The organism is Hymenobacter terrenus, from assembly GCF_000972495.1.
Classification (GTDB): Bacteria; Bacteroidota; Bacteroidia; order Cytophagales; family Hymenobacteraceae; genus Hymenobacter; species Hymenobacter terrenus.
The window spans coordinates 1-51,861 of record NZ_LATM01000032.1; the positions used below are offsets into that span (position 1 = coordinate 1).

The 51,861-nt window shown below is 58.4% G+C and carries 40 protein-coding genes and 1 pseudogene; 20 read left to right on the plus strand and 21 right to left on the minus strand.

From position 1 onward, the window contains the following. Nucleotides 1-1,443: pseudogene (locus WX88_RS22870) on the minus strand (hypothetical protein); the annotation flags it as partial. A gap of 333 nt (nt 1,444-1,776) precedes the next feature. On the opposite strand from WX88_RS22870, the gene WX88_RS22875 reads away from it, so the two are divergent. From WX88_RS22875 to WX88_RS22885, 3 genes are all read left to right on the plus strand, one after another. Further along, entirely contained in the window at nt 1,777-2,463 is a 687-nt protein-coding gene (locus tag WX88_RS22875; RefSeq protein ID WP_231590773.1) for a succinate dehydrogenase cytochrome b subunit, read from the plus strand. A gap of 101 nt (nt 2,464-2,564) precedes the next feature. Beyond that, nucleotides 2,565-4,499, plus strand: a complete 1,935-nt coding sequence (locus WX88_RS22880; protein WP_046246754.1) for a fumarate reductase/succinate dehydrogenase flavoprotein subunit — start codon at nt 2,565-2,567, stop codon at nt 4,497-4,499. A gap of 142 nt (nt 4,500-4,641) precedes the next feature. After that, nucleotides 4,642-5,397: a succinate dehydrogenase/fumarate reductase iron-sulfur subunit gene (locus WX88_RS22885; RefSeq protein ID WP_046246788.1), complete on the plus strand. Its 756-nt coding sequence runs from the start codon at nt 4,642-4,644 to the stop codon at nt 5,395-5,397. A 116-nt stretch (nt 5,398-5,513) separates the two neighbouring features. Here WX88_RS22885 and WX88_RS22890 read toward each other — a convergent pair whose 3' ends face one another. Both WX88_RS22890 and WX88_RS22895 read right to left on the minus strand, forming a co-directional pair. Next, on the minus strand, nt 5,514-6,374 hold the full coding sequence (locus tag WX88_RS22890) for an aldo/keto reductase (RefSeq protein WP_046246755.1): 861 nt from the start codon (nt 6,372-6,374) through the stop codon (nt 5,514-5,516). 141 nt (nt 6,375-6,515) lie between these two features. Continuing rightward, entirely contained in the window at nt 6,516-7,676 is a 1,161-nt protein-coding gene (locus WX88_RS22895; RefSeq protein ID WP_046246756.1) for an MFS transporter, read from the minus strand. Between the two features lie 661 nt (nt 7,677-8,337). On the opposite strand from WX88_RS22895, the gene WX88_RS22900 reads away from it, so the two are divergent. The 3 genes from WX88_RS22900 to WX88_RS22910 all read left to right on the plus strand — a co-directional run bounded on the left by WX88_RS22900 (nt 8,338) and on the right by WX88_RS22910 (nt 11,468). Beyond that, nucleotides 8,338-8,856: a Crp/Fnr family transcriptional regulator gene (locus tag WX88_RS22900; RefSeq protein WP_046246757.1), complete on the plus strand. Its 519-nt coding sequence runs from the start codon at nt 8,338-8,340 to the stop codon at nt 8,854-8,856. Between the two features lie 344 nt (nt 8,857-9,200). Beyond that, nucleotides 9,201-10,082 (plus strand): alpha/beta fold hydrolase, encoded by an 882-nt coding sequence (locus WX88_RS22905; protein WP_046246789.1) that lies wholly within the window; start codon nt 9,201-9,203, stop codon nt 10,080-10,082. A 102-nt stretch (nt 10,083-10,184) separates the two neighbouring features. Beyond that, nucleotides 10,185-11,468: an MFS transporter gene (locus tag WX88_RS22910; RefSeq protein WP_072053086.1), complete on the plus strand. Its 1,284-nt coding sequence runs from the start codon at nt 10,185-10,187 to the stop codon at nt 11,466-11,468. A gap of 255 nt (nt 11,469-11,723) precedes the next feature. Here the strand turns inward: WX88_RS22910 and WX88_RS22915 are convergent, their stop codons facing one another. The 4 genes from WX88_RS22915 to WX88_RS28220 all read right to left on the minus strand — a co-directional run bounded on the left by WX88_RS22915 (nt 11,724) and on the right by WX88_RS28220 (nt 16,631). After that, complete coding sequence (locus WX88_RS22915; protein ID WP_046246758.1) at nt 11,724-13,097, minus strand: hypothetical protein; 1,374 nt, start codon at nt 13,095-13,097, stop codon at nt 11,724-11,726. Between the two features lie 299 nt (nt 13,098-13,396). After that, the gene (locus WX88_RS22920) at nt 13,397-15,079 is read right to left on the minus strand and encodes a S8 family serine peptidase (protein WP_046246759.1); all 1,683 of its coding nucleotides are present in this window, start codon (nt 15,077-15,079) and stop codon (nt 13,397-13,399) included. Between the two features lie 411 nt (nt 15,080-15,490). Beyond that, complete coding sequence (locus WX88_RS22925) at nt 15,491-15,910, minus strand: hypothetical protein (protein ID WP_046246760.1); 420 nt, start codon at nt 15,908-15,910, stop codon at nt 15,491-15,493. A gap of 106 nt (nt 15,911-16,016) precedes the next feature. Next, complete coding sequence (locus WX88_RS28220; RefSeq protein ID WP_052733015.1) at nt 16,017-16,631, minus strand: helix-turn-helix transcriptional regulator; 615 nt, start codon at nt 16,629-16,631, stop codon at nt 16,017-16,019. A gap of 296 nt (nt 16,632-16,927) precedes the next feature. On the opposite strand from WX88_RS28220, the gene WX88_RS22935 reads away from it, so the two are divergent. From WX88_RS22935 to WX88_RS22955, 5 genes are all read left to right on the plus strand, one after another. Then, the gene (locus WX88_RS22935; RefSeq protein ID WP_156176367.1) at nt 16,928-18,649 is read left to right on the plus strand and encodes a hypothetical protein; all 1,722 of its coding nucleotides are present in this window, start codon (nt 16,928-16,930) and stop codon (nt 18,647-18,649) included. 223 nt (nt 18,650-18,872) lie between these two features. Then, on the plus strand, nt 18,873-21,518 hold the full coding sequence (locus tag WX88_RS22940; RefSeq protein WP_046246763.1) for a type I restriction-modification system subunit M: 2,646 nt from the start codon (nt 18,873-18,875) through the stop codon (nt 21,516-21,518). Further along, nucleotides 21,509-22,750 (plus strand): restriction endonuclease subunit S, encoded by a 1,242-nt coding sequence (locus WX88_RS22945; protein WP_197076907.1) that lies wholly within the window; start codon nt 21,509-21,511, stop codon nt 22,748-22,750. Before WX88_RS22940 ends, WX88_RS22945 begins: the two co-directional genes overlap by 10 nt. Then, complete coding sequence (locus WX88_RS22950; RefSeq protein WP_046246765.1) at nt 22,747-25,890, plus strand: type I restriction endonuclease subunit R; 3,144 nt, start codon at nt 22,747-22,749, stop codon at nt 25,888-25,890. Before WX88_RS22945 ends, WX88_RS22950 begins: the two co-directional genes overlap by 4 nt. Nucleotides 25,891-25,896: 6 nt before the next feature. Further along, nucleotides 25,897-26,622 carry a M48 family metallopeptidase gene (locus tag WX88_RS22955; protein ID WP_046246766.1) on the plus strand — a complete coding sequence of 242 codons (726 nt, stop codon included), beginning with the start codon at nt 25,897-25,899 and terminating at the stop codon, nt 26,620-26,622. 110 nt (nt 26,623-26,732) lie between these two features. Here the strand turns inward: WX88_RS22955 and WX88_RS22960 are convergent, their stop codons facing one another. The 8 genes from WX88_RS22960 to WX88_RS22995 all read right to left on the minus strand — a co-directional run bounded on the left by WX88_RS22960 (nt 26,733) and on the right by WX88_RS22995 (nt 32,364). Further along, nucleotides 26,733-27,311 (minus strand): SMI1/KNR4 family protein, encoded by a 579-nt coding sequence (locus tag WX88_RS22960; protein ID WP_082116252.1) that lies wholly within the window; start codon nt 27,309-27,311, stop codon nt 26,733-26,735. Next, a complete protein-coding gene (locus WX88_RS22965; RefSeq protein ID WP_046246768.1) occupies nt 27,286-27,804 on the minus strand; it encodes an SMI1/KNR4 family protein in 519 nt (172 codons plus the stop codon). The genes WX88_RS22960 and WX88_RS22965 overlap by 26 nt, the downstream gene beginning before the upstream one ends. A 4-nt stretch (nt 27,805-27,808) precedes the next feature. Next, nucleotides 27,809-28,435, minus strand: coding sequence for an HNH endonuclease (locus WX88_RS22970; protein ID WP_046246769.1), 627 nt, complete (start codon nt 28,433-28,435; stop codon nt 27,809-27,811). A 191-nt stretch (nt 28,436-28,626) separates the two neighbouring features. Continuing rightward, nucleotides 28,627-29,115 carry an SMI1/KNR4 family protein gene (locus tag WX88_RS28225; RefSeq protein ID WP_052733016.1) on the minus strand — a complete coding sequence of 163 codons (489 nt, stop codon included), beginning with the start codon at nt 29,113-29,115 and terminating at the stop codon, nt 28,627-28,629. A 6-nt stretch (nt 29,116-29,121) separates the two neighbouring features. Then, the gene (tssD, locus tag WX88_RS22980) at nt 29,122-30,282 is read right to left on the minus strand and encodes a type VI secretion system tube protein TssD (protein WP_046246770.1); all 1,161 of its coding nucleotides are present in this window, start codon (nt 30,280-30,282) and stop codon (nt 29,122-29,124) included. A gap of 240 nt (nt 30,283-30,522) precedes the next feature. After that, nucleotides 30,523-30,894: a hypothetical protein gene (locus WX88_RS22985; RefSeq protein ID WP_046246771.1), complete on the minus strand. Its 372-nt coding sequence runs from the start codon at nt 30,892-30,894 to the stop codon at nt 30,523-30,525. 57 nt (nt 30,895-30,951) lie between these two features. Further along, nucleotides 30,952-31,374 carry a roadblock/LC7 domain-containing protein gene (locus WX88_RS22990; protein ID WP_046246772.1) on the minus strand — a complete coding sequence of 141 codons (423 nt, stop codon included), beginning with the start codon at nt 31,372-31,374 and terminating at the stop codon, nt 30,952-30,954. Between the two features lie 291 nt (nt 31,375-31,665). Then, on the minus strand, nt 31,666-32,364 hold the full coding sequence (locus WX88_RS22995; RefSeq protein WP_082116254.1) for a carboxypeptidase-like regulatory domain-containing protein: 699 nt from the start codon (nt 32,362-32,364) through the stop codon (nt 31,666-31,668). 633 nt (nt 32,365-32,997) lie between these two features. Between WX88_RS22995 and WX88_RS23000 the strand changes: the two genes are divergently transcribed. Further along, complete coding sequence (locus WX88_RS23000) at nt 32,998-33,525, plus strand: NADPH-dependent FMN reductase (RefSeq protein ID WP_046246774.1); 528 nt, start codon at nt 32,998-33,000, stop codon at nt 33,523-33,525. Nucleotides 33,526-33,560: 35 nt separating this feature from the next. Here the strand turns inward: WX88_RS23000 and WX88_RS23005 are convergent, their stop codons facing one another. Beyond that, on the minus strand, nt 33,561-34,130 hold the full coding sequence (locus WX88_RS23005; protein WP_052733017.1) for a DUF2062 domain-containing protein: 570 nt from the start codon (nt 34,128-34,130) through the stop codon (nt 33,561-33,563). 101 nt (nt 34,131-34,231) lie between these two features. On the opposite strand from WX88_RS23005, the gene WX88_RS23010 reads away from it, so the two are divergent. From WX88_RS23010 to WX88_RS23030, 5 genes are all read left to right on the plus strand, one after another. Then, nucleotides 34,232-35,182, plus strand: coding sequence for a YihY/virulence factor BrkB family protein (locus WX88_RS23010; RefSeq protein WP_052733018.1), 951 nt, complete (start codon nt 34,232-34,234; stop codon nt 35,180-35,182). 56 nt (nt 35,183-35,238) lie between these two features. Further along, on the plus strand, nt 35,239-36,681 hold the full coding sequence (locus WX88_RS23015) for a DEAD/DEAH box helicase (RefSeq protein WP_052733019.1): 1,443 nt from the start codon (nt 35,239-35,241) through the stop codon (nt 36,679-36,681). 183 nt (nt 36,682-36,864) lie between these two features. Beyond that, nucleotides 36,865-37,239 (plus strand): low molecular weight protein tyrosine phosphatase family protein, encoded by a 375-nt coding sequence (locus WX88_RS23020; RefSeq protein WP_046246775.1) that lies wholly within the window; start codon nt 36,865-36,867, stop codon nt 37,237-37,239. A 51-nt stretch (nt 37,240-37,290) separates the two neighbouring features. After that, nucleotides 37,291-38,214, plus strand: a complete 924-nt coding sequence (locus WX88_RS23025) for a M90 family metallopeptidase (protein ID WP_046246776.1) — start codon at nt 37,291-37,293, stop codon at nt 38,212-38,214. Nucleotides 38,215-38,381: 167 nt separating this feature from the next. After that, entirely contained in the window at nt 38,382-40,205 is a 1,824-nt protein-coding gene (locus tag WX88_RS23030) for a M2 family metallopeptidase (protein WP_231590774.1), read from the plus strand. Nucleotides 40,206-40,568: 363 nt separating this feature from the next. On the opposite strand, the gene WX88_RS23035 is transcribed toward WX88_RS23030, so the two are convergent. Beyond that, a complete protein-coding gene (locus WX88_RS23035) occupies nt 40,569-42,236 on the minus strand; it encodes an alpha/beta hydrolase (protein WP_082116256.1) in 1,668 nt (555 codons plus the stop codon). A 49-nt stretch (nt 42,237-42,285) separates the two neighbouring features. Next, complete coding sequence (locus WX88_RS23040) at nt 42,286-43,275, minus strand: fasciclin domain-containing protein (protein WP_046246779.1); 990 nt, start codon at nt 43,273-43,275, stop codon at nt 42,286-42,288. 213 nt (nt 43,276-43,488) lie between these two features. Between WX88_RS23040 and WX88_RS23045 the strand changes: the two genes are divergently transcribed. From WX88_RS23045 to WX88_RS23055, 3 genes are all read left to right on the plus strand, one after another. After that, entirely contained in the window at nt 43,489-44,394 is a 906-nt protein-coding gene (locus WX88_RS23045) for a hypothetical protein (RefSeq protein ID WP_046246780.1), read from the plus strand. 810 nt (nt 44,395-45,204) lie between these two features. Next, on the plus strand, nt 45,205-47,919 hold the full coding sequence (locus tag WX88_RS23050) for a TonB-dependent receptor (protein ID WP_046246781.1): 2,715 nt from the start codon (nt 45,205-45,207) through the stop codon (nt 47,917-47,919). Nucleotides 47,920-47,952: 33 nt separating this feature from the next. Continuing rightward, nucleotides 47,953-48,516 carry a hypothetical protein gene (locus WX88_RS23055; RefSeq protein ID WP_156176368.1) on the plus strand — a complete coding sequence of 188 codons (564 nt, stop codon included), beginning with the start codon at nt 47,953-47,955 and terminating at the stop codon, nt 48,514-48,516. 261 nt (nt 48,517-48,777) lie between these two features. On the opposite strand, the gene WX88_RS23060 is transcribed toward WX88_RS23055, so the two are convergent. The 3 genes from WX88_RS23060 to WX88_RS23070 form a co-directional block, all read right to left on the minus strand. Continuing rightward, a complete protein-coding gene (locus WX88_RS23060; protein WP_046246783.1) occupies nt 48,778-49,500 on the minus strand; it encodes a pirin family protein in 723 nt (240 codons plus the stop codon). 131 nt (nt 49,501-49,631) lie between these two features. Then, complete coding sequence (locus WX88_RS23065; RefSeq protein ID WP_046246784.1) at nt 49,632-50,459, minus strand: LexA family transcriptional regulator; 828 nt, start codon at nt 50,457-50,459, stop codon at nt 49,632-49,634. Between the two features lie 423 nt (nt 50,460-50,882). Continuing rightward, nucleotides 50,883-51,767: a hypothetical protein gene (locus WX88_RS23070; protein ID WP_046246785.1), complete on the minus strand. Its 885-nt coding sequence runs from the start codon at nt 51,765-51,767 to the stop codon at nt 50,883-50,885. Between the last annotated feature and the right edge of the window lie 94 nt (nt 51,768-51,861).

The following is a 51,861-nucleotide window of genomic DNA, read 5'->3' on the forward strand; positions in this document are numbered from 1 at the left end:
GTTTTCCTTCCGATAAATATAGAGGCTGTCCGCGTTGGCGCACTGATACGTGTTCCACGTCAGCAAACTACGGTTGAGGCCACCACCCACGCCCGCGTTGGCAGTAGCACGCAGGTTTTGGGGAGGCGGCCCCACCACCCTGATACGCCACACTTTCTCATCAATCAGTGGTGGGTTGGTATTGGTGACTGGATTGGGATTGTCCCGCGCTTTGAAAAGCACTTGATAGGGCTGCTGGGCCACGTCACGGCATTCAGTTTGCCAGGAAAAGGTGCCTCGAGCTAACGGCGGCCCAGTCTGGGTCTGAGTAAACGTGGCCGGTGGCAAGATGCCAGCAAAGGCAAACAGCGTAATGGGCGTCTGGGCAGTGCTGCCCGCGGCAACCCCGTCGGTGGCCGTAACTATACCTGTAACTGGCTGCCCGGCTATCACACAGATGTCGGCCGGAATTGTCAGGGTTGGGGGCTGGTTATTGGTTGCTGAAACAATAATCTGCATGTCCCGAATGACTTCCCCGATATTTACAACGCCGGCAGGCGTGCGCCGCCACTCCTTCACTATCAGGGCCGCATTGTAAAATCCGGCGGCAACGGGGGCATTCCAGGTAATTTGCCCTCTGTTTATCACATTATCCATCACGAAGATGGCTGGCGCGCGCGGTATCCCTGCCGGTATTCCACTGTAAGCTACCTGTAGCGGTGGGTTGGTGGCCGGGGTTATGCTTGGGCTATTGGGGTAGCGGTAGTTGGTGCATAGTACAGGAACGGGCGAGTTGGTCCCGGTAGGCGGCAAATTACCGTCGACGCCACTAGGAACCTGCTGACAGGGCAGTAATTCGTAGGATAGCGAGTCGCCATCCGCGTCGTAGGCGCTGGGGTTGTGCAAAAAAGGCACACCTACCCCCGCACGGTCAACTGCCGGAGCCAGGAGCACTGGCGTACGGTTACGCCCGAAAATGGGGTCCAGGTATATTTTTGTACTTATATAGAAACTCTGTCTGCCCGACAGGTCCATATTCAGCACTCCGTCGTTGCGGTTCTCCCCGATAAATTCAACTGTAAACCGTCCCGTACTAGGATAGGTGTGCTCAAAGTAATAAACATTGAGCCCCGTGTCTGGATAGCCCGGAATAGGTACTGCATTCGGCGTACTGCGAGGAATGGCATCTTTTCCACTCGATGTACCATCACCGAAAAAAATAGTGACCGTGGGCTGGATAGCGGGTAGTTGTCCACCGGTCCCAACCAAATCGGTGTATAGTACCATCTTAAAAAAGATGCGCCGGGGATTACGATTGGCAGTAGTATCGACCTTGGCTTGAATGTCGCCGGCGCGGATGTGGGAAGCCCGGACCACCCGTGGCCCCAAGCCCGCCCAGACGACTAGCACTAGCGCTGCAACTCGTGCCAATGATTGCACCCGAAGAAGAGTAATATGCATCATACCGATTAGGTAAAGAAAAACAAGAAGGGTGACTAAAGCATCAGTTGCAATAACCAAAGCGGTACTGCAATCCAACCTTTAGCCAGCTTACAGGGTTATAGACTCCCTCACTTGTGCGAGTGTAACAATGCCTGATAAAGATACCTTCACCAAGCTCCGCCGTGATTTTAGGAACCAGGCTCCACAGGCAAGAATCGGGCCTACGCGTTGTTCGGTTAGCAGGTGGGGCCTACCTTTGACCCCCATAAACATACCTCTTCACTTCCCAAGTTTGGCTACTTTATGAGTTGGATAACAAAAACTTTAACCAGCACCATTGGCCGGAAGATAATTATGTCCGTTACGGGCTTGTTTTTGTGCACGTTCCTGGTAGTTCACCTGGTTGGTAATTTGCAATTATTTAAGCACGACCACGGCGCGGCCTTCAATATCTACTCTCACTTCATGGGCACCAATCCTATCATCCGCACCATTGAATGGGGCTTGGTGCTGGGCTTTGGCTTCCATATCTATGAGGCCTTTGCCCTCACCAGCCGCAACAAGTCGGCCCGTGGCGCGCAGGGCTACGTGTCGAATCACGCCGAGCAGAATAGTGAGTGGACTTCGCGCAACATGGGTATTCTGGGCACCATTATCCTCATCTTCCTGCTGATTCACCTTTACAATTTCTTCTGGCGCGCCCGCTTCGGCTCGCTCGACCCAGACATTAACAACAACGACGACTTGTATTCGCTAGTCGTTAGCTCGTTCAAGCAGTGGTGGTATGTGGTGCTGTACGTAGCCGCGCAAATTAGCCTGGGCTACCACCTTTGGCACGGCTTCCGCTCCGGCTTCCAAACCCTGGGCCTGAACCACCGCAAGTACACCCCGATTATCAAGTACGCAGGCTATGTGTTTGCCGTGGTGGTATCGGCAGCTTTTGCTTCTATGCCGCTGTACTTCTTCTTGTTCACGAATGAAAAGGGCGAGCTGGCTGCCAATGCGCCAACGCTCATTCACGCCGTGGCTTCGGCTTTCTAAAATTACCTGCCTTAGGTGCCGCAGAATAATTGCCGGGCCGGGAACACCTGCGGCTTACAGCTGTTCTAATACCAATAGTCACTCCATCACTCCGTTACTTTATGCTGTTGGATTCCAAAATTCCCGAAGGCCCCCTCGCCGAAAAGTGGGACAAGCACAAGTTCAACGTCAAGCTTGTGAACCCCGCCAACAAGCGGAAATACGACGTGATTGTGGTTGGCACCGGCCTAGCCGGGGCGTCGGCCGCGGCGTCGCTGGCGGAATTGGGCTACAATGTAAAGGCCTTCACCTTTCACGACTCGCCGCGCCGGGCGCACTCCATCGCCGCGCAGGGTGGCATCAACGCCGCGAAAAATTACCAGAACGACGGAGACTCGGTGTTCCGCCTGTTCTACGATACTATTAAGGGTGGTGACTACCGCGCCCGCGAAGCCAACGTATACCGTCTGGCCCAGGTATCGGTCAACATTATCGACCAATGCGTGGCCCAAGGTGTGCCCTTCGCCCGGGAATACGGTGGCCTGCTGGCTAACCGCTCCTTCGGGGGGGCGCAGGTGAGCCGCACGTTCTACGCCCGCGGCCAGACCGGCCAGCAGCTACTGATTGGGGCGTATTCGGCCCTGAGCCGCCAGATTGCCTACGGCAAGGTGAAGATGTACACCCGCACGGAAATGCTTGATCTGGTCATGATTGACGGCGTGGCCCGTGGTATCGTGACGCGCAACGTTGTTACCGGTGAGATTGAGAACCATGCCGCCCATGCGGTAGTACTGGCTACCGGCGGCTACGGCAACGTGTTCTATTTGAGCACCAATGCAAAGCAAAGCAACGTTACAGCCGCTTGGCGTGCTCACAAGAAAGGGGCTTTCTTCGCCAACCCCTGCTTCACTCAGATTCACCCAACCTGCATTCCGGTGAGTGGCGACTATCAGTCGAAGCTCACACTCATGTCGGAATCGCTGCGCAACGACGGCCGCGTGTGGGTACCCAAAACCGTGGAAATGGCTGAGCGCTTGCGCAAAGGCGAAATCCGGGTGCAGGACATTCAGGAGGATGACCGCGACTACTTCCTGGAGCGCAAATATCCCGCTTTCGGTAACCTGGTACCGCGCGACGTGGCTTCGCGCAATGCTAAGCAGATGTGCGACGAAGGCCGCGGTGTAGGCAGCACTGGTCTGGCCGTGTACCTCGACTTTGCCGAAATTATTCAGCGTACCAGCGCCGACGCGGTGAGCCAGAAGTACGGCAACCTGTTTGCTATGTACGAGAAAATCACCGGTGAAGACCCCTACAAGATGCCGATGCGGATTTATCCGGCGGTACACTACACCATGGGTGGCCTCTGGGTCGACTATAATCTGCAAACCACTATCCCCGGCCTCTACGCCACGGGCGAGTCGAACTTCTCGGACCACGGTGCCAACCGTCTGGGGGCTTCGGCTCTGATGCAGGGCCTGGCCGATGGCTACTTTGTGATTCCGTACACCATTGGCGACTACCTGGCTCAGACACCGCCGAAGCCAGTTGATACCCAACACCCCGCCTTCGCCGAGGCCAAGGCGGGCGTGCAGGCCCGTACTGAGCAGCTGCTCAGCATCAATGGTACGCGCACGCCGGATGATTTCCACAAGGCCCTGGGCCACTTGATGTGGGAATACTGCGGCATGGCTCGCAACGCCGAAGGGCTGCGCCACGCCAAAGCGGAGATTCAGCGACTGCGCAAGGAGTTTTGGAGCGACGTAAAAATTGTGGGTACCGGCGAAGAGCTTAACCCCACTCTGGAGAAGGCCGGCCGCGTAGCCGACTTCTTGGAGCTGGGCGAGTTGATGGTGGACGACGCCCTGGCCCGCAACGAAAGCTGCGGCGGCCACTTCCGTGAGGAGTACCAGACTCCCGAGGGTGAGGCCCTGCGCGACGACGAGCATTTCGCCTACGTAGCCGCCTGGGAGTATCGGGGCGAAAACGTACCTGAGACGCTTCACAAGGAAGATTTGCAGTTCGAAAACGTAAAGCTGACTCAGCGCAGCTACAAATAAATTTGAGTTATGAGTTGTGAGTTAAAAGTTATGAGTTGGTCATCGTCCAGATTTATCCACTCATCAAGCTTTTGACTCATAACTTTTAACTCATAACTCACAACTCAAAAAAATGGCCGGCTCCAATCCCAATGCCAAACCGATGAATTTGACCCTGAATGTGTGGCGGCAACCCAACCGGCACACTCAAGGTAAAATCGTGGAATATAAAGTGAAGGACATTTCACCTGAAATGTCTTTTCTCGAAATGCTCGACGTGTTGAATGAGGACCTGCTGCGCGCCGGGCAGGACCCAGTGGCGTTCGACCACGACTGCCGCGAGGGTATTTGTGGGTCGTGCGACTTGTTCATCAACGGCCGCAGCCACGGCCCCGAAAAGGGCACTACCACCTGCCAGTTGCACATGCGCAAGTTCTCGGACGGTGATACCATCACCATCGAGCCCTGGCGCGCTACCGCTTTCCCGGTAAACAAAGACCTGAGCGTAGACCGCTCGGCTTTCGACCGTATCATTCAGGCGGGGGGCTACATCAGCGTGAACACCGGCGGCGTGCCCGACGGCAATGAAATTCCCGTACCAAAAGACCTTGCCGACCGGGCTTTTGAAGCCGCTACCTGCATTGCCTGCGGCGCCTGTGTGGCGGCCTGCAAAAATGCTTCGGCCATGCTGTTCGTCTCGGCCAAGGTATCGCAGCTGTCGCTATTGCCACAAGGGCAGCCCGAGCGCAAAACCCGCGTGGAGAACATGGTAGCTCAGATGGATAAGGAAGGTTTTGGAGCGTGCTCCAACATCGGGTCCTGCGCGGCCGAGTGCCCGGTGGGCATCTCGCTGGAAAACATCGCCATTCTGAACCGGGAGTTCCTGACAGCCAAGGCTACTTCGAATAACCTGGCGTAAGATATAAAGCTGTTTAATTGAAAAAGCGCGATGGGTGACCATCGCGCTTTTTTGTGGCCGTCTTGATGGCGCCGCTTTTTCAGAGTGCAACTTTGAAAGAGCGGCGCTGCTGTTTCCTATGCTGCGCTGGTGACATCCAGCGCCTGCATGTCTTCGGAGGATAGGTGAATGTCGGCCGCTTTCAGGTTCTCTTCCAGGTGCTTCACTTTGGAGGTACCGGGGATGAGCAAGATGTTGGGGGAATGGTGCAGGAGCCAGCTAAGGGCAATTTGCTGTGGGGTGGCTTGGTGCTGCTGAGCTAGCTGGTCGAGGGCGGCCAGGGTTTGGGCATTGCCGCCACCTAGGGGATACCACGGAATGAAGGCGATGCCTTGGTCGCGGGTGTAGGTCAGCTCAGCTTCCCACTTGCGGTTGTCGACGCTGTACATGTTTTGCACCGACACCACTTTCACGTATTCCTGGGCTTTTTTGATTTCCTCTACGCTCACTTCGGAGAGGCCGATGTGCTTGATGCGGCCATCCTGCTGAGCTTTTTGCAGAAACTGAAGCGTGTCCTCGAAGGGAACCTGAGGGTCAATGCGATGGAGCTGGTAGAGGTCAATCTGGTCGAGCTTCAGGCGTTTCAAACTGCCATTGAGCGCTTCTTCGAGGTGCTTGGGGCTGGCATCGATGGGCCACTGGTTGGGGCCGGTGCGGAGCAGGCCACCTTTGGTGGCGACGACCAAGTCGGTTTTATAAGGGTACAAGGCCTCGGCAATCAGCTCTTCTGATACGTGGGGGCCATAGCTGTCGGCGGTGTCGATGAAGTTGATGCCCAATTCGATGGCCCGCTGCAGCACGCGGATGGATTCGTCGTGGTCGGCGGGCGGGCCCCAGATGCCGGAGCCGGTAATACGCATGGCGCCAAAGCCAAGACGGTTGACGGTGAGGTCGCCGCCGATGGTGAACGTGGCGGAGTAGTTGGAGGTGGTTGACATGGGGAATGGCTTAGAAATGGAGCACCGTCACCAGCTTTTCAGCCGGAGGCGCTGCATAAGACAAGTCCTGCATCGTGATTATTGTTTGCCGAGGCGCGGTAGGCTGCTTGCGGGTTCTTATCCAGAAACCTCACCCCGCTCCTACCCTTCCTCTGGCAGCTTTGGCACCAGCCACACCACCAGGCTGCCCAGCAGGGCCACCATCGCAAACGACCAGCGCAGGCTGGCAGCTTTGGCCACAAAACCCACCAGCGGTGGTACCATCAAGAAGCCGAAGTAGCTCACCGTGGAAACCGAGGCAATGGCCGCGCCGGCCCCCAGGGGGTCGGCCTTGCCGACGAGGCTGAACACCAGCGGCACCACGCACGACACTCCCAGCCCACCCAGCACGAAGCCCAGCCCGGTGGCGACCGGATTGGGGAAGGCCGCAGCCAGGAGCAGCCCGGCGCCCATCAACAGGCCGCTGGCCTGGAGGATGGGCTTGGTGCCGAAACGCCCCACCAGCCAGTCGCCGGAGAAGCGGCCGGCGGTCATGGCCACGGTGGCGAGGGTGAAGCCAATTGGGGCAATGGATTTGGGCGCGTGCACGGCCTGGGCGAAGTACACGCCGCTCCAGTCGTAGAGCGTGCCTTCGCAAGCCATGGAGGCGAAGGTGATGAGGCCGAATTGCAGCACCGATTTGTCGGGCCAGGAAAATGTGGACCTAGCCGCCGGCGGTGGCAGGGGCAACGACAGGCTCCCCGGGGAAAAGGCCAGTGCCAGGGCCGTGAGCACCACCGACACTGCCACAAAATGGTGGGTGGTGGGCACGCTGCGCCCAATAAGCAGGCCGCCCAGGCCCGCCGCCGCAAAGCCCGCCACGCTCCAGATGCCATGAAACGAAGCGATGATGGACCGCTCGTACAAGGACTGTACGCCCACCGACTGGGCGTTCATGGACAGGTTGAGCAAGTTGCGTGACGAGCCGAAGCAGAACAGCAACACCACCAGCTGCCACGTGTGCGCCGCAAAGCCCAGCAGGCCCAGCGCCAGGTTATAGAGCACCGCTCCCACCAGCATCACCTGACGGCTGCTGAAGCGTTGTAGCAACTGGCCGGTTACGGGCAAGGTAAGTATCAGGCCGGCGGGCAGCGCCAGCAACACAGTCCCTAACTGGGCTTCGCTGAGCCCCAGCTGGCGCTGAATAACCGGAATGCGCGAGGCCCAGGTAGCAAAGCCAAAACCCGAGACAAAGAAAAACAACGCAATAGCAGTGCGGGCCCGTACGGGAGAAATCCCAGGGGCTATCAATACTTCACTCATAATAAATACCGTGGACGGGCACTGCCCAAACGGCCACGCTTACGAAAAAGCCGGGGCCAGCGGCTAGCTAAATGACATGTGGGGCCGCGGCTTTTTTTATGGTGGTACTACTGGCATAGCTCCGCATAAAATGTGTTCGCACTTTCGGAGTTATACTTCCCTTTGGGCATTTTTGCAGAATCGTACACAACTCCTCACGGGGTAGCCCTAGCTTCTCAACGGCGGCGGATGCTTTTGGGCAACGGGAATTGCCGCAAGATGTCCCAGTCGAAGGGGGCCTTCGAGGCGGCTGTTCCGAGAAGTCCTATTCCCCCTGCAGGTTAATGTGGTGCCAGGGCTACCCCGTGAGGAGTTGTATACGATTCTGCAAAAATACTCCCTTGAGTAATTAATTCTGATTGCGACGTGGGAGTAGCTGTAGCGTGGACTCTGCGAGTCCGCGCGTGAACGAACCGGTAAAAACCGGGCCACGCGCGGACTCGCAGAGTCCACGCTACACACCCTAAACCGATGCCGACAGCTTCCTTTGAAAGTTGCTGGCGGCCGGTCAAATGCGGCGCGCAACTCCAAAATAGCGGCGGGCTTGCCTCTCCAAAATGCTGACTATGATGCCGGAGTACTTCGACTTTTTTAATGCCTTCAGCCCCGTGGGCCGCGCGATGTGATAGCCCGGCTGCTGGACGCCAGCAGCCCGAAAACGGTCCGCCGTGGCGAGTTTATCACCCGGCAGGGACAGGTGCAGCGGGAGCTGCTGCTGGTGGAGGAAGGTGTGCAGATGTCGTACCTCGACCATGAGGGCACACCCCACGTCATTGCCTTCACCTATCCGCCTTCCCTGAGCGGCATTCCGGAATCGTTCTGCTTTCAGGTGCCGTCGCGCTACCACTTGCAGGCGCTTACCGACAGCCGCTTTCGGGCCGTGCCTTACGCCGCGCTGCTGGCCCTGATGGATGAAAGCCAGCCACTGGAACGGGCATTTCGCCGGCTCACCGAAACGCTGCTGGCCGGAATTATCAGCCGCCACCTCGACTTGCAGACCCTACCCATTGCCGAGCGCCTACGGGCCTTTGCCCAACGAAGCCCGCACTTGTTTCAGCTGGTGCCGCACAAGTACCTGGCCAGCTACCTGCACATCAGCCCTACCAATTTCAGCAAGCTGTACAACTCAGTAATCTTGTAGCTACTCAGGAAGCTGTTGGGGAATATCTAACCCCATAAGAACAGGCCTGCTGAGCCCGCCGAAGCATCTCTACCGCTTTGTTAACGCGGTTTCGGGTTCTGTGTACCGCCCCGCTGTAGCGCGGACTTTTAGTCCGCGAGTCCGCCTGACCGTCTCATGCGCGGACTAAAAGTCCGCGTTACGGTACACCGACTCCGAAACTGCGCCAACGAAGCGGTGGAGATGCTTCGGCAGGCTCAGTATGACAAAGAAACGAGTTCCTTATAAATCTTGGTGTAAACCAACTTTTTGCTGGTGGTGGGCCGTGACTTTTGCAGCGGTTATTTTTCTTACTCCGCTGCCGCATGGCCACTGCCCCGCTCCCTCATTTTCCCTGGCTCGATACCACGGAATATCCATTTGCCGCGCACTACCTGACGCTGCCCGATGGCCAACGCCTGCACTACATTGATGAAGGCCAGGGTGAGGTGCTGCTCTTCGTGCACGGCACCCCGTCGTGGTCGTTCGACTTTCGCCACCAGGTGAAGGAGCTGGCCCGCACGCACCGCTGCGTCGCGCTCGACCACGTAGGCTTTGGCCTGTCGGATAAGCCGGCGCACTACGACTACCGCCCCCAGCAGCACGCCCGCAACCTGGCCGCGCTCATCCAGCACTTGGCCCTGCGGCAGCTCACGCTCATCGTGCACGATTTCGGGGCCCCCATCGGCCTGGCCTACGCCCTGGAGCACCCGGCCAACGTGCGCCGGTTGGTGGTGCTGAATTCCTGGCTCTGGGACGTGTCGGCCGACCCTGCTTTTATCCGGGCGCGGCGGGTGCTGACCAGCCCACTGCTGCCCTGGCTGTACCGGTGGTTCAACTTTTCACCCCGGGTGCTGCTGCCGCGGTCGTTTGGGGCGCGGCCACTGGCTGCCGGGCTGCGCCGACAGTACACCGCGCCGTTTGGTCACGCCCGCGAGCGGCACGGCCCCGTGGGCTTTGCCCGCGCTCTGGCGCACGAGCAAGCGTGGTTCGGCAGCCTCTGGCAGCGGGTGGCGGTGCTCTGCAACACGCCGGTCCTGTTTCTGTGGGGCATGCGGGATGTCTTCTTCGGGCCGGCCTACCTGCATAAATTTGCCGCGGCCTTCCGCCACGCGATTGTGGTAGAGCTACCCACCTGTGGGCACTTCCCCCAGGAAGAGGAAGCCGAAGCCGTGCTGCACCACTTGCGCCAGTTTTTAGCCGCCTGAAAACCGGCTCTGGCCGGCTCAACCAGAAGCTACCACAACTGGACTGTTGGCGCATCCGGTGGTTGGATAACGCGTGCTGGACGCCATTGCTACATTTGTCCCGTGCCTCTCCTCCCCGACCGCCGCCTGCCGCTGCTCTACGCCATTTTGCTGGTAGATGTGGTGGTGGGTGCGGCGGTGGGGCCGGTGATGCCCGAGTTTGTGCGCGGACTGCACCAGCCGCAGCTGTGGCTGTCGGTGGGTACGGGCATTTTCCTGGGGATGCAGCTGTTTTCGGCGCCGCTGCTGGGGCGGCTGGGCGACGGCTACGGCCGACGGCCTATTTTCATTCTGTCAGCGGTGGGTACGCTGCTGGCCAATGTGCTGCTGCTGCCCGTGCGGGCGGGGCTGTACTTCGTCAACCGCGTGTCGGATGGGCTCACCAATGGCATGTACGCCACGGCGCGCTCGGCCATTACCGATATGTCGCCGCCCGAGCGGCTGTTTCGCAACCTAGGCATTGAGGGGGCCATTATTTCGCTGGGCTTCGTGCTGGGGCCCATGGCTGCCGGTGTACTGCTCACGGTGCTGCACGTGCCCCCCGCCCAGCAGGCAACCTACGTGGTCCGCCTGGCAGTAGCCCTGGCCGCCCTCAACGTGCTACTGAGCCTGTGGCTCCCCGAAACCCACTTGCAGCGCAACGGCGTGCGCGGCGCCGAGCTGCGCGCTGAGCTGGCACGGACAGTAAACCCGCTCACCCTCTGGGCCCGGCTGCGCGCCAAGAACACCAGCAACCCCGGCATCCGGCGCATCGTGCTCACGCAGGTGGCGCTCACGCTTAGCACAGGCTACTATTTCTACTTTATTGCCTTTATCAGCCTGGGGCCAATGCGCTTCGATGCGCGCGACATTTCCTACATGTTTATGTATTTCGGCGGGCTCAGCATCGGGCTGAACTACGTGTTCTACACCTATTTTGCTGACCGCCTCAACCAGCGCCGGGCCATTATCTGGCTGGCGGCGCTGGGGGTACCAGTGCTGCTCGGCTACGGGCTGGTGGGCACGTCCAGGCCCATATTCTACGCCCTCATTACGCTCGACTGCCTCACCCTTTCGCTCATTCAGGGCCTACTGGAAGGGCGACTGGCCCGCCGCACGACCGAAGCCGACCGCGGCGAGATTTTCGGGCTGAACCAGGCGTTTCAGGCGCTGGCCAGCTTTGCCACGGCACTGGTTTTCGGGAGTTTGTCGGTGCTCGATTTGCGGCTGCCCTGGCTGTGGTTTGCGGCTTGCCTGGCGGCAGTGGCGGTGCTGGCGGCACGCCGGGAGGTAAAGCACCTCACCCCCGGCCCCTCTCCAAAAGAGAGGGGAGCCACGGCACGAGAACAGGGTAACTTATCTCAATAGAAAGTCATCTGTATAAACTAGACTTGTTCCCAAATTAGAATCCTGGTAAAAGAACGTCATGCTGAGCTTGTCGAAGCATCTCTACCGCGCAAGTAATCAATGCTGCTACAACGAAGCGGGAGAGATGCTTCGACAAGCTCAGCATGACAGACGATTTTTCCGCTTTTTCCTAATTCAGGAACAAGTCTACTGACTAGTTCATCAGGCTCCCCTCTCTTTTGGAGAGGGGCCGGGGGTGAGGTTCGCGCCACCATCCTAAGTCGCGGCAACTGCTTTCAAAAATGCGTAGGCGGCTTGGGGGTGACAGATGTCGGAGTGGCCGTGGATATAGGTATCGGCTTTCAGGTTGTGGACCTGGCCGGGGCCGAAAGCGTAGGCGAAACCGACGGCTTCCAGCTGGCCATTGGTGGCTTCCGGAGTTTTTTGGGCCCCGTTGCTGCCCAGGCCGCCGTACTGGTCGTTGGGGCCACCGATGGCGCTGGCGGCCTGGCCGGCCAGCCGCGAGGCCAACGGATACATGGTGCCCACGGCGCGGTCGTTGCGGGTGTGGCTGACCACAATGGGGCCGGTGACGGTGCGGTCGCTCAGCACGCGCCGGAAGAAGCCGTCGCGCTTGCCGTCGTATTTGCCCGAGAAGCCATAGTGGGAAAACGCCCCTTGCAAGAGCGTCATCGAGTCGACGACTACGCTGGTAGCGGCGTCAGCTCCCGCCGTGGCGGCCGTGAGCAGGCGGCACCCGAAACTGTGCCCCACAAGGTGAATTTTCAGGGCTCTTAGCTGCTGGTCTGCCCGGATGCGCCGGAGCAGCTCGTTGGCGCCGCCCTGGCCCACGAGGCCCGCCCGCTCCTTCATCTGGTAGTAGGTAGTCAGGTTCAGAATGTTCAGGGCCGCCGCTTTTATTCCGCCGAAGAAGCTGCTGCCAATGCCCGCCGCGTGCCCGGCCGCCGGAGCCACGTCGGCGCTATTCGTCAGGCTCTCGGGGGGCAGGGCCGTGGCGGGTGGCGGCGTTTTAAACCGGTCGAACAGCTGCTCGCCGCTCAGACTGCGGAATTTTGCGGCCTCATCAATTTCTATTATCTGGTCGCGGTCGGGTAGCAGGCCGCGCAGTAGCGCTACGAACTGCTGCCGGGCGGCGGGGTCATTTTCCAGCTGCGGCACCAGCTGCTGAGCCTGCGCCAGCCTGGCATCGGCATCGGAGGCGGCAAACGTGCCTTTCAGCTGCGCGTCGGTCGCACTGGTGTCGGTGGTGCTTTTCAGGCGCTCCAGCTCGGCAACGAGCATAGCATTGCTAATGGGTGAGCCAAGGCCCGCGGCAGCGCCGGGCGTGAGCTGGGCATCGGCAAACTTCTTCGAGGGCCATAGCACACCCAGCACCACCAGGCGGCGAGCGGCAAAATCCAGCCGGGCCTGGGGGTCGTTTAGCACGCCCCGCACCTCGCCCAGAAAGCGCCCATATAGGTTGCGGGCTTCGGCCATGTCGTTGTTCCAGCCGTGCGAAATTACCAGCAGGTCGGTGGACTGGGTAGCACGCAGTCCTTCTAGCAAAGCAGTGGCCTGGGCTGGGTTGAACAGGCTGCCATCCTTAGCAAACTCGACGGGGAAGAATGGGAAGTCGTGCAGGGTATTCATAAGAAAGGAATTATAACGGTGGTAGATGGCGGGCGCGGGCGGGGAAACCTCACCCCCAGCCCCTCTCCCAAGGAGAGGGGAGCCAGACAAATATTACGCCCAGGGAAAACAGGTAATCCGTCGTTCGTACCCTGGTCGATGTAGAGACGCGACCCTTCGCGTCTCGTCGTTGAACGGCTGCGGTGAACGATTTGCAGTGAACGGGCTGCATCGCACGGACCGCGGTGAACGACCCATACCGTGGGGTTTCAACCACATCAGCAACGACGAGACGCGAAGGGTCGCGTCTCTACAGGTACTTATACTGACTGGATGGCCCGCATCAGGTCCACGAGGCCGCTGCCCTGGAAGTACTTCTCGCGCTTGAGGTCGGTGGCGGTGCTCATGAAAATCTCCTTCACCTGCTCGGGGCGGCCGATGAACTCGCGGCGGATGGAGAGGAAGGCCGCCACGGCCCCCGATACGTGCGGGGCAGCCATGCTCGTGCCGCTGTCTTCGGCATAGTCGCAGGGCTTGCCCTGGTCTTTCATTTCCTGGAGGATGGCGCCGGCCGCGCACGACAGTATTTTCTCGCCCGGCGCCACCAGGTCGGGCTTGAGGCGACCGTCGCCGGTGGGGCCCTTCGACGAAAAGTAGGAGACGCCGTAGGTGTGGGGCATTTCGCGGTGCGTCGAGCCAACGGTGATGGCCAGCTCGGCATTGCCGGGGTCGTTGATGGTGAAGGGCAAGCCCGCCGAAACCACCCCGTTGAACTCGCTCTGGGCGCTGCCGTAGCCCGTGTTGCCGGCTGCTGCCACCACCACCACGCCCGAGCGCACCAGCCGGTTCACCTCCACGCAGATGGGGCTTTGCCCGCAGGCAAACCATTCCGGGTTGAAGGAGTAGCCCACGCTCATATTGACGCCGTGCACGAGCAGGTGCCGGCCGTAGCCGTTGAGCTCCTGAATCATGCCGATGGCGGCAATTACGTTGCTGGCCTCGCCTTCGCCGTTTTCGTCCAGCACTTTTAGGCTGAGCAGCTTGCATTTTGTGGCCATGCCGCTCATGGTATTGGTCACCACCGGAACCAGGTTGATGGCGCCGCCGTCGTCGCGCTGGCGGGTGTATACCGTGGGCGGCCGGCTGGTATCCCCCCACATGCCGCCGATGATGCCGGCCACGTGGGTGCCGTGCCCCGCCTCGTCGCGCACGGCGGCCGAGGCACCGTTGGGGCCCGGCGCCGCGCCGGTAAAGTCGGTGTGTTCGAGCGGCGAATCCACCTCCAGGTTTTTGTGCGTGGCAAAATGCGGATGCGTCTCGTCGATGCCCGAGTCCATCACGGCCCACACAATGCCATCGCCGAAGGCCGCGTACGCCGCGTGGGCCGCGTCGCCTTTCACGGTCGAGATGGACTTATTGAGCAGGGCGTAGATTTTGAAATCGGCCCAGACGTGGTAGATGGCACGGGGGCCGGTTTGCATGGTGCTATCGGCGGGGAGGACGCCGGCTTTGCGCTCCTGCTGGCGGTCACGCTTCACCAGCTCCAGCACCACATCACTCTCGACCTTCACAAACAGGTACTGCTGGGTGTAACGGTTTTTGGGGTCATCGGCCGCCCGCAAGCTCACGGCAATGTGGTCTGGCTCCCGGGTCAGGGTAGGCACCAGCTCCGCTAGGGTATCCAGCACCCATTTCATAGCCCCCGCACGCCCGTCGGGGTACTCCAGGTTTAAGTCGATGATGATGCTGAACAGCCTCGCCGGGCCCTCCACGAACCCCGCCGTTTTCCATTCCTTACGAGCAGCCCGCAACGCCGGGCTCGCCCGGTTGGGCTGGTCGGCGTGCTTGTCGGCTTTGCTCAGCCGGGCTAGCTTGTCCTGTAGGAGCAACCGGGCCTGCTCATCCTCCAACTCCTGGCGCAGCGGCATCGCAATGACGCTCTGGAGTAGGGTTTCCGGGTCAAAAGCCTTGGGGCGAAAATCAGGGCGACGAGGGGCGTCCATGGTAGATAGTTAGCGCAAGAAGTGAGGAAAAGGCCAGCCCCACGGCTGCGCCCGGCAATGATAACAACCAGCAGTAAATTAAAATTTAAAAAACGCCAACGCCCCAAGTAACCGGGCAAAGGAACGGTCGTGAAGGTGAGGGCACGGTCATGCTGAACGGCGTGAAGCATCTCTACCACGAAGAGTAAATAAATTACTGGCCCGGTAGAGATGCTTCACGCCGTTCAGTATGACGTTCTTTTCCGTTCAGCACGCTCCCTCTGTTCTTCCCAGCCCCTGCCTCCAAACGGCGGCCAATCCGCACCTGGGCTTATCTGCTGAATAGCCCCCCATTGTCTCTCCCAAAACACAAAAAACCCCGCCCAACACTGTTGGGCGGGGTTTCTGCTGCCATTACAACCGCGAAGCCACCTAGGCGGGTACCGTGGGGCGGTGGGCTATTACCTCCGCTTTGGCCTTATTCAGCTCCTCAATCTGGACCACTACCTGGCGCAGATTCAAGGTTATGCGGAAGGCTGCTACTGCTCCGAGCGTAGTTTGCGCGGCCCCCAGGTCGCCGCGGCGCTTCACGGCGGTGCGCAGTTCGGCTTCGCGGCGGGGACGATACTTGCTGTCGGGGGCCATCCCGGCGAGCTGGTTGTTAAGGTCGCTGATATCCTTGTCGAGGACGCCAATTTCCTCCGTGATGCTCGCGGCGCGGGCACTCGCTTTATCGTCGCGGTGGTCGTAGGTCGTTTGGCGGTACGTCAAGTCATCCAGTTCTATCTGGATGTCTTCCAGTACCTCGTCGCACATGGACTGCGTGGTGAGCGATTCTACAGGGTATGCCATGGTTTTTTGTGAAAAAAGGTGAAAAAATAGATTATTTTCCACCTAACGCCCCACGTATACTCTTATTATACTTTTTAATTATTTTTTTCTTAGACATTAATGGGGCCTAGCCTGCGGCCAGCAGCCGGGCCAGGGCCGTGGCTTCCACCTCCAGCGCCAGCAGACGTACCACTGTCAGGGCCCGCTCAGCCACGGCGGCGGGGTCAGGAGCCGTAGCTGTCACGTCGGCGGCCAGCACGCCGAGCCAGCGGGCCAGGTGCGTGCGCTCGGCCGGGGGCGCGGGCCCGGCGGGCAGGGCGGCTCGCAGCACCGCCAAGCCCCATTGTCGGCGGCTTTGCAAGGCGTAGCGCTTGCCCTCGCGGTGCAGGGCCCAGCGCAGCCGCGCCGCCTGGGCCGCCACCGTGCGCTGCCGGGCCAGCAGCGGGGCCGGAGCGACGGAACCAAAATCGGGCAGGGCGGGAAGCGTGGTAAGCGGCGCGGCCGTGGGCAGTTCCGTGCTGAAATGGGGCGCGACGGCGCCCTGGCCAGTGGGCGGAGGCAGGAGGTTGCCCAGCCGCGTGAGCCGCGCGTCGGCCAGGGGGGTGGCGGTGCGGCGGCCAGCTTCGAGGTGCGCCACCTGCCCCCGCGTGACGCCTAGGTAGCGGGCCAACTCTTCTTGGCTGAGACCAAAATGGCCGCGCACGGCGGCTTCAAGCGTGTTGTAGGAGATAGGGCGTGACATGGCAATGACAGCTTGTAGCGTTGAGAAACAAAAAGCGCATATGCGCTACAAAAATTGTATCGTGTCAGCGAAAAAATAAAATTGTGCTACAAGTTTTGTAACACGATTTTATTTTTTTCGCTGACACGATACAACTCGCTCCGCACCCCTAGCTGCCAGAACTGCCGACAACCAGCAGGTTGGACATCGCGCAAATTTAAGTGGCAGCACTGATGCGGCTTTTGATGAGAACGCAGACCTTGCGCCTCTTAGCTGTGGAGCTTCTTTTTCTTCTTACCTCTTTTTAATTTTTTTCTATGAGCCAATTACTACCTTCTTCTACTTACGGCACGACACTACGGGCGCGGTGGGTAGCTCCCGCCTTCCTGATGCTGCCCCTGTTGGCCGGGCTACTGGCCGGGTGCAGCCCCAACCTGGCCCGGCGCTATAACAACATGTGGAACAACAACAGGTCGGTGTTCACGTGGGTGCATACTAATGACGTGCCTAGGTATGCTAACGTAGAATTGAACAGCTACCATGTGGAAACGCCTCCCGGCACGGTGGCCCCCAGCCGCAATCTGCTGAGTTTAGCGGGGGAAGGGCAAGCTGCTTTCATCAACGCGCTGAATGCTCGAATGCCCCGCGGCACCACAGCCGCTGATGCCAAGGCGTTGATTGAGTTGCTGACGACCAATTTTCCGAACGAAGAGCCGACACGGGCGAAAATTAAAATCATCCCCAGTACGCTGAAGAAGACCTTGGTATTTACGACCGAGCGCCCTCGCTTTCATGCCTGGGAGGACAGGAGCGCGACCAACCGAACGCCTTACTATAACTTCGGGCGGCTGGCCGACCGTCTTGCCTACCTGGAGCTGAGCGTGGCGCTGCCAGCAACCAGCAAGCTGGGATTTAGTAGCTGGGACCGATTTGTGACTAAGGAAGTGACCGTTAACCTGGGCGACGTGACTTCAGCCCGCGAATGGAATGCCAACGTGACGGCCAACGCGGGCAGCACCAACGTAACGGGCAGCACCACCGGCGACACTCAGGCTCAAGTAGTAGGGCCAACCGGCACCACCTCGGTGGCCGACGGTGCCACCACGACTACCAGCACCGCCAACAGTGGTAGTAAATCCTCCACGCTGGGGCTAGGCGTGGCTGGCGCTGCGGGCGTAGTTAGTAAATATTCCACTGCTCTGAGCCTGTCGAACCGCGTCCTGGCCCTGTCGGGGACGCTCACCCCCACCCGCATAACCGTGGTGCAGGAAGGCGCCCAAGGCATCGACCTGAGCGGCAACCAGTCGCTGGCGGTGGAATACACGACCACGGCCGAGTGGGCAACGCCTATCTGGGTGCATCAGCTTCCTAAAAAGCTCTACGCAGCCGATGGCAAGGCCGCCCCCCTCGACACGCTTAAGCTGCCGGGCTTCTACATTGTATTTCCAGACGTGCCGCTGCTCGATTCCGCGGGCAAAACCAACCCCAAAGCCCATTTTATGGGAGCCTTGCGCTACCGCTTCCTGTACCGGCACGTAACCCGTGGCAACAGCCACCTGCCCGAAGCCCGCCACAAGGCCGAGTACCTGTTTGGGCAGGTGGGCTACAGCTACGACCAGAGCAAAGCCAAGGGAGAGGACGGCACGAAGGGAAGCAAGGATGAGAACAAGAAGGATGAGAAGTGGACGACCGAAGTCAATGGTCGACTGATATCTTCAAGCGAATGGAAGGAAATAGCGGAGAAAGGCAAGCAAGTGGAGTTGGCTAATTCCGGTGATTTTCGCCCGGCCACCTACCGGCTCCAGTACGAAGCGTCAGGGAGCACCCTGGAGGCACGGCCTTTCGTGGCCTTCAAAAAGGAAGTAGTGGAGTTTGAAACGCTGCAAGAGGCCACGACCTTTTTTCGCTACATGCGCGACGCACTGCCCGCAGCCGGCACGCCACTGCCCGCCAATACCTTTTCGCTGGCGCCGGCTACGGCTGTTGCAATAAACCAAGCTTTGCTTTCCAAGCTGCGGATAGTTAAGTATCAGCACTAATAGCTTCTGCTTACCATTGCCAAGCCCCGGTAGACCGGCCCCGCGCGGGGTCGCTCTACCAGGGCTTTGTCGTGCACCCTGGTGTATAACCGGGTGTCCCTTCGTGCCAACTTGTTTAGCATATTCTTCGCTCGCTTCTTGGCTTCCTCCCTATCTTTACCTACACCCTGCCCCCACGAAAAAACGGCTGCGCGGGTTATAATTCCCCTCCTCTCTGTAACTCATGGCCTTAAAGAAAAGCGCCCTCTACTCCTCCCTCTGGAAAAGCTGCGACGAGCTGCGCGGCAGCATGGATGCCTCGCAATACAAGAACTACGTGCTGGTGCTGCTGTTCATGAAATACGTGAGCGACAAGTACGCTGGGCGCACCGATGCCCTGCTGGAAGTGCCCGAAGGCGGCAGCTTTCACGACATGGTGGCCGCGATGGGCAAGAAGGACATCGGCGACCGGCTGAACAAGATTATCAGCAAAATGGCCGAGGCCAACGGCCTGAGCGGCGTGCTTGATGTGCCCGAGGCCGACTTCAACGACGACAACAAGCTGGGCAGCGGGCAGGAAATGGTGGACCGCCTCACCGAGTTGGTGGCCATTTTCAACAAGCCGGAGCTGAACTTCACCCAGAACCGCGCTGACGGCGACGACCTGCTGGGTGATGCCTACGAGTACCTGATGCGGCACTTCGCCACTGAGAGTGGCAAGAGCAAGGGCCAGTTTTACACGCCTTCGGAGGTGAGCCGGGTGATTGCTAAAATCGTGGGCATCGACCAGAGCACCCGCGCCAACCAATCCATCTACGACCCTACCTGCGGCTCGGGCTCGCTGCTGCTCAAGGCGGCCGATGAGGCGCTGCCCACCAAAATCAGCATTTTTGGGCAGGAAATGGACAATGCTACCTACGCCCTGGCCCGCATGAACATGATTCTGCACGGCCACGACGGGGCCGACCTGGTGAAGGGCAACACCCTGGCCACGCCTGCCACCTGGGGCTGGGCCGTGAACCAACTCAAGCAGCACGACTTCATCGTGGCCAACCCGCCCTTCTCGACCAAGAGCTGGATGAACGGCCTCACGCCCGACGCCGACCCTTACGGGCGCTTCACCGGCTTCGGGGTGCCGCCGGCCAAGAATGGCGACTATGCTTTTCTGCTGCATATCGTGCGTTCGCTGAAGGGCAACGGCAAGGCGGTGGTGGTGCTGCCGCACGGCGTCCTGTTCCGGGGCAACGCCGAGGGCACCATTCGGCGCAACCTGGTGCAGAAGGGCTATTTGAAAGGCATCATTGGGCTGCCGGCCAACCTGTTTTACGGCACCGGCATCCCGGCCTGCCTGCTGGTGCTCGACAAAGAGGGCGCGGCCACGCGCACCCACCTGTTTATGGTGGATGCCAGCCGGGGCTACCTCAAGGACGGCAACAAGAACCGCCTCCGCGAGCAGGACCAGCACCGCATTGTGGACGTGTGGCGGCGGCAGGAAGACGAAAAGCACTTCGCCCGGCTGGTGCCGCTCACCGAAATCGAGCACAACGATTACAACCTCAACCTGCCCCGCTACGTGGAGGGGCCGCCCACCCAGGACCGCCACGACATTGAGGCGCACCTGCGCGGTGGCCTGCCCGCCGCCGACCTCGAAGCCCTGGCCGCCTACTGGGACGTGTACCCCACCCTGCGCGACGTGCTGACCGAGCCCGGCGACCGGCCCGGTTACTTCCGCCTGCGCGTGGCCCCCGACGACATCCGGCCCACCATCTTCGAGCACCCCGAGTTCCGGGCCTTCCGGCAGCGGGTGGAAGAAACCTTCGGCACCTGGGTGGAGCGGGCCGAGCCGCTGCTGCGCGGCATCGCGCCCGACACCAAGCCCAAGGCCCTGCTCGAAACGCTGAGCGAAGACCTGCTGGCCACCTTCGGCCCCGTGCATCTGCTGGATGGCTACGACGTGTACCAGCGCCTGATGAACTACTGGACCGCCACCCTGCAAGACGACGTGTACCAGGTGGTGGCCGAGGGCTGGGACGCCAAGCCCTACCGCCCGCTGGTGGGCAAAAAGCAGCGCCCCGGCCAGTGGACCAGCGACCTGGTGCCCCGTGAGCTGCTGATAAGCCGCTACCTGACCGCCGAACAGCAGGCCGCCGAAACAGCCGCCGAGGCTGCCGCCGAAGCCACCCGCGCCCGCGAGGAGCTGGAAGAAGAATACACCGCCGAAGAGGCCGTGCTGAGTGAGCTGGAATACACCAACGCCACGCAGCTAGCCGCCGGCGTGAAGGCCCGGCTGCGGGAGCTGATGAAGGGCATGAAGCCCGAAGGACCTGCGCCCAAGCGCGGGCGCAGGCCAAAGAATGAGGCAATGGGGTTGTTCGACGAGGTGGTGCCGGCCCTACCGTCAACCTCACCCCCTGACCCCCTCTCCAAAAAAGAGGGGGCACCGGCTATGCTCCTGGCGGCGGAGCCCGCGCCTGCTTTCCGGGCGTTAGGCTCCCCCTCTTTTTTGGAGAGGGGGCCGGGGGGTGAGGTTGACGCGGAGGGCGAAGAAGTGAAAGCCCTGCACGCCCTGGAAGCCGCCCTGACCCGCGAAGCCGCCGCCAAAAAAGCCCTCACCGAAGCCCAAGCCCACCTGGAAGCCCAAATCGGCCCGGCCTACGAACGGTTGACGCCCGAGGCCACCCGCGACCTGCTCGTGACCTACAAGTGGCTCGATACCCTGCACCGGGCCGTGGGCCAGGAGCTGAGCCGCCTCTCGCAGGGCCTGGCCCGCCGCCTCGATGAGCTGGGCAACCGCTACGCCGCGCCCCTGCCCCAGCAGGAAGCGGCCGTGGCTGCCCTCACCCAGCAGGTGCAAACCCATTTACAGGCAATGGGCTTTTCGTGGAATTAAGAAAGAAGAGCGCAATGCTGAAACCAGGATACAAACAGACGGACTTGGGCGTGCTACCGGAGGAGTGGGAGGTAGCAGAAATTGAGCAAGTTGCAGATGTAAAAGGAGGGAAAAGGTTGCCACTTGGCAAAAGCCTAACCAACGAGGTAACACCTCATCCTTACATCCGCATTGTTGATGTTTATCAAGGAGGTGTAAGCCTGCAAGACATCAAGTACGTGCCAGTGGACGCTTTTCCGCCGATAAAAAACTACCGCATCTACAAGGATGATTTATTTATTACTGTTGCGGGTACGCTTGGCTTAGTCGGGAAGGTTCCCAAAGAGTTAGACGGGGCGAATCTTACCGAAAATGCTGACCGGCTGACAAATCTGAAATGTAATCAGGATTATCTTTTGTGGGTAATGCTTTCGCCTTTTGTGCAAGCAGCTATCGAGGAAGAAAAGACCACAGGAGCCCAGCCAAAACTGGCTTTGACCAGAATAAAGAAGTTTCAATTTCCGCTTCCTCCACCTACCGAACAGCAGGCCATTGCCGAAGCATTAGGCGCAATTGACACCCTTCTAACCTCTCAGCAGGAACTCCTGGCCAAAAAGCGCGCCCTGAAACTGGCGACGCAGCAGGCGCTGCTGAGTGGCGAGCGGCGGCTGCCGGGGTTTGCGGGGGGGTGGGGGGAAAAGACGTTAGGAGAACTGAGCCAGATTAAAACCGGCAAGAAAAACAACGAGGATAAAAGCGAAAGAGGCAAGTACCCATTCTTTGTCCGTTCCCAAGAAGTTGAACGAATAAACAGCTATTCGTTCGATGGCGAGGCTATTCTACTTCCCGGCGAAGGAAACATTGGCAGCATTTTTCACTACATAAACGGGAAATTTGACTACCACCAGCGAGTCTATAAAGTCAGCAACTTTTTACCGAATGTCTCTGGCAGATTCGTGTACCACTACATGAAAGAGTACTTTGGAGAGCACGCCATGCTAAATACTGTAAAGGCGGCGGTGGATTCTTTGCGACTACCTACCTTCCAAGAGTTTTTTATTAAACTCCCATCTTTGGACGAACAACGCGCCATTGCCGCCATCCTCAGCGACATGGACGCGGAACTTGAAGCCCTGGCGGCCCAACTCGCCAAAACCCAGGCCCTGAAGCAGGGCATGATGCAGGATTTACTCACGGGCGCCATCCGGCTGACGGCCGGGGCGGCCCCCACTTCTACCCACCCCATTCAATGAGCGCCAAAGTTGGACAACCGGAACGCGCCACGCAGGACCGCGTGGTGAAGCTGTTTCACACGGAGCTGGGCTACGACTACCTGGGCAACTGGGAGAAGGCCCCGCGCCGCTCCCCCATCGAAGACGAGATGGTGCGCAAGTACCTACAACGCCGGCAGTACCCATCCCTGCTCATCGAAAAGGCGCTGCGCGAGCTGCACCTGACTGCCGAAAACCAGACCGAACCCCTCTACAAGCGTAACCGCGAGTTGTACAAGCTGCTGCGCTACGGCGTGAAGGTGCGCCCCGAAGCCGGGGCCAACCTGGAAACCGTGGAGCTGGTAGACTGGAAGAACCCCCTGGCCAACGACTTTGCCCTGGCCCAGGAAGTAACCGTGCTGGGCGCCGCCCACGCCAAGCGCCCCGACGTGGTGCTGTACCTCAACGGCCTGGCCATCGCCGTGCTGGAGCTGAAGCGCAGCAAGGTATCGGTCCACGAAGGCATCCGCCAGAACCTCGACAACCAGACCAGCACCTTCATCGAAGGCTTTTTCGCCCCGGTGCAGCTCGTGCTGGCCGGCAACGACACCGAGGGCCTGCGCTACGGCACGGTGGGCACCACGGAAAAATATTACCTGGAATGGCGTGAGGAGTTAGCAGTTAAGAGTGAAGAGTTAAAAGTTAATTCAGGCGACACCAACAACGAGAACGACCAACTCTTAACTCCTAACTCTTCACTCTTAACTCCCCAACCCCTGCGTCTCGATGAAAACCTGCGCCATCTGTGCGGCAAAGAGCGCCTGCTCACGCTGCTGCACGACTTCGTGGTATTTGACAGGGGCACCAAGAAGCTGAGCCGGCCCAACCAGTTTTTTGGGGTGCGGGCGGCGCAGCAGTTCGTCGCGCGCCACGAGGGCGGCGTTATCTGGCACACCCAGGGAAGTGGCAAAAGCCTGACGATGGTCTGGCTCACGAAGTGGCTGCTGGAAAACGTTACGGGTGCGCGCGTGCTCATCGTGACCGACCGCGAGGAGCTGGACGAGCAGATTGAGAAGGTGTTTCTGGGCGTAGAGCAGCAGATAGTTCGCGCCAAAAGCGGGGCCGACCTGCTGCACCAGCTCAGCCAGCCCACGCCCCGGCTGCTGTGCTCGCTGGTGCACAAGTTTGGGGCCCGCTCGGAGGCCGACGCCTACGACAAATACCTGGAGGAGCTGATGAAAGAAGCCGGCCGCAGCGGCCAGCCCTTCCGGCCGCAGGGCAAGCTCTACGTGCTGGTCGACGAGTGCCACCGCACGCAGTCGGGCAAGCTGCACGATGCCATGAAGACCCTGCTGCCGGGCGCGCTGCTCATCGGCTTCACCGGCACCCCGGCCCTGAACGATGACAAGCGTACCACCCACGAAACCTTCGGCCCCTACATCCACAGCTACCGGGTAAACCAAGCCGTGAAAGACGGTGTGATACTGGAGCTACGCTATGAAGCCCGTAAGGTGGAGCAGTACCTCACCGAGGGCGGCAAGCGTAAGATGGACGAGTACTTCGAGCTAAAAACCAAAGGCCTGAACGAGTACGGCCGCGCCCGCCTCAAGGAGCGGTGGGGCACCATGCAGAAAGTACTCAGCTCGAAGGAGCGCATGGACCACATCGTGGCCGACATCGTGCTCGATATGGAGAAGAAGGAGCGCCTGCAAAGCGGCCGGGGCAATGCCCTGCTGGTATCGGGCAGCATTTTCCAGGCCTGCCGCTACTACGAGCTGTTTCAGCGGGCGGGCTTCCGGCAGTGCGCCATCGTGACCAGCTACCAGCCCAAAATCAGCGACCTGAAAGGCGAAACCACCGGCGAGGGCGACACCGAGCAGCTGCAGAAATATAAAATCTACACCGACATGCTGGGCGGCCAGCCGGTGGAAAAGTTTGAGAAGGAAGTGAAGCGCCAGTTCGTGGAAGACCCCGCCCAGATGAAGCTGCTCATCGTGGTCGACAAGCTGCTCACGGGCTTCGACGCGCCCTCGGCCACCTACCTCTACATCGACAAGGAAATGCGCGACCAAAACCTGTTCCAGGCCATTTGCCGGGTAAACCGGCTCGATGGCGAAGACAAGGAATACGGCTACGTGGTCGACTATAAAGACCTGTTCAAGGCCCTGGAAAAGTCTATACGCGACTACACCAGCGAGGCCCTCGACGGCTACGACAAAAACGACGTGCAGGACCTGCTCACGGACCGCCTCACCAAAGGCCGTGAGCACATCGAAGCCCTGCGCGAGCAGCTTCGGCTGCTGTGCGAGCCGGTGGCCCCGCCCCGGAATACTCCCGAATACATTCGTTTTTTCTGCGGCAACCCCGCCAACCCCACCGACCTGGCCGAGCGCGAAGGCCGGCGGCGCGACCTCTACAAGTACACCGCCATTCTGCTCCGCGCCTTCGCCGAGCTATCCGGCGGGCTGGAAGAAGCCGGCTACACCGCCGCCGAAGCCGCCGAAGTAGCGCGCGTGGTGAAGCACTACGAAAACGTGCGCGAAGAAGTGAAAGTAGCCAGCCTTGAGGCCCCCGACCTAAAGCGCTACGAAGCCGACATGCGCTTCATCTTCGACAACTACGTGAAGGCCGATGACTCGGAAAAGCTGGGTACGCTGGACGACATGACGCTTATCGAAGCCATCGTGGCCCGAGAGCCCCAGGCCGGCTACGACCGCCTGCCCAAAGGCATCCGCGACAGCCCGCAGGCCATGGCCGAAACTATCGAGAACAACGTGCGCCGCCTCATTATCGACGAGAATGCCACCAACCCGAAATATTTTGGGCAAATGTCAGAGCTGCTGGAAGAGCTGATAGCCCGGCGGCAGCGCGAGGCCATCGAGTACGAAGCCTACCTGGCCGAAATCGAAGAGCTGTGCCGTAAGGTGAAAAACCCCGTGAACAACTACCCGGCCACGCTCCACACCCGCGCCCAGCGCAACCTCTACGACAACCTGGACGAGAACGAAGCGCAGGCCCTGGCCGTCGATGCCGCCATCCTGGCCGTGCGACAGGACGGCTGGCGCGGCGACACGCCGCCCGCGAAAAAGCGCATGGTGCGCAATGCGATTAAGGCGGTGCTTCACGACGAGGAGAAAACCAAGCACATTCTGCAAATCGCCATGCAGCAGGCCGAGTACTAACCGCCCATGACCACCCAACTGCAAATTGGCGCGCTGGAAGTAGACGTGGTGCGGAAAGACATTCGCAACGTCCACCTGGCCGTGCTGCCGCCCGATGGCAGAGTCCGCATCGCCACGCCTCCGCAGGTGGGCGACGAGCAGGTGCGCCGGCTTATCATCGGCCGCCTGGGCTGGATACGCAACCAGCAAAAAAAATTCGAGCAGCAGCCCCGCCAAACTGTGCGCGAGTACGTGTCGGGCGAAACCCACTACTACCAGGGGCACCGCTACCGCCTGCGGGTGAGCTATGTGGAGGCCGCCCCCAGCGTGCGGCTCCGCAACCGCCAGCTCCTGGACTTGCAGGTACGGCCGGGCAGCACGGTAGCCCAACGGGCGCGGGTGCTGCAGGCGTGGTACCGCGAGCGGCTGAAGGAGCAGTTGCCCGCCCTCATCGCCAAGTGGGAGCCGGTGGTAGGCGAACGGGCCACCGCCTGGGCCATCAAGCTGATGAAGACCAAATGGGGCGTCTGTAACATCGAAGCCCGCCGCATCTGGCTCAACCTGGAGCTGGCCAAAGTAGCCCCGCACCTGCTGGAATACGTGGTGGTGCACGAGCTAACGCATTTGCTGGAGCGTCAGCACACGGCCCGGTTTAAGGGGTTGCTTGACCAGTTCATGCCGCAATGGCGCACGTACCGGGACGAATTAAATGGCGGCATGTTGGCAGCGTTTGAGGAGTATGGGATGGTTTGACAGTCAGTTCGTCGGAAGCTGCCACGAAAGCCAGCCCAGACCTGATGCATGGTGGACCTATCGATTTACTTGCCATTCGGGCAGGCCGATGAACTGGCTGATAAAGGAGATTAAACCGGCGTGCCTTCAACCAGCCCGTCGAGAAAGGCCGTGAAGGAAGGGGCCAGGAAGTGTACCCCCGGGCCATAGTCCAGCGGCGCGGGCGGGGTCGATTCGTCGGTTTCCTCGTCGTACTCTCCCTCCGGGGGCGTGTAAAACTCGTGGGCGATGTAGTACACCGAGCCATNGGGCGTGTAAAACTCGTGGGCGATGTAGTACACCGAGCCATAGTCCTGCGGGCCTACGCTGAGGACAAAAATATCCCCGCCGCTTTCATCGCCAAACGGCACTAGGTCGGGATGTAGTTCGTCCAAGTCAAGGAGGGCGTCCTCCAAAGTGCTTTCTCCAACACCCACGGAAAACATGGACCTCAAATCGCGCTCTACTGAATGCCCATCCTCCATCTTTTGAACAAATACCTGTCGTTCGGGCCAGCCACCATTATGGCGAAGCAGGTGGGCCTTGTAATCGTCGGGCAATGTGAAGCCGTGTTCTTGCTCAATGGCTTCCAGGTCGGCTGGGGTCGCGGGTTGCTCCATGCCGACAAAAGGATTGGGGTACCGACTACTCGTCGTCATCGTCATCGTCATCGTCGTCGGGGATATCCACTAAGCCATCTAAGAAAGCGGTGAAAGAGGGTGCCAGAAATGAAACGCCCTTACCGTATTGACGCGGTTGCTTCATCTCCTTGCGCTTGGGTGGCTTGTAAAACTCGTGGCTGATGTAGTACACGCTGCCGTAATCTTCCGGGCCTACACTCAGCACGAATTGGTCGCCCCCGGCCTCGTTGGCAAATGGAACCAGGTCGTCATGCAATTCGCTTCGCAACGACCGCAAGCTGCTTTCAAGCGTATAGTCCCCGTTTTTGACCGGCTTGAATTGATTCACGCTGCGTTCAACGTGTTCGCCATCTACTGGGTCTAATTGCAGGAATGTGTCCCGGTCCCGAGGCCAGCCGCCATTGTATTGCAATAGGTGGGCCTTATAATCAGCGGGCAATGTGAAGCCGTATTGTTGCTCAATAGCTTCGATGTCGGCGAGTGTAGCCGGTTCTTGAGTGCCAATAAAATAGTGGGGTGTCATGGGGCTATTTGTATAAACTAAGGCCAGTGTGTTTATTACATTGGTCGCACGAACCAAGATGCACAAACGTGTCTTCGTGCGCTTTGACCTGCACCAATTCCATTGTGCAAGTGCCATAAGGCGGCGGAGTGCCCGTAGTGGGTATAAAGTCGTCGCGGTGGTGCCAGGTATAGCCAAGCGGCGGCTTATTACTTTTCAAGCCCTGTGACTTGACCAGTTGGGTTAGCCCAGCGGCTTTGTTTGCGGCTTTGAAATCGCCCGACCGGTTACCGGCCATCTGGATTTGCACTACGTTTTTCTGCTTGCCCGTGACGGGGAACAAATGGGGAGTGCCGGCGTAGGTCGGTTCGCCATTCAGGGTGAGCGGGATACCCATCAACCCGTTTTTGCTGCCGGTTACATTGTAACTTTTCTGCGCGTCGTACACGGCCACCATCTTACCTCGTTCGTCGGTGCGGTACGTGAACGGGTCGCCCGCGACGTGAAATTCGGTGCTGCGATACTTTTTGAGGAACTTCTTATTTTTGGCTTTATCCGAATCATCCCAGCGGCCTTTAATAATTGCGGCCCATTCCGCTTGGCTCAGATACACCTGAGCATGGGGCGAGGGATTGGGAATGGGAGCCGGCAAGTGCGGGGGCCACTGGGAGCCGAAGCCACTAGTACGACGCTGACCACGGGCGGCGTGCTATGGTCGCACGCGGCAGGCGCTACGAAGGCGGACGCTTGGCCCGCTCGTGTTCATCGTGAAGCTGCCGAAGCTCGGGACCACGGGCATCAGCTAGCGTTCGAAGATACCAGCGAACTAGCTGATGAGAGCGATTAAACTGGCGTGCCTTCAACCAACCCGTCGAGAAAGGCCGTGAAGGAAGGGGCCAGGAAGCTCACGCCTTTGCCATATTGTCGCGGCTGGCTCATTTCCTTGCGTTTGGGTGGCTTGTAAGATTCGTGGCTGACATAATAGACTGCCCCGTAATCTTCCGGGCCAACGGATAATACGAACAGGTCACCCCCCGTTTCGGTACCAAACGGGACTAAATCATTGTGCAACTCACTATACAGTGATTTCAAACTACGTTCCAGGGTAGTGCCACCGTACTTAATGGACTTGAAGTCGCTGATTTTACGCACTACCTGTTCGCCATTCTCGCTAAGCTGAAGGAACGATTTGTAGCGTGGCCAGCCGCCGTTATGCTGTAGAATGTGCGCTTTATAATCGTCAGGCAGCGTGAATTCATACTCCCGCTCAATAGCTTCTATATCTGCTAAGCTAGCCGGTTCTTTGGTACCAATAAAGGAGTTGGGTTCCATAGGTAATTAGCGATAGAGTTTCTTTTTATTTGGTTTCTTGTTGTGCTTGTTACACTGGTCGCAGCTTCCTTTGTGAACAAACGTGTCTTCGTGCGCTTCCGTCTCTACGAGTTCCATCGTGCAAGTACCGTAAGGAGGATTAGGTGGGGCCTTAGGATTGAAGTCATCGCGGTGATGCCAGGTATAACCGTCAGGGGCTTGCTCAGGGTCGCGGCCTTGGGCCGCGACAAGTCCATCAAGTCCAGCCGCTTTATTTGCCGCCTTGAAATCGCCTGGGCGGTTTCCAACCATATCAATAACCACCACATTTCGTTGATTGCCCGTGACCGGGAACATATGGGGCGTGCCAGCGTACGTCGGCTGCCCATTCAGGGTGAGCGGAATAGCCATCAGTCCGTTCTTGCTGCCGGTCACATTATAGCTTTTCTGGGCGTCATAAATAGCTACCATCTTGCCCGTGTGGTCAACGCGGTACGTGAAAGGGTCACCAGCCACATGAAATTCGGTGCTGTGGTAAGGTTTGAGGAATTTCTTTCCTTTGGCTTTTTTAGTATTGTCCCATCGGCCTTCGATGAGGGCGGCCCACTCGGCTTGGCTCAGATGCACCTGAGCATGGTCGGGCGAGGGATTGGGAATGGGAGCCGGTAAGTGCGGGGGCACATCGTCCGGGGAAACGAGCGTGCGGGGGCCACTGGGAGAAGACGCTGCTTGACCACCAATGGCGGCACCGAGCAGCGCCGCCACGGGTGGGGTACCATGACTGCGGGCTGCAGGCGCCACAAACGCGGCGGCGGGCCCACCGACCTTCAAGGTGAAACCACCAGGTCCGGTCAGCTCCACATAGGCCACGTAGCGCCCGTGTTCCCCTTCCTCAAACTCTTCCTCGTAGCCCGTGCAGTAGGCCGTGACCAGACTAACCGTTTCGATGGCACTGCCCCCAGCGCTGTCGAAGAAGACGGCATCGGCCGGATAATGGGTAGCGACGGCGGCGGCCCAGCCTTCGAGGAAATCGTCAGCCGGCACGTCCAGCACCAGGGCTAGCTTGCCGTGACGAACCCGCTCGCCGGCCCGGCCCCGCTCACCGATAGCCTGGTGTACCCCGTAGTGACAGCTGAGAAGTGGGTAGACATGGCCGGCTACATGCAACTCGGCATAGATGGCGCCCATCGGTAGAAAGTTATATAAAGGTGGAAGGAGGCCGCAAAGCTACAGCATGGCCTCCTTTCTACCGTTCCTGGTTTAATAAGGCTGAGCTTCCGATTTGGCTATAGATGCCAACCGCAGAAACGAGCGCATAGCGAAGTTTAACACACCTGCATCTACCACAACCGCCACTACCACCGCAAAAAAAGCCCGCCAACTAAAAAGTCGGCGGGCTCCTTAAAAATTTAAGGCTTGAATTAACTATTAGTTCAGGGTTGACGAATGCATTTTTATAATCTGCCGGGCCTGCGCTAGGTTAGTGTCGCGGGAATTAACTGCCAGGTAGATAAACTTGTCACCAGTAGGAGAAAGCTTCAGCAGATGCAGCTGGTCGGTCAGCGTCAGCAGGATGTCCTGCACGGTCTGATTCAGTTTCAGGGCCGCGATGGCTTTCAGCTTTGCTTTTACTACTTCCGTGTTATAAGCGGCAGCCGTTTCAATATCAAAGTCAGCAACGTTGGTGTGCGAAGCCAGCGGCATACCGGTTTCGGTTTCTACCACCGCTACGGCCAGCAACGTAGGCAATTCGGCCAGGATATCTTTAACGGCTTGTTTGGGGGATGAGGAAGTTGACATGCTAAAGTACGGGGCAGTTAAATGTTGAATGGCAAAAAGTGAAAGATATAAAAGCGGTTAAATGGCGTGTCGGCGCATGACTTCTTTGGCAATTCCCAGGTTGGCATCTTTGGTATGCACCGCCAAATAGCAGTACCATTTACCATCGTTCATGGGACGCAGGTGGTGGAGCTGGTCTTCCAGCATAATGGAAATATCGGTGAGTGGGCCACCTATCCAAGCCTTCGCTGCCAGGGCTTCTTCCATGATGCGCAACAATTTGGCGTTGCGCAAGCTAATCTGGTTGGGGTTATAAGAATTGCTGACGGTATAAGACGCAGCTACTCGCCCAGATTGGGTATTTACTACGCAGGCCATGAGCAGATCGGGAATTTCTTGCAGTAGCGCTTCAATTATTTCTTTGGAGCGCTTTCCTATCTCATCATTGGTTCCTACAGTTACTTTTTTTAATTGTAACCGATTAAAAAACGGTAGATTCATTTTGTGGGTAGCGAAGAAAATACCAGCGACTGGTGTAAACGCCCGGTTAAAATTTTCCCTTGAAAGGCAGAAAATTCAGCGCCATTATTCTCTCCTAATCAGGCCGTCAGATTGGAAGTCATCAAAAAAAATACTTAGCGATACCAGCGTTTGGTGGTCACCTTTCAAAAGTAATTGATAGATCCGCTATCAGAAACTTCAGTACGTAAAAAGCGAAGATTTATACCACCTTCCCAATTTACATCCTGATTAGATTGGCCCCACAGCATACCATCTGGAAGAGTTGAAAACCTAAAATTGCCACCAATGTTTTTTCTTGGCTTTTGCCACTTTATCGGTGCGGGGCAGCAGCGTTACATTTTGCACGCTACGGCCGTTCACCTGTAGCTCTTCTTCACTGTAGCCCCCGTAGCCAACTTGCAGGTTTGACATTTGATTGGCGGGAACCAGCAGGGTGTAATTGCCTTCGGCGTCGGTACTCACACCGCGGCGGTTGGCTTTATCCAGCACCGTAGCCCCAACCAGGGGGTGGCCGTTTTCATCCAGAATCCGACCGGTGACGGTCGACATTTTAGTCAAGGCAGCTGCTTTGGCGGCCGAAAACACTTCTTCGCCTACTGCCGGAACAATAACGACGTTGGGCCGGGCACTACCCGGAACAATATGCAGGTTGTTGCCCGCAAAAGCAGCACCACTTACCAACGCGGCTACTAACACGAGCGTGCCGGCCCGCCGACGAAAGCGCTGCGGCTCGGTGCGTATCAGGTAAAACTGCTGTTGGAGCCAGCCCACCGGGCGCACGTCGTGGCCTTTTTCTTTCAGGCTGTGGAATCGCTCAAACGCTTCGCTGCCCTTGGCAGGATTAGCCTTCAAATAAGCGTCTACTAATTCGGTGTTCTTGTTGGATAAATCGCCCCGGAGATAGGCGTCCCGATAACCTGGAAGAAGTTCTCGGGTAATGGGATGGAATGGGTGTGAAGTTAGTGCCATAGGAAAGGGAGTAAATCGCCGAATTAGTAGAGTGGACAGACGTATTGACGCTTTTCAATTGACAATTCTACGGCTAAAAAAAGGGCGGCCAAGTTGTATTCGATGAATCAAAAAAACCGACCTATGAACACAGATTATGACCGGTTGAAGAATTCAAATTTCAAGCCTTTACACAATTTAAGAAATTATTGTTTAAGCATTTACCTAAAATGTTAAACAAAATTATCAAATTGCTGATTTATCTACAATAAAGTAAGCTGTAATACTAGCTTTAGTCTATTTGTAAGCCAATTAACTAAATACCCTAAAAACTTGCTTTATATTTATTACGCCAAAATTATCAGCTAAATATTTTCACCCATCTGCTTTCATTATTGCGCTATAATGATTGGCTAACCTATCTCAGTAAGCGACAGTCAGAATGTGCTGAACGCTGAGCGATTTACCGGTATATTCTTTTATTTTTCACGACAAGTGCCGCGTTCTCAATTTAGTGGAACCTAGCAGGAGAGCACCTACTTATCCCCGGTTCCAAATAGCCAGCAACGGGCGCGTCATTCCTGGTCGCCGCAACCTAAGGTGGGGCCGGCAGGTTACGGAACGACTAGTACCTGTCATTCTTTCTTTTTCGTTTTGATAACCCTTCTCGCCGGTACCAACCGCCCCAACTCCCGCGCCCGCCGCATTGCCAACTACTACCGCACCATCCTCACAGAGCTAGGCGCCGAGAGCCAAATCCTGGACCTGGCTGCGCTGCCGGCCGATTTCATCACCTCGGCGCTGTATGACAATGCCGGCCGCCACCCCGAGTTCAATCGCCTGGCCACCATGCTCGACGCGGGCCCGAAGCTGGTCATAATCACCCCCGAATACAACGGCTCGTTCCCTGGTGCGCTCAAAGCGTTTATTGATGGCCTGCCCTATCCCGGCGGCATTTGGGGCAAGAAAGCCGCCCTGGTAGGCCTGAGCAGCGGCGGCCAGGGCGGCCTGCTGGCCATGGCCCACCTCACCGATGTGCTGATGTACCTGGGCACGGCCGTGCTGCCCCAGCGCGTGCGCCTACCCTTCATCAACAAGGACTTGAACGAGGATGACGGGCTCAACCTGGAGCTTTCGCAGCAATTGCTGCGGGAGCAGGCCACGGCACTGCTGGCGTTTTAGGGGGCGCCTCACCTGCACGCTGTGGCCGCTTATTCTTATGAGCTTATACCCCCGTTGAGCGCAGCAATGGCCTCAGCCTCAACTTGCCGGGCCAGCACGCGGCGGAACACTGGCCGAAGCACGAAGTAGATAACGGTGACCAAGGGGACTGCCGCGACGGCCCAAATCAGGAGTGCGCCAATTTCGGCCCGCCACAAGAGGCGGCCCACGGCCCCCCAGCCGTCGTTGGCGATGAGCGCGCGCAGGCTCTTAATGGTGAGGTGCGCTACCTGCGCGCCATGGCCCAGCAACCGGGCTCCGCCGCGCAGCAGCGGAATAAGCAAGGTTAGTTGAAAAGCCGTCATCAGATGGGCCACGAGTTGTAAGGCGGCCACATTGAGGCGCAGACGCAGGGCGGTAGCCGTGCTTACCAGCGTGGTGATGCCAAAGGTAGGGGCCAGCCCAAAGGCCACACCCAGCCCGATGGTCAGGGCCAGCTTTTCCGGCGAGAGGCCGGTTTTGAGCAGGTCGAGCAAGGGAGCGAGCACCCGGCGGTGCACCCAGGACCGCGGCGGCGCGTCGGGGGGCACGAGAGGAGGCAGGAGCTGGGGATTAGGAGCTGACATGAAGAAAAACAAGGATGCCACGGAGGAGCGACACGGCAGCCCTTATCTTCGCTGCTGCCCTCTTTTACGGCTACTGGCCAAAATGTTGCCTTCCGGGCATTATGACAAAGTTAGTTTCTCCCGCCGAGCTGCCCAGACCCTGGTGGCGCGAACTGCCCATTCTGCTGCACCGCGCCGGCCGCGAGTTTGGTGCCAACGACCCGCTGCGCCTGGGCGCGGCCACGGCCTTTTTCACGTCGTTTGCGCTGCCGCCCATCCTCATCATCCTCATCGAGCTGCTCAGCTCGCTCTACTCCACGTCGATGGTTCGGGTGCTGCTGCTCGGCAAGCTCAGCAACCTGGTAGGGGCCTCGGCGGCGGGCCTGGTTTCGCAAATTGTGATGAACGTGGCCGACCCGCGCCGCAGCCGACTCGTGACGTGGGTGGGCTTTGCGTTTCTGGTGTTTGTGGCTACTACACTGTTCACCGTTATTCAGCATTCGCTCAACCAGCTGTGGCAAATCCGGCCGAAGCGCGGCACCGGCAAGCTCTCGCAGGCCTTGCAGGAGCGGCTGCGCTCGGCGGGTATTCTGCTGGCGACGGCGGTGCTCTCGCTGCTGGCCTTCGGGACCGATGCTGCCCTGGGCCTGTTTGCCGAAAGCATTCGTGACTTCGACCCCACATTCTCCTACTTCGTGGTGCGCGGGCTCAACGCGGTGGTGGCCTGGTTTATTCTGGCGGCCTGGTTTGGGGTCACTTTCCGCACGCTGAGCCTGGCCCGGGTGCCGTGGCGGGCCGTCACGCGCGGAGCTGCCCTCACGGCGCTGCTCATCAGCGTGGGGGAAGTGGTGCTCGGCCGCTTACTGGTAGCGCAGAACCTGGGCCCAGTCTACGGGCCGGCGTCGAGTCTGGTACTGGTGCTGCTGTTCGTGTTCTACTGCGCCATGATATTCTACTTCGGCGCAGCCTTCACCAAGGCTTATGCGCACCGCATTGGGTTGGATATTAAGCCTAAAAAATCGGCCGTGCGCTACCGGCTGGTGAACATGACGGAGGAAGAACCCGGCTTTTAGCTTTCGGAAGTACGTGAGATTCCCCGGGCCGGGGCCCCATCCGTTACCTTTGCCCCGTGCAAACTCCTGATTCTCCCATCGCCGGTTCCGCTTCCGAAACCCCCAAAGCCGACCGCCAATTCGCTGACTTCGCCCTCTCCCCCGCCCTGCTGGCGGGCGTGGCCGAGTTAAATTTTACCCAGCCTACTGCCGTGCAGCAGCTGGTGCTGGCGCCCGCGCTCGAAGGCCAGGACGTGGCTGGGCAGGCCCCCACGGGCTCGGGCAAGACCGCCGCCTACGGCCTCGCGGTGCTTCAGCAGGTCGACCCCACTTCGGCTACCATGCAGGCCATAGTGCTGGTACCCGCCCGCGAGCTGGTGCTGCAAGTGCGCGACGCCCTCAAGAGCCTGGGCAAGCACCTGCCCAACCTGCGCGTGGCCGGCTACTACGGCGGCCACGCCATGCGCGAAGAAGTCAAAGGCTTGCAGCAGATGCCCCACGTGGTGGTGGCCACTCCCGGCCGCATGCTCGACCACCTCGAACGGCGCACCCTCGTGCCCAACAAGCTGAAAGTGCTCGTGCTCGACGAAGCCGACAAGCTGCTGGACCTGGGCTTTCAGGAGGAGATGGCCACCATTGTCAGCCGGCTCCCGCAGCGGCGGCAGACGCTGCTGTTCTCGGCCACCATGCCCGATAAGGTGCTGCAGCTAGTGCGCGAGTACCTGACCCGCCCCCGGGTGATGAACGTAGGCGGCTCCAACGCCACCACCCTACCCACGAGCCTGGTGCTGCGCGGCCACGTGGTGAACGCCGCCGACCAGAAGCCCGCGGCCTTGTTTCACCTCATCACCCAGCCCAACGCCGGCCGCTCGCTGGTATTTGCTAACACCCGCGACCGGGTGGAAGAGCTGACCCGCTTCCTGAAGGGCCGGGGCCTGGCCGCCGAGGCCCTGCACGGCAAGATGCTGCAACCCGAGCGCGACAAATCCATGATGAAGCTGCGCAACGGCTCGGCCACCGTGCTGGTGGCCACCGACGTAGCCGCCCGGGGCCTCGACGTGAATGAGCTAGATACGGTGGTGCAGTTCGACCCGCCCCACGAGGCCGAAACCTTCCAGCACCGGGCTGGCCGCACGGCCCGCGCCGGCGCCGTGGGCACCGCCCATCTCATCGTGACGCCCTACGAGCAGCAAAAACTACAAAGCTGGCCAGCAGCCAGCAACGTGCAGTGGGCCGGACTGAAGCCGCCGGCGTTGCCGGCTGCCGCTCCCAAAGCGCCGCGACCGAGCACAGTTACGCTCCACGTTTCGGCGGGCAAGCGCGAGAAGATTAGCGCCGGCGACTTGGTGGGTGCCTTCGTGAGCGTAGGTGAGCTGGAGCGTGACGCCGTGGGGCGCATCGAGGTATTCGACCACCACAGCTTTGTGGCCGTGCCCGAAGCCTTGGCCGAAACGGTGCTGGAAAAGATGCAGGGCGCCAAGGTGAAAGGCAAGAAGGTGAAGGTGGCGCTGGTGCGCTGAATCAAAACTGTTTAGAAAGTAGGACAAAGCCCGCTGGACCGTCATGCTGCGCTCAGCATGACGGTCTGAAAGAGACTGCTTGAACCGTTTCCTCATTTCAATCAGCTTGTTATGTAGGAAGACGAAAGGCGCGGAGCATCCGAATAATCAACCGGGGACGCTATTGGCATTTGTCGAAAACTGATGCACAAAGCGAGCCTTCGCCCTCAAAACCCCCTACATATTCGCCTTCTTTTCATCTGCAGCCAAAACAAATGGCGCAGCCTCACGGCCGAGCGGCTGTTCGACGACCATCCGCACCACGAAGCCCGTTCGGCAGGCACCGAGCCCGGCGCGCGGGTGCGCGTCACGGCCGGGCATTTGGGTTGGGCGGAAATTATTTTTGTGATGGAGCGCCGCCACGCCGAGCGGCTGCGGGAGAAATTCGCCACGGAGCTGGGCAGCAAGCCCCTCCTCGTGCTACGCATTCGCGATAAGTATCAGTTTGGGGATAGCCGATTGGTGGCCTTGCTGCAACAGCGGCTGGCTGAGCACTTAGGCCCCCGGGGTTTTTCCTAGGCTGGAAAGCCAAATTTCCAACCTGCTCGTGCCACCTGCGTTTAGCGGCCCATGGCTTACTTAATTTCGCTGGCCGTCCTGACGGCCGTGCTCTACGCCTTTTATCGCTACGCCACCGCCGACACGCGGCGGCGCACCGACGCACTGGCCGAGGAATTTCCGGCGGCTTGGCGGCAAATATTAAGCGAGCGGGTAGCCTTCTACCTCTCGCTGACAAAGCGGGAAAAAGCCCGATTTGAGAAACAGGTGCAGGTTTTCCTGGCCAGCACGCGCATCACCGGAGTGCAAACCGAGGTCGATGATACTACCCGGCTATTGGTGGCGGCGTCGGCGTTGATTCCGGTTTTTGGCTTTCCGGACTGGGAATACAGCAACCTGGGTGAGGTGCTCATCGTGCCCGATGCCTGGCAGCAAGACAATGACCCCACCAAGGAAATAAAGCCGCTGCAAGGCACGCTGCTCGGCTCGGTGCAGAATTTCCAGAATCAGCACTACATGCGCTTATCAAAAGCCTCGCTCGAACAAGGATTCCGCGACGCGCTGGACCGCCAAAACGTAGGCATCCATGAGTTTGCGCACCTGCTGGACGAAGCCGACGGCGAAATTGACGGCCTGCCCAAAGCTGCCCTGCCACCAGAGTTGCTGCACCCTTGGGCCGAAGTGATGCAGCGTGAAATTGCGGCCATCCAAGCCGGCAAATCAGAAATCAACCCCTACGCAGCCACTAACGAAGCCGAATTTTTCGCCGTCGTGACCGAGTACTTTTTCGAGAAGCCCGAGAAGCTCCAGGAAAATCATCCGGAACTCTATGAGCTACTCAGCCGTGCCTTTCGCCAGAATCCTAAGAAACGCTTCCTGCGCTTCAGCATCGACCCGCGCGAGTGGCTGAAGACCCTGCGCAGCCGCCGCAAGCTCGGCCGCAACGACCCGTGCCCCTGCGGCAGCGGTAAGAAATACAAAGACTGCCACCTGTAGGACGCAGCCTTCGCTGCGTCAGGCACCCGCATCGCCCGCATTAATAAAACGTTCTGTTAGCGCGGATGTCAACGCAGCAAAGGCTGCGTCCCACTTGGGCGCGACGCAAGCGAAGGCGGTGTGCTACGTTTATTTGTAGGATGAAAAAGCATCTGCTTCCACTCCTAATGGCCGCCACACTGGCTGCCTGCGCGCCCACCGTGAAAACACCCGTAGCCACCACGCCCGCTGCGGCCCCCGCACCACCAGCCACCCCGGCCCCACCCGATTACCGCGCCATTGCCACTGAATTTCTGGCCGACTACAACGCTGAGTACGTGCGCCTCATCACAGCTTCCAGCGAGGCTGAATGGCGTTCCAACACGCACATCGTAGCCGGCGATACGGCCAACGCCGGGGCCACTACCCGCGCCAACCAGCGCATGGCCGCCTTCACCGGTAGTGCCGCCAACATTCAGCAGCTGCGCGAGCTGCTCACCCACAAAGCCGACCTAACCGATATTCAAGTCAAGCAGTTGGAAACGGCCCTTTACCTTGCCGCCAACAACCCGCAAACCGTGGCCGAAGTGGTGAAAAACCGTATTCAGGCCGAGGCCGTCCAGACGGAAAAGCTGTACGGCTTCGACTACAGATACGCCGGCAAATCTGTCAGCACCAACGACCTCGACGAGCTGCTGCGCAAGGAAACCAACCCACAGAAGCGCCAGGCCGTGTGGGAAGCCAGCAAGGCCATCGGCCCCACCCTGAAAGAAGGGCTGCTGAACTTGCGCGACCTGCGCAACCAAACCGTGCAAGCCCTCGGCTACCCCGATTATTTCACCTATCAAGCCAGCGACTATGGCCTGACGCGGGATGAAATGATGGCCCTGGTGCGCAAAATCAACACGGAGCTGCGCCCGCTCTACCGCGAGCTACATACCTACGCGCGCTACGAACTGGCGAAGAAATACAAGGTGAAGCAGGTGCCCGACTACCTGCCCGCCCACTGGCTGCCCAACCGCTGGGGCCAGGACTGGGGCTCGATGGTGGACGTAAAAGGCCTGAACCTGGATGCGGTGCTCGCCAAGAAAGGCGCCGAGTGGCAGGTGAAGCAAGGCGAACGATTTTACCAAAGCCTGGGCTTCCCGGCGCTGCCAGCTTCCTTTTACGAGAAAAGCAGCCTCTATCCTCTCCCCAAAGACGCCGGCTACAAGAAGAACAACCACGCCTCGGCCTGGCACATCGACCTGAATAACGACCTGCGTAGTCTGATGAGCGTGGAAGCCAACACCGAATGGTACGAAACCGCGCACCACGAACTGGGCCACATTTTCTACTACCAAACCTACTCCAACCCCGACGTGCCGCCCCTGCTCCGCCAGGGCGCCAACCGCGCCTACCACGAAGCCATCGGCACGATGATGGGCCTGGCCGCCAAACAGAAGCCTTTCCTGACCGGCCTGGGCCTGGTGGCCCCTAATACCAAGACCGACCAAACCCAGCAGCTTCTGAAAGAGGCCCTAAGCTACGTCGTGTTTATTCCTTTCGCCTCGGGCGTGATGAGCGAGTGGGAGAATGGCTTCTACGCCGATAAGCTGCCCGCCGATCAGCTCAACGCCAAGTGGTGGGCCCTCTGCAAGCAGTACCAGGGCATGGTGCCACCCGCCACGCGCGGTGAAAGCAACCTCGACCCCGCCACTAAGACCCACATCAACGACGACCCCGCCCAGTACTACGACTACGCCCTGAGCTATGTCATCCTGTTTCAGCTCCACGACCACATTGCCCGGAACATCCTGCACCAGGACCCACATGCCACTAACTACTACGGCAACAAGGAAGTCGGCAATTTCCTGCGCGACATCATGCGCCCCGGTTCCAGCCGCGACTGGCGCGTAGTGCTGAAAGAAAAGACCGGCGAAGACCTCTCCGCCCGCGCCATGGTTGACTATTTCCAACCGCTGATGACCTATTTGAAAGCGCAGAACAAGGGCCGGAAATACACCATGTAGTTGCTATTTAGAAAGAATAAGAACTTCGTGCTGAGCCGAACTATATCTGCTGGCTAATGCAAAAAACAGAGCGGTTTACCCGCCTGTCCAGACCATTCGGCGCCCCTCTCCGCGGGCTTCGCGTATCACGCGAACCAGGGTTCAGGGTTGGGGGTGAGGTCGGTCACACCAGATACGGCGCCCTCGCTAACCCAAGAGTGATAAAGCCCGAGCGGTCTGGTGCCCGGAGAGCGATACTTGCACCACGCAAGTGACGCACTCCGGGTGCCAGGCCACTCGGGCTTTATTGTTTGCTGTTTCTTCCTTAACAACCAAATACACAGCAGCTCATGCCTCGCAGCAAGAAAGGCCGATGCACCGCTCCTACTTTCCGGCCTGCTGCAAAACCCAGTCCCGGATGGTGTCCGATACCACAGGTGCAAGGACGATATTAATGCTGCCATCGGCCGCGGCCAGCTGTTCGGCGGCGGGCTGCTGAAACCAGTGGTTGATGCCGGGCAGGCGGCGCATGGTCACGCGCTTGTTGCCCCGCAGGCCTTTGTCGAGCGCCAGCATATTGGTGGTGGCATTTACTTCGGTATCCTCAGCGCCGTTGAGGAGGAGTACTGGACATTGCACGTCTCCCAAGGTCAGCTGGGGGTTGAACTTGAGATAGTAGCGGTACCAGGGCGTGGTGAGTTGGGTGGCCCGGCTGCGCATCAGGGCAGGGTCCAGGTCGGGGTAGCGCTGGCGCAGCATGTTCACCACAATGGCCTGGGCCTGGTCGTCGTTGGCCGTTTGGCGCACAATCTCCAGCATCGTCCGCCGAAACTTGAGGGTGGCTTCGGCCTGCTTGCGCTCCTCATTCTTGATTTTCAGGCGCTGCTGCGCGATGTATGTCTCCACCTGCGCGGCGTTGGAGCCGCTGGTGCGCAACTTGGCAGCTTTGGCGAGGACTTCGGCCCAGGCCTGACGCCGTGCGGCCCCAGCCCGGGCAGTATCGGCGGGCGTGGCCGCAGGTTCGGCCTGATTGGCTAGCAACTCCATCCCCATTATCCCCGCCGCGGCCAGAGTAACTACAAACGAAGGTGGCAATGGCTGCGCAGCAGCCAGCAGGGCCACATTGCCGCCCTCGCCATGCCCGATAAAGCCCGTGCGGGCCGGGTCGAGGTTGGGCCGTAGCCGCAGGTAGGTAAGGGCGGCCTGGGCATCGTGCACAAGGTCGGCAGTAGTGGCCAGGTTGCCATTGCCGCCCGACTGGCCCACGCCCCGGTCGTCGAGACGCAGCACCGCGATGCCCTGGCGGGCCAGCGAGGCCGCCAGCTCGGCAAACATACGGTAGTTGCCCTGCCGCGCGTCACGGTCCTGGCTGCCCATATCGGAGAGCAGCACTGCGGCCGGGTAAGGCCCGGCGCCATCGGGGATGCTCAGCGTGCCGGCCAGCGACACATTGCCGGGCTGGCTGGTCAGGGTTACTTGTTCAGTGTGGTAAGTAGTCGCAGTGACTGGTGTAACCTTCGTACTTGCCAGCACCGGCGCCGCGCCATCGGCAACACGGCGCAAGGTTAGCGGCACCCGTAAGCCGGGCTGCGACCAGGTTCCGCGCAATTCCTGTCCTTCGCCCCCTTGCATGCAGGTAAATCGGCAGTCGGCCGTCGCGGCATAAAACACCAGCGTATCTCCCCGCAGTGTGACCGAAGCGGGAATGCGGTTAAGGCGTTTGGCGGGCAAATCCAGCGTGGCAATTAGTTTGTTGGCGCCCGGCTGCAAAATAGTTATCGCAATGGGCAGGCTTCCGCCCGGAATGGACAACGGCCCCTTCCAAACTCCCGCCAGCCCCTGAGCCGATGAGGCCGAAGCAGCCGCCACTGAAGCTACTGCTGGCTTAGCTACGGTATCCACAGCAGCGGGTCTGCTGGGCACAATCGTTTGGCCCATTACCCAGGCGGGCAATAGCCCCGTCCACAAGCCCCACCTGCCGGTAAAGCAAATAATCTTTTTCAACATGTTCATCCGCACACCATCTCCTTCCCACACCGATTGACTTGGCATAGCGCTGTTTTATCTTGCAATTGCAATAACGCTATCGCCATGAATCTGGTTACGGCAGCAATACGCGGTCAATAACGTGTACTACTCCATTGGTGCATTTCACGTCCGGAATTACCATGTTGGCGGGGACGGTATTTTTGGCCCCTTTCACAGTAGTCAGGCCGTTGGTGAAAGTGCCCAGCTGCAGCGGGCCGCCGCCCAAGGCCGTTACGGAAGTATTCTCCGGCAGCTCGGGGGTGAACTTATCACCGAGCATGGCACCTGGAGCGCTAACCAGCACGTTATTCAACAGAATGGCGGTTAAGTCTTGTACCTGCGTTGGTGTCATGCTATTAATGGCCTCCACACTGGCAATGCCGGCATCTTTGAAGGCTTGGTCGGTGGGTGCGAACACCGTGAATGGGCCGGGCCCCGACAAGGCTCCCGCCAAGTTGCACTTCACCACTGCCGCCACCAACAGTGTCAACTCTGGCTTCACGAAGACCTTACCCGTGCTCAATGCCACTGCCGATTCAACAATATTAACGCCTGTGGCCAGCAGCACTTTGTCAGTGGGATGAATCAGCCCGTTGGCCGCCCGCACATCGGTGCTCAGGATTTTGGAGCCGTTTACATACAAGCTGCCATCAGCCCGACGGATAATGCGGCGCGTTGGCCCCAGCGCGGAGGGCGAGGTAGCGTCCGGAGCCAGGGCGCTGCTCGGTAATGTGCCATTAAATACATTATAGAATAACGTACTGCGTAAGAACGGCTGCTGCAGAGCCGTCAGGTCCACGGCTTCACGAATACCCAGGCGGGCAAAGGCCGCATTGGTAGGTGCAAACACCGTGAAATTGCCCGATGGGTCACCCGCATTTTTGTTACCGAGTAGAAAAGCTACGTCACCACGGATAGCTGCATCTTCCAAGGTCTGAAAATCTGGGTTAGTGACCGCAATATTGGTAATAGAAGGCTCAACTTCTTTATTTTTTGCGCACCCTCCCAGCGTCAGCAAGCCGAGCCCTAAAACACCAGCCTTAAATGTGGATTTTTTTTTCATCGGGTAAAATGCAGATTTTATCGGGCTTACGAATGTATGGCTTCCAAGCAACTGGCAATAAACGGGTTTTAAAACCGCTTAGATTGCGCTAAGGTAGACCTGGCGCTTTAAACTTGTGCGTAAATTTTGTCATAGTTTGCCAGTTTAGCAGTACTTTTCTCCTCCGGGCGATACAGAGTCTACCAAATTTTCATTTATTAAATCTTTCCTCCTATGCGAAACGGCTCCGCGCTGCTTTTCGGCACATTCTTACTGATTGGCCTTGCTCCTTCTACCCGGGCGCAAAGCTTGGTGAGCGGCTTCATGGCCGGCAAAGGTCACGGTTCGATAGTACTATCGGGCACTACCGAAAACTATGATGACGTGTACCTAGCTCCTGAAAAGATTGAGGGAGTACCTATTTTCAGAGAAGTGCGCGTCAATTCGCTCAACCTCTACGGCACCTACGGCCTCAGCGACAAGATTGACGTCATTGTCAGCCTGCCGTACATTGAGTCAAAGGGTAAAGCCAACGCCGGTGTAATCGCCGATTTGAGCAGCACAAACCCAGCAGGAGGCTATACCAACGTCCGCCGAGGCTTGCAGGACATTACCGGCATCCTTAAGTTCAAGTCTTATTCGGTCGAACTGGGCAGCAGCATCTTGGACTTACTGGGCGTCGTGAGCGTCAGCACTCCCGTCAGCAATTACCAGACAAATAGTGGCTACGGCTACATCATCGCCATTGGCAACCGCGCCACGAAGTACTCCACGGCGGGCGTGCTCCACCTCAAAACCAGTTCCGGCATCTTTGCCACCGGGCAGGTGGGCTACAGCCTGCGCACCGGGCCAGTACCCAACGCTCTGATTGGTGAAGCTAAGATTGGCTACGCCGGTCCCAAAACCTACATCGAAGGCTTCGCGTCCTTTCAGGAGTCCAACGGCGGCATCGACATTTCGGAAGCGGGCTTCACGGGATTATTTCCCTCCACCCGCGTCAACTACATCCGCCTTGGCGCCAGCGTGTACCGACCCATTGCGAAGGGCATCGGTGTGGTACTAGGCGCCAACACCTACGTGGCGGGCCGCAACATCGGCAAAGCAACGGGCTACTCGGCTGGCGTTTCGTACAATTTTTAATTGTGCCGTAGCCGTACTTCTTTCGCCACAATAGCACTAGTTGATACGAGTTACAGAGTAACCGCATGATGGCGGCAGCTTGCCCTATTAGGTACTACCACTATGCCAACATTCTGCAACTTGGGTGTTGAAAATAAAACCACTAGCAGGCTTGTGGCGAGCACCAGCCTATTAATTTAATTCAAAGCTCCCGCCTGGAAACTACTTAAATGCTTGGCTAACCACTGTGGCAAAGAAGTGGGAAAACAGTAATTATTCTTTACTAGCATTATCACACAACAAAAGTCGCGTGATTCAAGCATCGGTTAGAAAAAAGGCAGTCCATTGCGCTTGCAAAGCACAGTTTATATTATTTACAGTTAACTTTGATTTTCAATTTATTTTCATTCAATAAATTATATTAATAACTTAAAGGAATAGAATAAATCATCCAATTAGATAGAGCAAAAGCTCTTTATTGGTTGTAGCCTGCACAAGGTATAACAAGCTCTTCCTTAGTGGGAACGCTGTATACTTTGAATCTAATTTTAGCGCAACCTACGTGTTGCTAATAGGCTACTAACTCTTGCTTTTAGCTGCCGTACTAAGGACTAATTTCCTAAGTCCAAATGCTCGTTATAGCTCGTATTAGCACGGTGAGCGCACTCTGACTGGTCCCACCGCATTCCGGTTTGTCCTGCTAGTTGTGCCAATTGCGGACAAATTCAGCGACAAGACATCTCTTTTCTACTCTCTGTCATCCTAAATACTACCCTGACTTGCTTTGTGCTAGTCTTTTACTCTTGCCACTTCTATCCTTAATCCTTCCACATGCAGCACTCATACCGCTTTTTTCTTTTCGCTCTGCTTCTACTACTTTCTCCCTGGCCAGCCTGGAGCCAAGGGGCCATCCAGGTGAGCGGCCGGGTAATTACCGAAGGTGATGAGCCACTACCCGGCGCCACCGTGCTAATAAACGGCACCTTTCTAGGCTCGGGCGTCAATAGTGACGGCGGCTTCATCATTCCGGTGACGGGCCTTACGTTTCCCCTCACACTCAATGTATCATACCTGGGCTACGAAACCCAGACTGTAACAGTGCAGCAGCCCGACGAGTCGGTAACCGTGACGCTGATTCCGGCCCGGGCCGCGACCAACCAGATTGTGGTAGCGGCTTCGCGCCAGGAAGAAAACATCCTGCGCGTACCCGTGACAGTAGAGAAAGTCAACCAGACCCAAATTCGCCAGCTCAGTCAGCCCGACTTGCTTAGCAGCCTGACGCGGTTCAAAGGCATTGATGTGAACGTGAGCAGCATGCTAACCAATAGCATCAGCACGCGGGGCTTCAACTCGGCTTATTCGGAACGGGTAATTCAACTTGTTGACTACATGGACGTGCAGCTACCGAGCCTCAGCTCCGGTGCGGGCAACTCCCTGGGCCTGCCCGATATCGACGTGGCCAGCGTCGAAGTGCTCTACGGACCATCGTCAGTTCTTTACGGCGCCAATGCCTTCAACGGGGTGGTGCTGCTCAACTCACGCGACGCCTTTACCGATGAGGGCCTGAGCGTGCGGCTGCGCGGTGGCCAGCGCGAATACTTCGACGGACAGCTGCGCTACGCGCATCGACTGGGCCGGCGCTGGGCCTTCAAGCTGACGGGCAGCTACCTAACCGCCCGCGACTGGATTGCGCAGAACTACAGCGCCCAGCAAACTTCCCGGCTCGTGCTGGTGAACAATCCCGCCGGCTCGGGGCTAGGCTACGACGCCGTGAACCGCTACGGAGACTTGAGCTTCACTTATTCCAACGATGCTGCCGATAATGAGGGTTTTGTAGGAGGGCGAACTGTATTTATGCCGGGCTGGACAGAGCGCGAATTGATTGCTGAAGACAACCGCGCTCAACTTTATCGTATAATCCCCTCATTATCATACCTAATCACTGACAAAGTAAAGGCAACGCTGGGGTTTGAGCGGGCCCAAGGCACCACTACTTTGCAGAACAACAGCCGCTTTCGCGCCAAAAACTTTGCTAGTAACCAGTACCGCTTCGCCCTGGAAGGCAGCCGCTGGTTTGTACGGGCCTTCCAAACCCAGGATTTTGGCAACGACTCCTATAGCCTGGATTACCTGGGCAGTTTCATGCAGAATACGGTCAATCCAAGTACCGGCAACACGTACCGTACAGACTATTTCAGGAAGTATAAAGAGGCATACAATGCGAGCTACGCTATCAATAGCAACGATGCCCAGGCGCAGGCGGCAGCCCAGGCCGCAACGGCGGCTTTGCAGCTCACCGCCGGTTCGCAGGCATTTGAGAACCTCCGCCAGACCATTGCCCGCGATGACACGCCCGGCCGGGGGGCCCGCCTGACGCCCAGCTCCTTCCTCAATGATGTGAGCGCTCAGCACAGATTCGGGCTGGGTATTGCTGACCTTACTGTGGGCGGCGCCTACCGTGAGTTCCGCCTGGGTTCGAAGGGCGGTTTCTTCGACAATGCCGACAAGCAGCGCATCCGCAACTACGAGTACGGCGGCTACGCCCAGCTCACGAAGTCTATTTTCGACGAGCGGCTGAAGCTGGCGGCGGCTGGCCGCTTCGATAACTTTAAGAACTTCAAAACCGCCTTTTCGCCGCGGGTATCGGCCGTGTATTCACTCGGCGGCGACAAGCAGCATAACCTGCGGGCGTCCTTCGGCCAAGCATTCCGCGCACCCTCGCAGACGAACCAGTACAGCAACATTGACGTGGTTTTGGCTGTGTTACGGGGCAACGTTGGCAACGGCTTCCAGGGCTACAGCCCAGCCTTGGCAGCGGATCTGAGGCGCGTCAGCACCAGCCCCAATCCCGGCGCCGAACTGGCTGCTTACGCCATCGACGTGGCTCCATTGCGGTTGGAGCAGGTAAACTCGTACGAAGTTGGCTACAAGGGTTTGCTCTCTAAAAACCTGGTGCTCGACCTAAGCTACTACTTCAGCACCTACCGCGATTTGGAAGTGCAAATACCGCTTATCAGCAACGTGGATGGCAGCCGCCCCTCGCTCACTCAGCTAGCCACCGCCGCGCCTGGCCGTTTCCAGAATCCTCAGTTACCGACCCGCGTGGTGGTGGTAGCCAGTAACCTCGACTTGCTGGTGCGCACCCAAGGCGCGCTGGCCAGCCTTACCTACACCGCCACCCGGGCCCTGAACCTGACCGGCAACTATTCGCTCAACTTCCTCCTCAACTCAAGCGCCGAGGTGCCCTTCTACAACACGCCCAAGCACAAGTTCAACGTGGGGGCGTACGGCGAGCTCACGCGCCACCTGGGCTACAATATGAACTACCGCTGGGCCCAGGCTCACCGCTACGAGTCCAACTTCGCGGCCGGCTACCTCAGTGCATATCAAACCTTTGACGCGCAGCTACGTTACGGCTTACCCAAACTTGGCACGACGATTGAAATTGGCGGTTCCAACCTTTTAAACACGAATAACCTGCAGATATTCGGGGGCCCGCAAATTGGCCGGCTGGTGTACGGCGGCCTGAGCGTGTCGGTGAATTAGGAGCCTGCTCTCCTGTCTTATTTTCCGTTTGCAATGCGTACTCTCCGTTGTCTTTCTTTCTTCTTCGCCCTAGCCCTAGCTCCTGGCCTGCTGAGGAGCCAGTTGGCACGGGCCCAGTGCCTCCCCCTGGCACCGTTGGACAAAGGCATTGCGGCTGGCCGCATCACCCCCGATAGCTTGTCGGCACTCCTTCCATCCGAAAGCTGGACCCTCCATCGCGGAGGCACTATGTATTGGACCTACCTCACGCCCGGCCGGATTGCACTCGATGAAGAGCAGGCGGAAGCCTGGGTGGGGTTGCGTCGCAGCAATCAGCAGAACTACTACGACTTGGTTTACAAAACCACCCACCGCGAGTGCATCAACCAACTGCGGGCCGAGTTGCGAAAACGCGACAAGCTGAAGCAGGAGTTCATCAACTGTGTGCAGTGCGAGGGCGAGCGGCTAGTAGGCAAGGGCTACACCGTGACCATCTTCAACCAAAAATCCGGCTATGCGGCCAAGCGCACTACTTACCCGTACGTGCTGGTGATACGTCGCAGCGTGGCCGGCGGCACGGTCCCCGAAGTTTCGTCACAGACGACCAATGAACCGTAATCTGGTTGGTTAACTGAGAGATTTACAAAGTGAATGCCCAACAAAAGCCTGGCTATTTGCCAGGCTTTTGTTGGGCATTCACTTTGTAAGGGCAAAAGGACTAGCATCAAAGAGCCGGTCCTCCTGAGCGCAGACGAAGCATCTCGCTCGTATTGTTGCACGATTCAACCAGTAGTGGCACGCGAAATGTCTCTACTTCGCTCAGTAGAGCCACCAACCGCCTGGGTGGTACGCCCAGATAGCTTAGGCATAGTTGACCACTTAATAATTAGCTTCAGCGGCGGGCAAGTCAATCAAAACAAACTGCGCGTCTTTCGTAGCGCGGATTTGCATCACATCTTCGTCGGTCATACGGGCTTGGTCGTTGGGCCCAAGCTCGGTGCCGTTAACGAAAATGACTCCTTCTTTTACGTAAATAAAGGTGAGGCGAATGGGAAACGTTTTGAATTCGATTTCCTTGCCTTCACTTAAATTAGCCCAGTAAATGGTGCTGTTGGAATTCATGTACACCACATCTTCCAGCACTTTTTGCCCAGTTACGAGGGGTACTAGCTCATTCTTACGACCTGTGGTAAAGGCGAGGTCCTTTTGCTCATAGCTGGGAGCCAGGCCCCGCTGGCTGGGAATAAACCAGAGCTGGTACAAATGCAGCGGCTTATCCTGCCGGTTGAATTCGGAATGAGCCAAGCCGGTACCAGCCGTCATGCGCTGCACTTCGCCGGCGTTAATGGTCGTTTTATTACCCATCGTGTCCTGGTGCGTGACTTCGCCTTCGAGCACCAGCGTCACAATCTCCATCTCCGAATGCGGATGCTGCGGAAAGCCCGACTGCGGCGCCACACTGTCATCGTTGAACACACGCAGCGGCCCGAAGTGCAAGTTATCGCGGTCGAAATAGTCAGCGAACGAAAACAGGAAATAGCTGCTGAGCCAGGCAGCAGGAGCGGCGTGGTAGCGGTCGGCGGCGGAAATGTATTTGAGCATGTAGGAAAAGAAAAAAGTGGCGTGAAGCGCATACGCACCGAACCCCGCGGAAGTTAGCGCCGCTCTAAAACAGCAAAGCCCTTCCACGGTTGCGGAAGGGCTTGCGAATTAGGCAAAACTGGCCGAGAGAGCTAAGCCTTTTTGAGCAGAGCCACCTGCTGCTGCAAGTCGAGCACGAGGCTGGCCACGCGCTCCAACGAGAGCTCGGCAATAGGAAACGTGCTGCTGATGTAGCTTTTGGCTTCCCAGATTTCGAGCACGTCGTTCACGTTCACGTCGTAGGGCGAGAAGTGCGGGTTGTCGGAGTGCAATACGAACATGGCATTGGAGCGCACCTTGTTGTAGAGGCGCTTGAAAACGATGCCGTCCTTGCTGCTCACCACGATGCACGGTGTGCCGTCCTTGATGCTGGTCCAATCCTCCACGTAGCGGCCCACGATAACCGTGCCGCTGGCAATGGGCAGCATCGAATCACCGGCGATTTCGAAGGCCCGGTAAGTACCCGTTTGCGACAGCATGGGCAGCCGGAACTTGGGCAGCACTTCCAGATATTCGGGGTCGGCGTAGCCGTTGAGGTAGCCGGCCGCAGCCTTTTGAGGCACCAGCTCGATGTTCTCGTTCTGGTCCTTGTCCACGGTCAGGGCCAAGATGCGCAGCTTGCCACCGGCCGGGCTTGTGGGCGGGTCGGTGTCGTCGTCCGAATTGGTCGCGGCGGCGTCTTGCGGACCAAGGGAGCCAATGATTTTGGCGTTCTTTTTCTTGCTAAAATCGGTGGTCACCAGCTGGTCGAGGGTGATACCGAAGAGGCGGGCCATATTGACGAGAGTGGCGAGGCGGGGTTCGGCCCGGCCTTCTTCGTAAGCCCCGACCAGGGAGCGTTTGATGCCGAGCTTGTCGGCCATCTGGGCTTGGGTGAGGGCTAGCTCACGCCGGCAAAACTTGAGGTTCGTATTAATCATCGGGGGAGGCATCGGCCGGGAATAACGTTGATTTCAACGCAGATTCGGCTGGTGAAGTTAGCAACGCAAGGGCGAAGTTACTAATTCACTTAGCTAATATTTTTCTGCCCACAACTTTAGCGTTGAGTTGGCCGGGTTTCAGTCCGTCATTCTGCATTTTGCTGGTCAGCATCCCAACTCACTCGGGCGCATCGGCGGCCGAAAACACTGCTGGGTTCGATGCTTTTAAGGATTGAAAGTAAGGCAGACAACGCGACAAAAAGCTATTTTGAAGCCCGGTAAGGTTTTAAACAAGCCCAGCATGTTTCTATCTGCTTCCTGCTACAGGAGTAATTGCCCAAAGCAACTGCTCACTTTTTGCTGCAAAAACGATGTAGCGACGCGAAGGGTCGCTACATCGTTTGGGTTGATTTAGCCAGCTGCTCAGAGGTTGAGCGAAGGTTGGGGTGAGTCGGCCCACCATTCCTCATTCTCCCAGGCCTCATTCCAGCCCAGCTTGGCGTATTTGGGATTGATTTCGCCACCACGGTCACCAACGGCGAAGTCTTTGTAGATGTCGGGTGCCGCGGCAAAAACGTCGGTGGCCACTACAAATTTTTTCACTTGCTTGGTGGTCTTATTCAGCCGACTGCCGCGTAGCAGCAGGCCGCAGCCGCGGGCGGGCATGCGTTCATCTGTTCCCATCACTGCCGTCACGTAATCGGCAGTAGCGGGGTTCGGCAGAGTGTAAAAGTCTAGCACGGCTTCCCCTTCGAAAACACCGCTGCTTTCGCTGTTTTCCTCCGTTATCTGAAACTGCGCACGCGCCGTGTAGGTGTAGGCCGCCGCGGTATCGGGTAGTTCGGCACCGGCACCAGCCATAAAGAAATAGCCCCTGGGCAAGTCAACAATTTGCCGCACGGTCAGCAGGCCGCTGAAGGAGCGGATGTTTTTCCGGTAGTGGCTCTTGCCACGGACATGGTAGATGTCGGGCCGCTGGGCATCACGCCTCACCTCATTGAACACCAATGCAAAACGGTAGTGGTCGGGCCCGAAAAAGCCCTCCAATGTCGGATTTATTTTGCGCTCTTCGCTCCCGTTCTGCCACAGTTTGGAGAGGTCGTGCTGGCGCAATAGCTCGCGCATGGACCCGGTGAGAGTATCGGCCGGCGTGAAAAGCGCTGGCAGCCTCGGGGTGAAGGTGCCCGGCCTGGACGTGCGGGGAGCAGCAGGGCGCCTCGCCGCAGTAGCAGCGGCGACCTGAGTAGCTGGGGCTTGCTGCTGGCAGGCAGTGCCGGCCAGAGCCAGCAGCCAAATCAACTTTTTCATGAGACTAATTTCTGGGTAGTTTTCCTGCAAATTCTGGGGTTATTGGCTAAGAGGCTGTTTGAGTTAACAAAACTTGAGGATGCGTCGGATATTA

Excerpts from the sequence above, each read along its gene's own strand:
- WX88_RS23060 (WP_046246783.1), bottom strand. The coding sequence starts at position 49,500 with ATGCTCAAATACATTTCCGCCGCCGACCGCTACCACGCCGCTCCTGCT.
- WX88_RS28220 (WP_052733015.1), bottom strand. The coding sequence starts at position 16,631 with ATGTCACGCCCTATCTCCTACAACACGCTTGAAGCCGCCGTGCGCGGC.
- WX88_RS23045 (WP_046246780.1), top strand. The coding sequence starts at position 43,489 with ATGCGAAACGGCTCCGCGCTGCTTTTCGGCACATTCTTACTGATTGGC.
- WX88_RS22895 (WP_046246756.1), bottom strand. The coding sequence starts at position 7,676 with ATGAGTGAAGTATTGATAGCCCCTGGGATTTCTCCCGTACGGGCCCGC.
- WX88_RS23050 (WP_046246781.1), top strand. The coding sequence starts at position 45,205 with ATGCAGCACTCATACCGCTTTTTTCTTTTCGCTCTGCTTCTACTACTT.
- WX88_RS22950 (WP_046246765.1), top strand. The coding sequence starts at position 22,747 with ATGAGCGCCAAAGTTGGACAACCGGAACGCGCCACGCAGGACCGCGTG.
- WX88_RS23020 (WP_046246775.1), top strand. The coding sequence starts at position 36,865 with ATGCACAAAGCGAGCCTTCGCCCTCAAAACCCCCTACATATTCGCCTT.
- WX88_RS23055 (WP_156176368.1), top strand. The coding sequence starts at position 47,953 with ATGCGTACTCTCCGTTGTCTTTCTTTCTTCTTCGCCCTAGCCCTAGCT.
- tssD (WP_046246770.1), bottom strand. The coding sequence starts at position 30,282 with ATGGGCGCCATCTATGCCGAGTTGCATGTAGCCGGCCATGTCTACCCA.
- WX88_RS22890 (WP_046246755.1), bottom strand. The coding sequence starts at position 6,374 with ATGTCAACCACCTCCAACTACTCCGCCACGTTCACCATCGGCGGCGAC.
- WX88_RS22925 (WP_046246760.1), bottom strand. The coding sequence starts at position 15,910 with ATGGCATACCCTGTAGAATCGCTCACCACGCAGTCCATGTGCGACGAG.
- WX88_RS22990 (WP_046246772.1), bottom strand. The coding sequence starts at position 31,374 with ATGAATCTACCGTTTTTTAATCGGTTACAATTAAAAAAAGTAACTGTA.
- WX88_RS23040 (WP_046246779.1), bottom strand. The coding sequence starts at position 43,275 with ATGAAAAAAAAATCCACATTTAAGGCTGGTGTTTTAGGGCTCGGCTTG.
- WX88_RS22880 (WP_046246754.1), top strand. The coding sequence starts at position 2,565 with ATGCTGTTGGATTCCAAAATTCCCGAAGGCCCCCTCGCCGAAAAGTGG.
- WX88_RS22935 (WP_156176367.1), top strand. The coding sequence starts at position 16,928 with ATGAGCCAATTACTACCTTCTTCTACTTACGGCACGACACTACGGGCG.
- WX88_RS22875 (WP_231590773.1), top strand. The coding sequence starts at position 1,777 with ATGTCCGTTACGGGCTTGTTTTTGTGCACGTTCCTGGTAGTTCACCTG.
- WX88_RS22995 (WP_082116254.1), bottom strand. The coding sequence starts at position 32,364 with ATGGCACTAACTTCACACCCATTCCATCCCATTACCCGAGAACTTCTT.
- WX88_RS22940 (WP_046246763.1), top strand. The coding sequence starts at position 18,873 with ATGGCCTTAAAGAAAAGCGCCCTCTACTCCTCCCTCTGGAAAAGCTGC.
- WX88_RS23035 (WP_082116256.1), bottom strand. The coding sequence starts at position 42,236 with ATGCCAAGTCAATCGGTGTGGGAAGGAGATGGTGTGCGGATGAACATG.
- WX88_RS23010 (WP_052733018.1), top strand. The coding sequence starts at position 34,232 with ATGACAAAGTTAGTTTCTCCCGCCGAGCTGCCCAGACCCTGGTGGCGC.
- WX88_RS23005 (WP_052733017.1), bottom strand. The coding sequence starts at position 34,130 with ATGTCAGCTCCTAATCCCCAGCTCCTGCCTCCTCTCGTGCCCCCCGAC.
- WX88_RS28225 (WP_052733016.1), bottom strand. The coding sequence starts at position 29,115 with ATGGAACCCAACTCCTTTATTGGTACCAAAGAACCGGCTAGCTTAGCA.
- WX88_RS23065 (WP_046246784.1), bottom strand. The coding sequence starts at position 50,459 with ATGATTAATACGAACCTCAAGTTTTGCCGGCGTGAGCTAGCCCTCACC.
- WX88_RS23070 (WP_046246785.1), bottom strand. The coding sequence starts at position 51,767 with ATGAAAAAGTTGATTTGGCTGCTGGCTCTGGCCGGCACTGCCTGCCAG.
- WX88_RS22955 (WP_046246766.1), top strand. The coding sequence starts at position 25,897 with ATGACCACCCAACTGCAAATTGGCGCGCTGGAAGTAGACGTGGTGCGG.
- WX88_RS22885 (WP_046246788.1), top strand. The coding sequence starts at position 4,642 with ATGAATTTGACCCTGAATGTGTGGCGGCAACCCAACCGGCACACTCAA.
- WX88_RS22965 (WP_046246768.1), bottom strand. The coding sequence starts at position 27,804 with ATGACACCCCACTATTTTATTGGCACTCAAGAACCGGCTACACTCGCC.
- WX88_RS23025 (WP_046246776.1), top strand. The coding sequence starts at position 37,291 with ATGGCTTACTTAATTTCGCTGGCCGTCCTGACGGCCGTGCTCTACGCC.
- WX88_RS22905 (WP_046246789.1), top strand. The coding sequence starts at position 9,201 with ATGGCCACTGCCCCGCTCCCTCATTTTCCCTGGCTCGATACCACGGAA.
- WX88_RS22920 (WP_046246759.1), bottom strand. The coding sequence starts at position 15,079 with ATGGACGCCCCTCGTCGCCCTGATTTTCGCCCCAAGGCTTTTGACCCG.
- WX88_RS22985 (WP_046246771.1), bottom strand. The coding sequence starts at position 30,894 with ATGTCAACTTCCTCATCCCCCAAACAAGCCGTTAAAGATATCCTGGCC.
- WX88_RS22915 (WP_046246758.1), bottom strand. The coding sequence starts at position 13,097 with ATGAATACCCTGCACGACTTCCCATTCTTCCCCGTCGAGTTTGCTAAG.
- WX88_RS23030 (WP_231590774.1), top strand. The coding sequence starts at position 38,382 with ATGGCCGCCACACTGGCTGCCTGCGCGCCCACCGTGAAAACACCCGTA.